The sequence below is a fragment of the Scytonema sp. PRP1 genome (assembly GCF_036697665.2).
In the GTDB taxonomy this organism is placed as follows: domain Bacteria; phylum Cyanobacteriota; class Cyanobacteriia; order Cyanobacteriales; family Nostocaceae; genus Kalymmatonema; species Kalymmatonema gypsitolerans.
In genome coordinates, this window is record NZ_JBAHYJ020000081.1 from 1 (window position 1) to 57,671 (window position 57,671).

Consider the following 57,671-nt stretch of genomic DNA (forward strand, 5'->3'; position numbering starts at 1 on the left):
ATTGGTAAAGAGGGTTTAGGAGGTTGGATACGCACAACCTGGATGCCTTTCACACAGTGCGTTCCTGAGAGTAAACGGGGCGATTTTATCACTCATTTTGTGGAGACATACCTGGAAAGGATTCCGCTTGACCAAGATGGATTAGTACATGTTCGTATGGTGAAATTAGAAGTCAGTGCGCTCAAGTCATAATCCTCATAACTTGAGGGCAAATGCATTTGAGCAGCAGTTAAGAAACGAGTCGTGCGTCCTTGCAAGTTTGGGAAAGGTAGCAAAGTCATTCCATGTCCAAGAATAGTACGGCTAAACCTGTTCAAAGTGCAGCAATACTACTAAAAACCAAGAAAAAGCCGCTCCTTTAGGACGGGGCTTGTATCCCATTAATTTTGGTCAAAGTTTCGGGCGCGGCTGATTTCTTGTTTGCAATTTCAAGCGGGAATTCAGCAAGCAAGAGGTGATTTATTTTATACCCCTTTATAAATAAGCCTAATGACTCTTGAGAGAAAATTAGTTATGCTGTATGTGCAAGACTCCTATGTTTTCCTAAATTATGAAAGTAGCTAAACTGATTATTCTAGCGTCTCCTGCACTTGTAGCATCTATGCTGCTGTTAGCCAAACCTGCACAAGCATCAATTGTGAAATCTGCACCTGCTCAACCACACCTTGCTTTGGCATCTGAGCAATCACTTTCTGAGTCAGTAACAGCAAATTCCTCTCAAGAGTCTAATCCGATCAAGGATCAAATGGGTTGCAATTGTGCCAGTTGCGCTCAAGCTAGACTTAAGCTACAAGGCAAGTTACCTCTCTCGAACCCTTTATCCAACCATTTATAAATTGTCAAGTAAGAATGTAAAATATGAATTATGAATTTGTCTAAAATTTATAGTTCATATTTTTTATTTCCAATTATTCAATTTTTTTTATTCATTACATATTCATAAGTTTAACAAAAATCTCCCCATTTATTTCATCCCTTTCATTCCCCCACTAAAAAGTTTTTCCTTGTCTGTCCTTATAAACGGGGAGTTGGCGGGGATAAGGAAAAAGGGGGTTTCGCTTATGAAAATTTTTCTATAATTTCCTAAAGATGCATAATATAGCTGGCGAAAACAACCCGTAGAAGCAATATCCGCCATCATTATTATGTTTATGCAAATAAAAGTTGTTATGTCAAAAAAAATACGATTAACCCTACCATTACGTACTGCTCTCGTCGCTCTTAGCATTGGCTTGTTCGGGTGTCAGAATCTGGGTAGTGTAGCCAACACTTCTTCTACTGCGACTGTTTCTGAACTCAACAGTAACCTTCCTAAAGTCGTGGTAACGACAAGCGTATTATGCGACTTAACCAAACAGATTGCACAGGAGACAATTAATCTCACCTGCTTAATTCCCCCTGATACAAATCCCTACCTTTATCAACCAAAACCAGAAGATCGCCAAGCCATTGAGCAAGCTCAATTGATTCTTTTCACTGGGTACAATTTAGAACCTAGTTTGCTCAAGTTAATGAAAGCGAGTAAAAACAGTGTGCCTAAAATTGCAGTTGCTCAACGTGCTGTTCCTCAACCACTAGAGTTTAGAGGAGATGGTAACACAGTACCAGACCCTTACATTTGGCACAATGCTAACAATGGTATCAGGATGGTAGAGGTCATTAGCAGTAACCTGAGTAAAACAATACCAGAAAATGCATCGCTTTACAGCAGCAACGCGCAAAAAGTCAAAAATGAACTCACCAAATTAGATGCTTGGATTAAGTCAAGAATTGGTAGCGTTCCCGTCAAACAACGCGAATTAGTCACAACCCTCGATGCAATGGGTTATTATGCCAAAGCTTACGGTCTTTCATATGCAGCGGCTTCGGAAGGTGTTAGTGATCAGTCTAAACCTACTGCAACCCGAGTAAAAGGACTGACAAGATACATCAAACAATCTGGGGTTCCAACAGTTTTTCTAGAAACAACAAATAACCCTGATTTGATGAAATCTGTCGCCAAAGACACAAAAGTGAAACTGTCAGAAAGAAAGCTATTTGTTGATAACTTAGGTGCGCCAGGAAGCGAAGCGGACACTTATCAAAAAATGATGGTTGCTAATACACGCACAATTGTAGAAGGTTTGGGCGGGACATATCTGATATTTGAGCCAATACTCTCAAAGTAGCCAACACCAATACTAATAACTATTGGAACATTCGGTAATCGGTAATGGTCGATGGGAAACTATCCCACCATTACCATATAAGTATTACGTAATAATACAAATAGTATCAATAACATTAGGTCAACAACATAACATGACTTGCGAGTTGTGTGAAAGAGAAGTGGAACCATTAACGGTTCACCATCTGATTCCTAAGCAGAAAAAGGGTCATCATGGATCGAAGATCAATATCTGTTCTGCCTGCCATAAGCAGATTCACACCCTGTACGATAATACACGCTTAGCACAGGAATTGAACTCGCTGGAGAAGCTAAAAAATGAGCCGCAAATGCACAAATTTCTCTGTTGGGTAAGCAAGCAAGACCTCAACAAACGGGTTAAAGTGCATCGTAGAAGAAGTTAAAGCGGTGGTGCTGGAAGAGGTTTCGCCGGATCTGACATTGGATCTACCCCACCTTGCCCCACTTCAAATTGACTCATCATGTCGTGGTCTTCGTGAACTATGTTGTGGCAATGGTACATGTATCTACCCGTATTGGGTCTAAACTTTCCAATCACCCGTACAGTCTCGTTTTCACCAACATAGAAAACATCCTTCAAACCACGCTCATAAACAAAAGGCTGTTGACCATTACGGTCAAGTATCTGACCATCAATGAGATGAAGGTGCATTGGATGAAACGAGGCATTTGCGGTGTTGTTAAATGTCCATATTTCCACGTCTTCGAGTTGAGGATTTGCATCGACTCGATTTCGATCCCATCCATTGTTGTTGATCACCCACAATTTATCACTACTTCTCTGCTGCACCGTGAAGTTGCGAGTCCGTACAGCTGAAGATTCTGGTATGAATTCAATATTGCGTAGTGTGCTGGGAACAAGGCTGTTATCAGTCTCGGCACGCACCACGTCAAAGCGCATAATTTTATCTGTATCGTTGAAATTATCGTTATTAGGCAGCCCCAGATTTTCCAGTACTACCTGAGTTCCTATAGGATATTTAGAAAAATCGATAATCAAGTCATAACGCTCACCCGTTGCAAGACGCATATCTCTAGTATTTACTGGTGCAGGCATCAATCCCCCATCAGTTCCAATCACAATCAAGTCATCACCAGTACTTAGAGCAAGTCTGTAAGAACGGGAAATTGATGCGTTTAACACCCGAAAACGGTATTTGCGGTTAGCCACTTCCATGCGGGGCCAAGGCACACCATTGACTGTAATCACATCCCCCATTAGGCGCACATGAGCTTGGTCATTAAAAATGAGTGAATTATCAGACGCGAATTGCTTATCCTGAATGATTAAAGGGATATCATAATCATCCTTCGGCAGTGGCAAATTAAGTTCATTGTCATCTTGGACAATGTACATTCCAGCCAACCCCATGTAAACATTTTGGGAAGTTCTACCATGAGCATGGTCGTGGTACCACAAAGTAGCAGCGTTAGTGTTGGGATAGACATAATCCTTGTAGTACCCCGTAGAAACAAAATCCCTAGCGTAGCCATCGTACTGCGGTTGGGATGCCATTCCATGTAAATGGACTGAGGTGTTTACACTAAGAGTCTTGGGAAACCACATAGATAGTCGATTGCTACGTTGTTTGATAGCAATATTATTGATAAACCGCACAACTGATTGTCGATCTTTACGCTGTTTAATTGTCGGTCCCGGAAATATACCGTTATAGCCCCAAATCTCCGTCGTTTGCCCTGGTAGAATCCCTACTTGAGCAGTCTGCATCGTGATTTGGTAGTAATCAGTTGTTGCATCGCTGCGTACAGGACTCAACACTGGTGGTGTGCGGAACCCAAGTGTAAATGGCTGAACTGAGTTATTGACATTCTGAGCGTATCCGCGATACTGAAGTCCTACGGGAAGCATAATAGAACCTCCTGCAAGCGCTGCCATCTTCAGCGCTTGGCGTCTGCTGATTTTTTTCATGCTCAAGTTTTTTGGTTAAGAACCTGTATAAATTTGACTAGTTCAAAAGTATTCACGAATTTATGTAATTATTTCAGAATAAATATACCAAAATATAAATTTTTGTTTCCATTAAAAGTACTAGCTTGGCTAAGATTTTACAAATAACAAGTTTTCATAAAATTTCAATTTTGATCCCTGTTTGAATTTTTACTTCTGTTTATTACAAAAGTAGCGGAAAAAAGTATGCTGTGGTTTCAAAGCCATTTATACAAGTTTTTTCTACAAAAAAAGCTTATTTCTTCTTGGATAAAAACGCTAATGATTGAAAAATATCTAAGAGATACAAATAATATTTTGTAAAGTAAAATCTTGATTGATCATAAATAATCCTACAGCGAAGTAAATAAGTTTAATTTATTTTGATTATTACTTGTTTAAAAAATAAAAAATAACCTTTTTTGCAACCAATGAAGCATCGCCCTGCCCTTACGGGCAACCCTCTCCGAAGTTCGGAGAGAGGTTTTGAACGCAACGCGCGTATTACTCGCCTCCGTAATGACCGTCAGTGACTTTGCCCCGGAAAACAATGTACTGGTAAAGGTTATAGAACAGCATAACGGGAATGAGGAAGCCAATGAAGATAATCATGATCACCAGCGAACTCGGATCAGCAGATGCTTCATAAATGGTGATCTGCGTGGGAATGATATAGGGGAAAACAATTAACCCTAGCCCCAGGAAAGTGACAACGAAAAGAAGAATTGTCCAGACAAAGGGCGCTCTTTCTTCTTTACGATTTAGGCTTTGGAGAAGTTGCCAAATCAGCAGAACTCCCAGTATGGGAATGACAGCAAAGATATAAACGAGGGGTGGCTGAAACAAGCGAGCCCTGACGCTTTCATAAAATATTGGTGTTGTAATTGTGATGAAAATGGCACCAATGAGCGTTGTCAAAGCCGCAATTTTGGCAGTTCTATAGTGAGTTGTTTGCAGCTCGCCTGTCGTTTTCCAAACAAGATAAGTTGAGCCAATGAGGACATATGCTTGAATTAAAGTTAGAGCCACCAGCACTGTTTGCCAGCTCAGCCAATCCCAAGATGTCCCAATAAAGTGACCTGTCTCATCAACTCGAATCCCTTTTAACACAGCACCAAGGGCGAAACCTTGACCGAGTGCGGCGACAAAACTCCCAGCACCAAAGGCGAAATTCCAAAAGAATTTTCGGTTTGCTAGCTCCCGGAACTCAAACGCCACAGCACGAAAGATGAACCCAAACACCATAGTGAGAATTGGGATGTACAGCGCGTTGAGAATTGTGCCATAAGCTAAGGGAAATGCTCCAAAAAGACCCCCAGCCATGAGAACCAGCCAGGTTTCATTGGCATCCCAAATGTTGCTTAAGCTCGTCATCAAGATGCCCCGGCGTTCTTCATCGGAGGAGGTTAGAGATAAGATGCCCACTCCTAAGTCAAATCCATCCAGCATCACATAGAGGAACAAGAACAGAGCTAAAATGACGAACCATACCTGGGGCAGAAAATACTCTAACGTCTCCATACAACCTCTTTGGGTGATGTGCCTTTATTTCCACCTAGCACTAGTAGTTTGTCACATTAATCATGATGGTTGTATAAGTTCGTAGTAAGGACTTTAGTCCTAGACTCCAAGAGCGTAGACGCGAGAGCGGTGAGACAGCGCTGCAGGAGGGTTTCCCGACCTAGGCGACTGCGTTCGCGCAGCGTGTCCGAAGGACATACCCGAAGGGCTTCCCGTAGGGTAGACAGCGCTTACTACGAACCGTTAAAATCAAAATTGATAGACTACTACGCTAGGATGCTTCTCAAAATAACTGACTCTTGACTTTCGTTCATTGTTGTGCTTCTACAGGGCGCTCGTCTGGAACAAACTCACCAGGGGTTGTATTAACGGCGGGTCTGTTGGGTTCAACTCCTGGCACAGGGAGTTCTAGATTAGGACCCCTACGAATAATGCGGCTGCCAAAGTACAAAACCCCAACAAACAAAATGCTGTAGACGACAGCAAAGCTAGTGAGCGAGACTAAGACATTACTTGCAGGTAGATTAGATGCCCCATCAACCGTGCGAATTTGCCCGTAGAGAATCCACGGTTGTCGTCCAACACAACGCACAATCCAGCCTGAGTCTACGGCGATGTATCCTAGAGGAGCTGCAAAGACCCAACCACGCATCAGCCAACGCTGCTGACCAATATTTTCCGCTGAGAGTTTACCTCGCAACCACTGCAAAACGCTCAACAGCATCAATCCCGCGAAGAAAAATCCAATCGCAATCATGGTGCGGAAAGCGTAGTAAATTAAACCAATCATGTGAGGACGGTCTTCTGGTTTCCACTCACTCAATCCGCGTACTGGGTAGGTGAGATTTTTCTTGAATTCCAGAATGTATCCTAGGGCATTGGGAACGGTAATTTCCCAGTCATTTTTCTGTGCTTTATCGTTGGGTATAGCCAGTAAGCTCCAATCTGCTGGCTGTCCTGCGGGTGTTGTCTCCCATTGCGCCTCCATTGCAGCTAGTTTTGAAGGCTGATACTGATAGACTTGTTCTCCACTTAAATGTCCGATATAAATCTGCAATGGAGCAACGGCGATCGCCGCAGCCAAGGCAATCTTCAATGACTTAGAAAAGAAGGCTTCGTGGCGACGGTTGAGAATGTACCAGGCGCTAATCCCACCAATTACAAACAACGAAGTCTCCAATGTGGCAAAGAACATATGGAGAACACTGTTCTTCATAAACGGGTTGGCGATCGCCGCAAAGTAATCATGGACAACAAACTTGCCATTGACAAGTTCCCCACCTGCTGGGGTTTGCATCCAAGAGTTTGCTGTTAGAATCCACAGCGTTGATAAGTTTGCGCCAACTGCAACAAGGATGGTGGAGAGATAGTGAATTATAGGATTGACACGCTCCCAACCAAATAGCATAATGCCAAGGAAGGCAGCTTCTAGCATAAATGCCCAAGAAGCTTCAAACCCAATGACACTGCCAAAAAAGTTGCCAACTGCTTCCGAAAAGCGTGACCAATTGGTGCCAAACTGAAACTCCATTGGAATGCCTGTTGCTACACCAATCCCAAAGTTCAGGACGTAGAACTTAGACCAAAAGCGGGCATGAAGGTAGTAATCAGGGTTACGAGTCTTGAGCCACACTCCTTCAACGATCACCAGGTAAATTCCCATACCAGTGGTTAGCACGGGCCAGAGCATATGAAACAGTGCAGTTAGGGCAAACTGCATACGTGATAGCACAACTGAATCCGACAAAAATTCCACAGCTATCCCCCTATAATTAGGCAAAATCTACGGATAGATTCCCTTGTATAGTATTGCAACAATCCTTGAGGGTGCGTTTTTTGGGAAAGTTTTAAGGTTTGACAAGGCGTAAAAATGAGTTGATGGGTGACGCCCACCATACAGCAAAAACGCTCCTCAAGGTAAACTCAGGGTTAATTTAGCTGCGGATATTCCTGTGGAGTTTGCCTATGCTTATTCTCGATGCTCCTCAAGTTCAAGTCATCGTTGGAGAAAATGCGGTTCCTATTTCTCAATTGCCAAAGGTGTGGCAAGACATTGCTGTAGGAGAGGCTGGTGTTGGACTGGCAAATCCACAGAGTTATGTTGAGATGGCGCAGTTGTTTCAATATAAATTGGAGCAGGGAGACGTTGATTTATTTAACGAACGCCCGGAACTAGCTCACCTCAAACCCGCGTTTCGTGAGTTGTTCGGATTGTTGGCGCAGGAAACACTTGAGTTCTACGGACAAGACTTTAAAATTGAGAGATATCCAGATTTTGAAGCAGTTCTGCGTGAATTGGAGTCAAAGGGAGCAGATTACTCTAACGAAGTGAAGGTCGCTCGCATTGGTCTGGAATTGTTTAATGAGTTTGATTATGAACTTCCCGCCAGCTTTTACCAAGTGCATCTTGCTCCCATTGACCGAGATAGCGTTTTTGAAGAACGAGCTTTACGGTTTGACCCGCGTGATATAGAACACAAGCGCTCTTGGGATGCAGTTCTGCATGCTGGAAAAGTGTTTGCTGTGCAGATGAAGATACAAAGCATTGCTTCCAAGTATGGTTTTACCTATCAACACGGCTGCGGTTGCGAATCCCACTTATCTTCTATTGATCAGTCACTGGGAGTATTTGATTATGAGTTAAATACCGAAAAGCGTGGTCGATGGATTCGCAGTTTCATTTGGACAGCATGGTACGAGTACGCTTTCTTCCCTATCGTACCGAATACTAGATATTTAGTTTGATATCTGCCTGATATTATACCAGCCAGAGACTTAACTCTCTGGCTGATAGCTTAAGTCCACTGTAGTGGACTTAAAATTGTTTTATATCCTCTTGAGAGGACTTTTGCTGTTAGTCTGCGATTTACTCAGGATATGTTGCTGCTGGAATTGGAGTGGCAAGTAACCCCGACGGGTTGTTGAATTTCACATAACCACCATTTCTGTCAAACCAGCCTCTAAAAGCCCAGTTAATCCATCCACCATCGCCTTTATTGGTGAATTCACCACTTTCAAAAGCCCAAATACCGTAAGTGATACTGCCGCCCCAAACTGCTGAACCATAGAATGCAACACCGTTAAATCTGTCATCATATTCTTGGCTCAAATTAAAAACCATCACGTTGTACCGCTGACCTGCGGCATAAAAAGTTGTTTCCATGAGATTTTTTACAAATCCATCACGACCCTGATCAGCGTTGATAGCGGATGCGATTGCTTGAGCAATGCCTAGGACATCCACGCTAACATCTATACCAATAGCCATCTTTTTCTCCTTAAAAAGTTGAGATATGTTGATGAATTGGTTACTCTTGCTCTTGCTTAGTAACCATTCACATTCTTGATAGCTGTAAGTGAAATTAACTTATGCAGGAAATAAGGAGATTAGTGTCAGTATTCTCAATAATTTATCCACGGAAAATCGACATTTTTTAAAAAATGTCGATTTTCCGTGGATACACTTTCCTTATTTATCAAGGATCAGTAAATCGAAAAGTTTTCCCAAAGGGGAGCGTTCGCCATGAACTAGGGCTGTTTTTCGCCTGCTCAAATCACAACACCTGCCCAAGGCTAAAGCGCTTACTACGAACCCCTCAAATTAAAATTGATGACCAGTACTGCGTGGTGCTACCCTTGTCGGGCAGTTTCCAACATCTTATCTTGAAACATGGGGGTGCTGAGGTAACGTTCGCCAAAAGAAGGCTGAATCATCACGATTAAACTACCTGCGTTTTGTAGGCGTTTTGCTACCTGAATCGCTGCATACAAAGCAGCACCAGAGGATATACCGGATAATAAACCTTCTTCCCTGGCTAACCGTCGCCCAAAGGCGATCGCCTGCTCATCGCTGACAGTAATCACTTCATCTATTAAATCGGTGCGCAGAACATCTGGGACAAATCCGGCACCAATACCTTGAATTTTATGTGATCCTGCTTGACCTCCAGAAAGCACGGGGCTGTTACTTGGTTCTACAGCGATCGCCTGAAAACTCGGTTTGCGTGCTTTGAGGACTTCTGCAACTCCGGTAATCGTTCCACCAGTACCCACACCTGCAATAACAATATCCACTTTCCCATCGGTATCTGCCCAAATCTCCTCTGCTGTGGTTTCTCTGTGAATTTTGGGGTTCGCTGGGTTGCGGAATTGTTGCAACATAAAAGCATTGGGAGTATTACCGACGATTTCTTCGGCTTTGCGAATCGCACCCCGCATTCCCTCAAGCCCAGGTGTCAATTCTAAAGCAGCACCATATGCTCGTAGCATAGCGCGTCGTTCCATGCTCATAGTTTCCGGCATTGTCAAAATCAAATCGTAGCCACGCGCCGCCGCCACCATCGCCAGTCCAATTCCTGTATTCCCCGATGTCGGCTCAACTAAAATGCTTTTTCCTGGCTGAATCAGCCCCTCTTCTTCAGCCGCCTTCACCATATTTGCAGCAATACGGTCTTTCACCGAAGCTGCTGGGTTCATTCCTTCCAACTTAACGACATCTTCCCTACACATCCTTCAGCTTGAGGGATTTTGTTTAACTGAACTAAAGGAGTCCGTCCAACCAGTTCTGTAACGTCGCGAGCTATATGCATGAACTATATCCTAAAAAGATGCCTTTTGATCAAGGTATTTCTGTGTAGACTTTACAGCGCTTCTTCTTATGATTACACCACAAATCATAGGGTGTTTTTTGCCCATAAAAGCCTATGTGACCAACATTTGAGAGATTGGTGAGCGAGGAACACTTTACAGATAACTGCTGTCAGTTGTAGCAAGTAAGTACATAAATAGAGATTTTAAAAGTTAACAAAGTTAATTAAAGTTAATTTTAAACGATTTTGAGAAGATGATTAATATTCTGTTATTTTTGAACAAAGTCCTAAATTTTATGACTTTTTCAAAAATATTTATTATTTTACTATATAAATATATAGTAATGCTTTTCTTGAGTACAAGCTTTATCCTTAAATAAATAGCAAAAAAACTTGCTACTACTAAAGTCTAGACAGGTTTTACCTTGAGTACACAAACACCAGAACCCCTCTTGATAAATACTAGTTCCCCAGGGCTGAAAGTTTAGTACCTGTACCCAAAAAAAATCCTAACACTTATCTGGTAAGAATTGTAAGCCTTGAGTACAACCCTAATTAATTTAATAATCTTGATCCAATGCCAATAAATTCTTGTGCGTTGAGACATCTGATATAAAACCTATAGGATTTACGCAGAGATTCCCCTTTACCCCCCAAAATTCGTAGGTGAAAGCCGAGGAATGAGGGACTTCTTAGCCCAACAGACAGTTAGCAGTTGACGGTTAGCAGTTGACAGTTAACAGCGAACAGTTAGCAGTAATAGCTGAATGAAATTCAAACTTGTCCAATTTCTGACAGTTTGTTTAGTTACTGTATTGGTACTTTCTCCAGAGCTAGTGGTATTTAGCATGGTTTGGGAGCGACATATGGAGCTAGTACAAACAAAGAGTTTAGCTTGTGAACTTAACCACAGTTATACAAGTGAAATTGGATTAACTCCTACACAAGATAAATCAGAGCAAGATAGGTCTAACATCCATTCTGCTACAAACTTTGTCAAGCAATCTTTAGCGAACACCGAACAGTACAAAGCTGTCAAGATATTACGATGGTTCTTTTTGTTATTCCCTATTTTTCTGGGAACACTCGTTTTCTTATATGACAGATATCTGGTTTATCGCGCTGCTCTTTTTCAGCAACAAGTAGAAATGTTAGAAAGACTTTGGCAAGGTATTGAACAATAAATTATTAACCATGACTCAACAACGAGAAGATTTGTATTTCAATCTCATTGACCAACTGCTTCGTTGCCCCAATGGTCAAGAGCCAGAAGTTTTAGAAGCTCAACCAGAATTGCTTGATGCTGGTTTTATACAGACAATCATGCAAGTAGCAACTGGATTTGCACACCAAGGTAATCAGGACGGTGCCCAGTTTTTAATCCATGTTGCGCGTGAGCTATCTAAGGAATTGGGATTGTATCCTGATGTTTCAAATAAGGAGTAAATAATGCTACTGACTTCAACTGACGCGGGACAAATAGCGTTAGAATTTTTGATGGCTGAATGGAATGTTTTAGAAGAAAATAGAGAATGGTTTGTCATTGTTAACTCTCGCCTTATTGGTCAAAGTTGGTATATTGTGGAATTGGCTGTCCCAGGATTTCCTGATAGGTGGTATGTCCAAGTTTACGATAACGGGGCGTGCGATCCAGACTATACATTTCTTTCACCCAGCCGTGCTTCAGACGGATATATTGACCTTAAGGAATTGCCAAGCCTGGTAGCGGAAGTGTTGGTATCAGAGCGTAATGTCCGATAAAAAATGACACTTCAAAAATTTAAATGTAATCGAGATGTGCAAAATTGCACATTATTGAAAAGAGTCTTTTGGGAAAAATCAAGTAACAATATTACTTAATTTTTGCTTTTAGATAGCTAAAAGTGTAGGGTGGGCATTGCTCACCCTACAAGCGGTTAATATGTGATTTTTAAGTGAAGTAATTTCAAGTATAATTGGGTTTATAAAAAACAGTAAAAGCTGTTTTTATTCCTAAATATTAATCTTAATTATCTAATAAATTAGGGAAAGTTGTACTAGAAGCATAATAAAATTATGCTATATTTAATAGTGTGGCAATCCCTACAAAAATATCTTTTGTCATGATTAGTGAAGACATCCTAGCAAAAGAATTCATGAGGGTCGTCAATCACTATTACCCAAAAGTAGGGGAATTACTAGACGGCTGTTATGTGAAAGTTATCTCCTCTTACTGGGGACGACCTCCTAAACGCTTGCAATACATAGGAATTTATTGCTCTGAGGAAATAATGCCTTATGTGCAAGCTCATAAAGAAGTTTTAAGAGAGATAGCAGAAAATATGGGGCTAGTTCAGGTAGTCTTCCTGAATGCAACACGACTGCTGCGCGATCCAATGTCAAAAATCAAGCACATATATCCGCGCCTGTGGTTAGATTTGCACTTGGTCAGAACCTAAGAATAATAGTGAACGCAACTTCCTCGCTTATTAACCCTTAATCTAAAGGGGCTTGTATGAAAAATAGATCCTTTCTTCCTCCAGATGATTTGCCTTCAAGTGAGGCAACGCAAGTTGATAAAATACTGCGATCGCAACTGGAACATTCGACTGGCAGATGCTTTTTTGAAGCGTGCGACCAAATTACGCGAGCATTGTTATCTAGCTGTCAGTGGTATGTCACGACCGATGATGGTGCTTTAATGCTGGTTATCGACTGTCCTGACATCGTCACTTACTGGCATATAGTCAGCAATATTCCACCAATTGGCAATAGGCTGGAACGGTTTGCTAGTAGCGCCAAAATCCGCGTTTACCCTCCATTTGGCAAGGGGACGCCGTTTGAAATCAGCGTCAATGAAATTTCGGCTTATCGAGATTGGCTATAAAAGTCTTCAATGACCGATTATCTGTGATCACAGATGAAGCGCTAATACCAGTTCTCTATAAACTTGCACTTAATACATATTCTTCTGTCCCTTGGCGTTCTTGGCTTCTTGGCGGTTCGTTTCCTATGCGGTTCGTTTCCTATACCGCTTCTTTGTGTTGAGTGCAATATATTAAGCAATAAGAACCACAGATGGACACAGATGGACACAGATAATTTATCCGCGTGCATCTGCGGTTCTTACAGCAGTTTTCACGTATTTGAACCACACTGTAGGGGCACAGCAATGCTGTGCCCCTACAGCAAATGTGGTCTATTTACCTGAAAATAGCTGTAATATTCATTAATCCTAATTTTGCAAAAAGTGTCATGAGCAAGTTGAGGGCTTGTATCACTTGAGATAAAGATTACGGAATCATCGCTACCTTAATAACCTTACGCTCCCTCATATCACAAAATACCTGTTCTAAATCCTGCAATGCACGGTGTTCGCTAATCAGCAACTCAAAGGGAATCTTCCTACTTGTAAGCAGTGACAGCGCCGCCCGGACATATTCAGGAGTATTGTGAAACACTCCTTTAAGGGTAAGTTCGCTGTAGTGTAGTTGTTCTGTATTAACAGTAATAGTCGTATCTCGCGGACATCCGCCAAATAGGTTAACGGTTGCACCGGGACGGGCGCAAGCAATCGCTGTTTCCCAAACACTCGGTACACCGGTTGCTTCTATCACAACATCTGCACCCCATCCTTGTGTCAGTTCTTTGACGAAACTAGGAAGATCCGGCAATTGACGGTAATTAAAGGTTTTTGCCGCGCCTAATTTTTCCCCAATTTCTAGTCTTTGGTCATTCCCGCCAAACAGCAACACCTCAGCTTTGAGATCATGAGCCAACTTTGCGACAAACATCAGTCCAATCGCCCCATCTCCCAACACGACCACGCAATCACCTGCTTTGACGTTGGAACGGGCTACCCCATGCAGCACACAAGCTAGAGGTTCTGTCATTGCTGCCAATTCATACGGCAAGTCATCAGGAATTGGCAACATATTCTGTTGCACAATCGGCGCGGGAATTTTCAAGTATTGGGCAAAAGTCCCGTTATTCCATGTCAAATTTGGACAAAGAGAGTATTCTTGGCGTTGACAAAAAAAACACTTCATGCATGGTGCAGAATTATTTGCCACCACGCGCTGACCCACCTGCCAAGCCGTAACACCTTCTCCTACGGCTACAATTTCGCCAGCAGCTTCATGACCAAACAAAGTTGGCGGTTTGAGCATTTTAGCATGACCGCCGCGACGCCAAACTTTCAAGTCAGTACCGCAAGTCGTCGCTGCTCCCACCTTTATAACAACTTCACCCACACCGGGAGTTGGATCAGCGACTTGTTCTAAACTTAAATTTTCTTTGCCGTAAAGTAAGGCTGCTAGCACAGCTTATGACCAGTAATGAACTCCACCTGATTTTACCAGGTGGAGTTGGAAACTTTTTATTGGTTAATCAGTCTTAAATTCTAAAGACCTAGGATTTGACTGCTGGTTGAGGAACAACTGCCGTGCTTCTTGCTTCTGCGTTGGGCATACGACTCACACTTAACAATGGCACTTCTTGCCAGCAGGTTTTACAAAACCAGTAGAATTCACCATGACGGACATGACGCAACAGAGAACCACCGCAACAGGGACAACTGTTGGAGTTCAGACTCATATTTATGTCCTCCTTTTGAAAACTTGTTGATTATAGATACACTAAAAAAGTTGTTGATTAAAATTGGATTCTAGCGGCATGAATGCGACCGTTTGAATTGATGCGGTCTTTGATGATTTTTCCATAAACCGCCTCGTACCCATCAACCATTTGGATAACGCTAAACTTGTTCTCTATATATTCTCGGCAAGTTTGACGATTGAGTTGCAAAGCTCGTGGAATCATTGCCGCCATTTCATCGAAGCTTTGGCACACAAAACCTGAGACTCCGTGGGCAATCACCTCGGATACGGAACCTAAATTCATGGCAATGACTGGTGTACCAGTTGCCATTGATTCAATCATCACTAACCCAAAGGGTTCTTGCCAGGTTATTGGGAAGAGGGTGATAGCAGCATTGCCCAGCAGTTCAACTTTTTCGGCGTGGTTAATTTCACCTAGGTATTGAATTTGCTTACCATCAATGTGTGGGGCAATCTCTTGTTCAAAAAACTTAGAGTCTACTACATCAACTTTTCCTGCCATTTTGAGACGCCAACCAGTTTGCTTGGCAATGGCGATCGCGTGTTGCGGTCCCTTTTCCGGCGAAAAGCGTCCTAAGAATGCCAAATATGGGGCTTCTTGAGGTTGGGCGACAAAAGAGTAATCTTCTGGATTAATCCCGTTGTAGACCGTGCCAACATAGTTGAGGTTTATTTCACGCTGTGCGTTACTAATGCTGACGTATGGTTGCTTTTGGTGGTGGGTATATACGTTACGGTTGTCTGTTGTAAATCTGCCGTGCAGGGTATGCACTGTGGGTGTTGGCACAAAACTCGCCAAGGGTAACGCCGAAATTCCCAAATGGGAGTGGATAATATCGAATTCGTCTGCTAGCTGATAAACTTGGCTGAGTTCCAGCATTTCGTACACTGTATACTCTTTGACGTTCGGGTCTAAGCGCAATGCACGAGGATAAACTGCTTCTAACCTAGCCAATGTTTGCGAATCACCAGATGCGAACAAAGTGACATCATGACCTCGACGCACTAGTTCATCGGTCAAGCGACTCACGACTAGCTCTATTCCTCCGTATGTAGGAGGCGGAACTCGTTCCCATAAGGGGGCTACTTGAGCGATTTTCATAAGTTGTTTTGGTTCAGCAGGTGTAAATAGTCCTGTCGCTAGGACTGACATCTGATGACGGTAGAGCATTTGTACCTAATCATCATGATTATTAAGTTAACTCGACTCACTCAAGCGAGCGCAATTTCGGTTAACCGTACCCTGACATAGCCACAGATTCATTTCACACCACTTATTGTAATGACTACACAGGGAATATAGTTTTAGATTACTCTTTAATAAGATAGCTATTCATCTATCTTGGGGATCATAATAATTCAAACATTTTGTAACAAAAAGTACCAAAATATCAGAATGGGATCAATTTTTGAGAGGGTTGCAGGAAGGGGAGAAAATAATTAATGACTACTGAAGACTGACTCATATGAAAATTGCTACTTGGAATGTCAACTCGATTCGCACTCGTCTTGGACACGTTGTTGATTGGTTGAGTCAAAATCACGTTGATGTCCTGTGTATGCAAGAAACGAAAGTTGTAGATGAGAAATTTCCCTGTGCTGCCTTCGAGCAACTGGGCTACCATCTTTATCTATCAGGACAAAAAGCTTACAACGGTGTTGCCATAGCAAGCCGTGAACCACTAGAGGATGTTAGCTGTGGTTTTACACCTATTTTGTTAGACGTGCAGCCAGATTGGGATGAGCAAAAACGGGTGATCACAGGTGTGATTGACGGTATCAGAATTGTCAATCTTTACGTCCCCAATGGTTCCGCTGTGGGGAGCGAGAAATATGAATACAAGCTGGGTTGGTTAACACTGCTGCAAAAGTATTTGCGATCGCTTCTTTTATCCTCACCTGCTATCTGTATGTGTGGAGACTTTAACATTGCTCTAGAAGAGAAAGATATTCATAATAGTGTGAGTAGTGAAAATCACATCATGGCATCACAAGCAGAGCGCCAAGCGTTACGAGATATTCTCTTATTAGGATTTGCTGATGCTTTTCGCAAATTTACCTCTGAAGGCGGACACTACAGTTGGTGGGACTATCGAGCCGTATCTTTTCGGCGTAACTTGGGTTGGCGTATTGACCATCACTATCTCACACCCGAGTTATATGAGCGTGCTAAAAGCTGCACTATTGATGTAGCTCCCAGAAAGTTAGCTCAACCGAGCGATCATACGCCAGTGATTGTTGAATTCTAGAATTTAGTTATTCGTCATTAGTCATTGTAGAGACGCGCTCTCATGAAAGCGTCTGTTAAAAACTTTGGACTATTGACTCATCCACAATCCAAAATCCAAAATCGATATGTTTCTAGTCACTGGAGCCACTGGGGGAATAGGTCGCAGAGTTGTGCGACTTCTACGCGAACGGGAAAAGGAGGTACGCGCATTTGTCCGCCTCACCTCGCGCTACGGCGAGTTAGAACACCGAGGAGCTAACATCTTCATTGGTGATTTGCGCCAAGAAAGGGATATTCAAAAAGCTTGTCAGGGCGTACAGTACATTATCAGCACTCATGGTTCCGATGGTGATGCCCTATCTTTAGACTATCGCGCTAACATCGAACTCATAGACTCCGCAAAAGCAAATGGAGTAGAACACTTTGTCTTTATTTCCGTGCTAGGAGCAGACCGGGGATACGAAGATGCTCCTGTATTTAAGGCAAAACGAGCAGTAGAGCGATACCTGGAAACTAGTGGCTTAAACTACACTATTTTACGCCCAGCTGGATTAGCATCGAACTTGCTGCCATTGGCAGAACGATTTCGAGAAACGGGGTTGTACCTGCTCGTTGGCGATCCCAAAAACCGTACCTCTATTGTGAGTACAGATGATTTGGCAAGGATAGTGATAGATTCTGTGACAGTAGCAGCCGCTCGCAATCAGATATTCCCAGTCGGAGGACCAGAGATTTTATCGCGAGAGGATATTCCCAAAATTTTTGGTCGCATTTTTAACAAAGAGCCGGTGGTGATTAACCCGCCACTATTCGCTGTAGATGCAGTGCGGGGTACATTAGGTTTTTTCAATCCCCAAGCACAAAAAGCTTTGGGAACGTTTCGTACACTACTGAAGAACGAATTTTTCTGTACAAATCAGGAAATTGCCCAATTGGAGGCTATTTTCAATTTTCAGTTAGAAACATTAGAAAATTTCTTGCGACGTTACCTAGCAGTTTAAATGGGGAATGGGTAATGGCGACTGGGGATTAGTGATTGAGAAATCCCTAATCCCCAATCCCTAATTCCTAGTCCCTAATCTAAAATCCAAATCTAAAATATTATGAAATATTCCCTAGCTGCAAATGCTGCTCAAGCACGTAAAACAAAACAGCGATTCGCAAAACCTGATGAACATTTATCTTATGAACTGGGTAAGGCGGTACAGGAATTGCCGCCTTTGTATAGTAGATTGTTAGCGGGAACAGTGAGTGCTGTGGTATTGGGGACGATCGCCTGGGCAAATTTTTCGCTGATTGATGAAGTGGCGACAGCACCAGGGGAGTTAATTGCTGCTACACAAGTACGACCAGTGACATCGATAGGTAACGGGACAATTGTCACGGTAAATGTCAAAGAAGGCGATCGCGTACTCAAAGGTCAACCTCTGGTTAAACGTGACCCAGACTTGCAACAAGTCGATGTTGCTCGCTTAGCCACATCTGCTAAATTGATTCAGGAAGATTTACGGCGTTTGGATGCAGAACGCACAGGCGCTCAAGCTGGTGGCACACAACTTCAAGATGAACTGCTAAACTCTCGTTTACGAGACTATCAAGCGCGTCAAGCCGCAGCCCAAGCCGAATCAAATCGCCAACAAGCGCTGATTAACCAAGCGAAAGTACGCCTGACTCGGTTGCAAGAAAATCTAGTAAATGCAAGAACTAGCCTTGCCAACGCCAAAACGAACCAGCTCAACGCCCAAAATATTCGGACTAAAGTTGAAAACGGCTTAGCAATTGCTCAAAAAAGAGAACAAAGCCTAAAAACCCTCGTCACTCCCGGTGCTATACCTCGACTCGATTACCTAGACGCCCAAGAAAGACTCAATCGTGTGACTGCGGAAATCACCAGGGCAAATGATGAGGTGACAAACTCCCAGAATAAGGTCACAGAAGCTCAAGACAAAGTCACATCCTTAGAAAAGGATATTGCTGCTCAAGCTCAAGAAATTCGCCAAGTCGAAGAAGCATATCAAGCAGCTCGCACTCAAGCACAACGTCTGGAATCAGAGCGTCAAAGTGAAATTATCACCCAGATTAACAAACGCAAAGAAGAACTGACCACCATTCAAGGTCAGCTTGAACAAGCACGCAAGCAGCAAGACAAGGAAACTATCAAAGCTCCAGTGTCAGGTACTATCTACAGAATCAAAGCAACAAAAGGACCAGTGCAAGCAGGCGAAGAATTACTATCCATCTTACCAGAAGGCGAAGAACTTCTCTTAGAGGTGAAAGTCCTTAACCGGGATATTGGTTTTATTCAGGAGGGAATGCAGGCAAAGGTGAAACTGGCGACCTTTCCTTTCCAAGAATTTGGCACTATTCAGGGCGAGGTGGTGCAAGTCAGTCCAAATGCTACTCTTGATAAAGAAATGGGCTTAGTTTTTCCCACCCGAATTAAGCTGAACAAACATTCAATATTGGTGCGCGGTCAAGAAGTCGGCTTTACTCCTGGAATGGCTGCTAATGGTGAGATTGTCACTCGCAGGAAATCAGTTTTGACATTCTTAATTGAGCCGATTACTCGTCGCTTTAGTGAGGCATTTTCTGTGAGGTAGGTTTAGGGGCAATGCTCACCAAAACCCAGATATAACCCAATACGGTTCAGTTAAAAATTCTTGGTGATAGCGTAAGCATGGCATGAATGTGCCATAGATTGTACACGTGTAGAACTTTCGGATGCAACGTCTCTACATTGATGTGTTCATAATGGTTTTGGTCTTATCACCAAGCGTATTGATGAGATATAACTCAGATATAATGGGCATTGCCCAACGCCCTTCGGGTATCTCCTCTGGAGAGGCTGCGCCAACGCCAGTTGCCTCTGTCGGGAGACCCTCCTGCAGCGCTGGTCTCACCAGATGCTTCTCAAAAGCCCAGACCCTGCTTTGAACAAGCGGGGAAACCTGAGCCTGTGGACACGCTCCCCTACGTGTATTGCAAAAATCAAATAAAAATCTTATAGTCCTCCAGCATTTCTTGACGTTTCTTCAGCATATTTTCAGAATCAGTACCACTGTAGTCACTGATACTGTAGTTAATACTGTAGTTAATATTGTTGTTCAATGTGGTTTGGTAGCTTGAAAATTGCGACGCAAGTGTAGGGCTAGCAATGCACCTAGAGGATCGCACACCATTCACATCATCCAACTGGTCTTGTAAATTGGGCATCTTACTTGACCATAGACTTTCAGGACTAGATTCACAAGAGCCATCTTGATACTCTGTAATGCTGAAGCTAGAAGTTGCAATACGGCTCTCTGTTGTGGAGTCCTTGAAACTTAAACCTGGGAGGCTAAAGCTTGAGGTTGTTGTACTGTGTACTGCCGTTTCTGAGACAATTTGACGTACTTGAGCATCAGTAAGAGTCGGGTTAGCACTAAGCATCAGGGCGACTACGCCAGCAACATGGGGACTAGCCATTGATGTGCCGCTGTAGGAAACATACTGATTACCCGCAAGTGTAGAGTAGACATCGACTCCTGGGGCTGTAACGTAAGTGGGTGGATTCATTCCCGCTCGGTTAGAGAAGTCAGGCATATTGTTATTTTTATCAACGGCTCCAACTGCAATTCCCCATTTGTCTGCATATCGGGCTGGATAGCCTGGTTGAAAGCTACCATCATTACCAGCTGCCATAACGACAACCACTCCTTTACTGCTGGCATACTCTAAGGCTGGCTGATAAGTACCGTCATCAGGAAAGCGGCTACCTAAGCTGAGGTTAATGACATTAGCTCCATGATCCACAGCGTAGCAAATACCTTCTGCGATGTTGCTTTTGTTGCCACGACCTTCGTCATCTAAAACTTTAACTGGCATAATTTTGGCATCATAGGCAATGCCAGTAACACCAAAGCCATTGTTTTGCCCAGCAATAGTACCAGAGACATGAGTACCATGACCTTCTACATCTAGAGTGTTGTTGTTATTACTATCAAAGTTCCAACCGTAAACGTCATCAACATAGCCATTGCCATCATCATCCTTGCCGTTATCAGCAATTTCCTTGCTGTTCGTCCAGATATTACCCTTCAAATCATCATGGTTGTAGTCAACCCCAGTATCCAGAACAGCGACGACCACACCTTGACCGGTGTATCCATTTGCCCAGACTTCTGGAGCTTTCACAAGGTCGGCTCCCCAATTATTGCCACCAAGGTCAGGAACATCAGCAAAAGGACTCTGACCAACAGCTTTACCCACTGCGGCGGCTGCATTTATCAAGCCATAACCAGAGGAGAAATCGTAGCCATTATCATTGAACAATTGCTCTTGAGCATTTGCTTCTAGGTTATCGCTAGTTGAGTGAAAACTACTGTGACCACCAAAGTTGTTGACACTATAGTCATTGTTGGCATGAAAGGAATCTACTGAGGAGGTAGAAGTGATATTTAGCCCTTGATGAGGAAAAGAATTGTTACTATTTATATCGCTGGGCATCAGGATTTTTCCTTCAAAAATATCTCTTTTTTTTGACAGCCTAATCTGCAAAAACCTTAATTTTAATAAGGTTTTTGTCTTAAGAAAATTCTCCTAAAACAATAATTACTATTCAATACAAATAAAAAATGATATTTAATTTACAAATAATCTTTTCACTAATAGATATTTATATTTAAAATTTTATCAAAAATGTATTATTATTAACTTAATAATAATTTTTCAGTATTATTCTGCATTTGTCTGCGTACATCTGCGGTTACAAATAGCTATCATATTAAGCCCAGTTAAAGACTTATTAGAAAAACCGTAGCTTTGCTAAAGGGACGGGAAAAGAGGATTTCAGACTTTTGCACAGATATCCTTTTTTAAAACTAATCAACCTGACATGATATCAACCGCATTTCTCCAAGAAATATAATAGACCTCTTGCGGAATGTGAGTTCCATCTGTGTCCATCTGTAGTTAATTATTCTTTTTTTTGCAATGAATACAAAAAGTCTAATGATTTGTGCAATCTTTTATTGAGGCTGTCAAAAGTCATCTGTCCCGAGTCCTTCTTCAGGATTCAGGACAGCATAAACAAGCGCATCCAAGTCAAATAGGACTACTATAGCAATACGGACGCACATTTGTGCGAAAGTGCCTGCATGAGCGCATAAATCGCGCCAGATTCCCGACTTCTTAAAGAAGTCGGGAATTTTGTTGTTAAATATTAATTGATTGTAGAATCCCAATAACTAAAGCTTGACTCAATCTCACTCCAACTTAATTGTAAAACACCAGGTTTTGAAGAATTGGTATCTACTCCCCAAGGATTAAAAAGAGTGAATTTTTGGGTGGAGGAATTGTAATCTATCAGCGCGTAAGCATGACCAGACACGATATTTGATGCTACTCCAGTTGGTTTTGTACCAAACCCAATCAATTGTCCAGAATTGAAGGCATCAACTAGAGAGCTAAAGTTAAGACTATTACCAAGAGAAGTCTTTTTTCCTGTAATTTGTGCTAGTGCATCACTGATATACCCACCTTTTCCAATACCAGTGTAGGTGTTGGAATTATCTTGATAAATCCAACCAGACTCGTTAAGTTGAGCGTAAGCTTTCTCCGCAAAAGCAACCCATAACTCATTAGAAGAGCTATTGTGGTCACTACCTTGATTGGCGTAAGCTAAATACCCTAATGAATTCGTTGGTAAATATCTGTCTACCGTTACATAATCAGCAACTCCATTGTGCCAGAAGCGCAGGGTGAAAGTATTATCGCCGTTGTCAATGAACATACTCTCAATTGTGCCTGGAGAACGAACGGCTGTTGCAGCTAAACCTGTAAGGAAATAACAGTCATTTATCTGTCCTTGTTTCACATCTTGGTAACTAATACCATTTTGGAACAAAGAACCATTCGCGTATTGATAAGTGTATGAACTTTGTGGGCGATCGCCTCCCAGAAACCACTTATTAATCAGGTTCTCCATCTGAATGTCGCTGCTACCTGTATTCAAGTTGCCTAGTGTGTTCCCTTGATACTTCTGGTTAGCAGTGTCACCATTGACAACCTTGTTAGACAAGACTCGGACGTACTCCGGCATTTGTAAGTAAGAGGCATTATTCACTAACGTGCGGAGATCTGTAATTTCAGTAGCATCAACTGTACTACCGTCGTTTGCTTGACGCAAAATAGCTATCATATCGTTGCGGTCTAATAGACCATCAGCAAAGCGGTTCCTAGACTCTACACGTAGAACACCATCTTGAACATTCAGGTCAAACCAGTCTTGATTAGGAACAACGTTAGAGCCTTGAGTAAGAACAACGTTAAAGCTCGTTTGTACAGTATCTGTACTGGCACCAGATTTGTCATAAGCCTTTGCCGACAACTGATAGTTGCCACCAGCTAAACTAGTAAGAGCATAGTTAAAGCTACAATAACGATTATCGTTGCTATTGGCGGTGAATTGTACAGTATCAGAGATACCTTGCGAGTTTCCGCTGTCTTTTTGCAACCAAAAATCCACTCGTGCTATATCGTTTGCACCATCGCCATCAAATGCCCTGGTATTGATTAGGTTGACTGTTTCCCCTGCTTGGTAGCTGCTTTTGTCAGTGCTGAATTGTAATGATTGCGGTGCTTCGTTTTTAGAAATTTTAAGATTATAAGAAGTTCTCCCACCAGTAACACGGTAGACCTGGATAGAATAAGTGCCTGCATCCAAAGTCGTGTCGATAGATTCAGCAGTATCACGATAATTATGGGAACCCGCTATCACTGAACGATTGCTGTCTAGCAATTGCAGATCTGCATCCGCTGACAGACCATCAAGAGCAAAGTTCAAACTACTACGACCACTCAGAGTAAAGCTGTAGTCATCAATGCGATTGTTATGACCTAGCCATCCATTAAAAACCTGATTTTTAGAAGTAGTATTTGTATTAGCTGATGGGGTTAGATTAATACTGTTATAATCAATTGGCATAATTATCTATGTGTCCTTGAATTGACAATATTTGGTAGACACAGCAACTAGAACCTCTGCCATAGAAAGGTTTTATATGAAGATATCAAAATCAAATTGTTGAATGCCTGTTGTTCTATACTGCTACTTCTTAGTCCAAAGCAGCCAGGTTGAAAACACGGAATTTTGATGAAAAGTAAAAATAGGCAATCCGGTAATAGTACTTTCTTCGTATTAATAAGTGAAGATACTCAATTCTTAATCAAGAATACTTGAAAGCAGAGACGCAAAGCACAAGACTTTTTCTCTGTATGAGGTATTTTAAAAATGATAAGCTAGGCACTTTTACAAGAACATTAAGCAAGAGAATTGATTCGTAGGGATTTAGCTTCATTCTTTATTCTTCAGGCAGTTAACACTTTGAAAATGTGCAATTCTCCTAACAGGTTAGAGAAAAGCAGCAGTTGATTTATAGTCCAATACTGTTCAGTTAAGGATTTTTTGTGATAAGCTAAAGCACATTTGGTTTGCATATTTAAATTCTTTCAAATTCTTGTGGGGTGGGCATCTTGCCCGCCCAAATAATGCAAGTTAAATGTGGAACAGCTTAGCGATCGCTCTTTGCGTGTAGGGCATACCATGGCACGAATGTACCGCCCTTGTACACGTGTAGAGGCGTTGGATGCAACGTCTCTAAAAAGGTTACTTTTTTACAAATTCTCTTATCTAAACCGTATTGGTCTATAGTCAATTCAATCTCTAATAGAATAGACCTCTTGCATAAATATTATTTTGTCTCGCGTTCTACGCTCTAGACGCAAAGACAAACACCAAGAAAAAGAAAGAGTGCAAGAAGTCTAATCTAGGGTTTGCCAACCCAGCCGGCTGGCGATGTGGTGTTTGGCGATCGGTACGCCTCTAATCATTGAAAAGATGGACAAACGTTAAAAACGAGTACCGAGCGCGAACCCCTTGCGGGGTTGAACAAGTAGAGGAGTAGTACTTGTTCAACTTCCCTGTATGCAAAGGATAGCCTTGCTACTCCAGTTATGTTTTCCGAACCTAAGAGGTTCCGCTTCGCTAACGCCAATGTTTTAAGGGCTTGTAATGTCAAAGACACGAGCGCGCGCTAAATACACTTGTTTAATCTTTGGCGACAGTTGCTACAAGCTGGAAAGTACTTGTAGGTGTCATGACCCTCAAAACGTAGTCAATTAAGACTTAGGCTGGCTATCTCTGTACTAGACAGTACTGGTTGTCCAGTCTTGTCCATTACTTAGCGGATAGCTACGGAAGCTGATAACTGTTAAACAGACTTATAACCTACGAATCAAAGTAAGGACACTGGAATTCCTAACACCTGCTTGTACAGGCGTACTAACTGAGGTATACCGCCTTAAGATAAAAAAGGTAGGTCTATTATAATGCCGTCGTTATTGTAACCTAATACTATTATTTTGTAAAAGGGGATAGATAAAGAAATGACCTTAGTTGTTGCAGCACTATACAAATTTGTTAAATTGCCAGATTTTGCCGAAAAACAACACTCTCTGCTGTCTTTATGCCAATCCCATGGCGTTAAGGGGACAATTCTATTGGCACCAGAAGGTATTAACGGTACAATAGCGGCTTCACGTCAAGCGATTGACTCTGTTCTCTCTTTTTTGCGCTCCGATCCCCGCTTAGCAGACTTAGAATACAAAGAGTCTTATGCTGACTACTCACCGTTTGAGCGGATGAAAGTGCGCTTGAAAAAAGAAATTGTGACTATTGGAAGGACTGAAGTTGACCCGAATGAACAGGTGGGTACCTATGTTAGTCCCAAGGACTGGAATGAGCTGATTTGCGATCCTGAAGTCACGGTGGTTGATACCCGCAATGATTATGAGGTGATGATCGGAACTTTTAAACGAGCGCAAAATCCTCATACGGAATCATTCCGTGAATTTCCCGAGTATGTTCACAAGCACCTCGACCCCAACAAACACAAAAAGGTTGCCCTGTTTTGTACTGGAGGAATTCGCTGCGAAAAAGCCTCTTCTTTCATGCTGTCCCAAGGGTTTCAAGAGGTTTATCACCTAAAAGGTGGGATTCTCAAATATTTAGAGGAAGTTCCTGAGTCTGAGAGTTTGTGGGATGGCGAGTGTTTTGTGTTTGACCAACGCATCGCTGTCAGTCACGGTTTAGAAACGGGTAGTTATGATATGTGCGCAAGTTGCGGGCGTCCCGTCTCTGAAGCTGATAAATCATCTCCTAAGTATGAGGAAGGAGTTTCTTGCGCCTATTGTTTTGATAGCCTCTCGGAGGAGAAAAAGACACGTCAGCAGGAGAAAAAACGACAGTTGGAGTTGGCTAGGAAGCGGAATGGACAAGATTTATCGGTGACTTCGACACAATGAACGATGGGTTATACGAACAAAGGCTGTCTTTGCAGCCTCTGGGAGGTTCACTTAGGGACGCTTCAGCGCTAAGGTTAAGCCATCGGCAATTGGCACCAAACTCATGGTGATTCGTGGATCTTGATGCAGTTTCTGATTAAATGCCCGGATGCTATTAGTTATCTTGTCTTGCTCTTGGGGATTTGCGACTCGTCCTGACTGTAGGACATTATCAATCGCAATCAACCCACCTGGACGTAGAAGTTGTAGAGATCGCTCGTAGTAATTACCGTAGTTGTTTTTATCAGCATCGATAAAGGCAAAATCAAAGGTGCCTGCTTCTCCTGCGGCTATAAGCCTATCTAGAGTGTCGAGTGCTGGGGCAATGTGTAGTTCAATTTTATGTGCCACTCCGGCTTGCTGCCAGTAGCGGCGGGCGATCGCCGTATATTCTTCACTGACATCACACGCAACCACCTTACCATCTGGGGGTAACGCCAATGCAACCACTAGGGAACTATAGCCCGTAAATACGCCTATATCTAAAGTTTTTTTTGCACCCATCAACTCCACCAGCAGCGCCATAAATTGCCCCTGTTCTGGAGTAATCTGCATTCTGCTACTTGGATGCTGTGCTGTTTCTTGTCTGAGCTGCGCTAAAATTTCCGGCTCTCGCAATGAAACTGATTGCAAGTATTCATAAAGACTTTTTTCAAGTCCTGACGTTTTATATGCCATGTTTTGCTGCTAATGGCTAATTGTATTTTTATAATTGTATAAGTATCAGTGACTATCTGTATTTCTTTATCTTGAAGTCAGAAAGCTCCCACTCTCTGTTTATATTTAAACGCACCCGAGATGGCTACTGTGCGCGATTCTCAGGGTTATGTTAAGAAAGCCCGCCGATAAATATCTTATACTGTTTATGAAAGTATTTTTTTATTTACAAAAATAAATAGACATTTTTGTCAGGGACAAAAAACCTTAATTATCAATGATAATTTCAAAAAATCATGACTCATTGAGGTAGATAATTCATACTCTCTTTCTTGAGTTGTATTTTATAAGTTCTCTAAAATTAGTAAACTAACATACAATCTAAAATTATACTTTACTGTAGCGTCAAGCAGGGGGAGTCATGAGCCGTCCTATAATTCTTGGTATTGTTGGTGACAGCGCAGCTGGGAAAACAACGCTGACTAAAGGGATTGCTCAGGTTCTTGGTCCGGAGAATGTTACGGTGATTTGTACGGATGATTACCATAAGTACGACCGAAAGCAGCGTGCTGAAATTGGTATCACTGCTCTTCATGCTGACTGCAACTATTTGGATATTATGCAGCACCACCTGTCGCAACTTAGGACAGGGCAGTCAATCCTCAAGCCTGTTTACAGCCACAAAACTGGTACGTTTGAGCCACCAGTTTATATCAAGCCAAGTAAATTTGTCATAGTTGAGGGATTGCTGGGTTATTCCACCCGTGGTGCGCGTGACTGCTACGATGTGAAAGTTTACCTTGCTCCCCCTGAATCTTTACGCGCTCAATGGAAAGTTAAGCGGGATACGCAAAAGCGAGGGTATACAGAAGAACAAGTACTTGAGGAACTCAGAAAACGCGAACCAGATTCTGAACAATTTATCCGACCACAACGGCAATGGTCAGATATAGTTGTGAGTTTTTATCCTCCCAGCGACGATTTAGAGCAAACTAATGGACACCTAAATGTTCGTCTGGTGTTACGTCCTACGATTCCTCATCCAGATTTTAGCCAGATTCTCAACTACGGCGATGGCAGTTTTGAGTCAGCAATCCGCTTAGAATTAGATCGGGATATGGGCAAACCGGTCGATGTTCTGGAAGTTGATGGTCATGCCACTTTGGAACAGGTGAATAAGTTAGAGCATATTATTTGCTCTGATATGCCCTACCTTAAGAATATATGCGATCGCGAAAGCAACCCAGAGTTGGGCAAAATTGCTGGCACAACAGGGGAGACACTTCAAAGTTATCCCCTCGCTCTCACCCAGCTATTGATTACGTACCATATGCTTAAAGCGACACAAAATTATCAGCCTGATATCAGGGAAACTACCCTAAAATAGCTGAAAATTAAATATTTGGTCAAATATGGAGAGGTTGTCAGAATTACAGGGGATAACTTAGGAATAAATGCATATATCATCATTTATCCTCTGTATTTTTCTATGACTTATTGTCTCAGAATTGCCGATATACCTGTAACTGAGCGTCCGCGCGAGCGGTTGTTAACGCATGGTCCGAAAATTTTAGCCACAGCCGAGTTAATAGCAATTCTGCTGGCTACTGGTCAAGGACACGGTAAACTTTCCGCTGTGGGTCTAGGGCAATATATTTTACAGGAACTAAGCAAACACCAGCGAGATCCCTTAGCAGTTCTGCGAGATGTCAGCGCCGCCGAGTTGATGAAAATTCCTGGTATTGGTCCAGCAAAAGCAACAACTATCTTGGCGGCAATTGAATTAGGGAAACGAGCATTTCAATCCCGTCCAGGAGAACGCACCTTAATTGATAGTCCAGCGGCGGCGGCGGCGGCTCTGAGTCAAGATTTAATGTGGCAAAATCAAGAACGTTTTGCAGTGGTATTGTTAGATGTGAAGAATCGCCTTTTAGGAACGCAAGTTATTACCATTGGAACAGCAACGGAAACTTTAGCTCCTCCCCGCGAAATTTTTCGAGAAGTCATTCGCCAAGGAGCAACGCGGGTTATAGTGGCACATAACCATCCGTCTGGACATGTGGAACCTAGTCAAGAAGATATCGAATTAACGCGACAGTTGTTACTTGGAGCCCAATTTTTGGGCATTCCTCTTTTAGACCATCTGATTTTAGGCGATGGCAATCATCAGAGCATACGGGAAATGACAACATTGTGGGAGGATTGTCCGCAGGGAGATTAAGCCTCTTGCTAAGAGGATGTTTTAGAAGTGGTTAGTTATCAAAAACTTTTCGGTCCCCCTAAATCCCTCGTCAGAAGGGGGACTTTGAGATTATTTCCCCCCTTAAAAAGGGGGGCTAGGGGGAATCTCAATACAACTCGGTACTTTACAAACATCCTCTAAAGTCAATTAGATGAAAATGAAACCACAGATGAACGTACTGAGATCAAGCCTAGAGTTGCAACAGTGAGGAGGCGAAGCCTCCAAACCCTCGTTACCAGGTTGAACCTGGTAACGAGATATTAGAGCCTCTGGCTCTTGTTGAGAATGGTGCAAGATCTCAGCGTAGATAAATCATCTGTGTAGCCTAGGGCACGGCTTACGCCTACATCTGTGGTTTTAAATATCTTTATCTAAAAAATCAACTAGTCTACTGAGTAATAATATACGTGATTTACTTTTTAGTAGTTAATTATTATTCCACCAATCTCGTTACTAAATTAATTCGTTCTCTCCCTGTTGACAAAAAGATTGAGTATAAAACAATTATCGTCAATAACTCTCCTGATGATAATTCTATTTATGCTCTGAAAAATGAAGATGTTCTCATTTTAAACGCTCTCGGTAATTTAGGCTTTGGTGGTGGTTGCAATTTGGGAATAAATTGGATTTATACCCAAGACCCTCAAGCAATTGTTTGGATTATTAATCCCGATGCTTATTTAGAAAAAAATATTTTGGCTCAAGTCGAGTTGTTTTTTGAGGCATATCCAGGAATTTCGATTCTCGGCACAATAGTTCATACTCCTACGGGCGAAGTTTGGTTTGCAGGCGGTCGCTTTATTCCGACAACAGGGGCAATTCTCACTCAAGATTTGTTGAGCAATACAGATGCAGATTATGTAGCTTGCGATTGGATTACAGGTTGTAGCTTTATCATTAATCTCAGAAAGTTTGATGAGTGTCCTCACTTTGACCCTGCTTACTTTCTTTACTATGAAGATTTTGACTTTTGCCGACGCTATGCTAATCAAGGACATCTCATTGCAGTTACTAAGCAGTTTGGTGTCCTACATCAGCCCTCCTCAATTACTAATAGGTATGTTTTTAGAAAAATAAAAAATAGTAGTTATGGTTATTTATTATCTTTAGATAGATATACAAATAAAGTGGTTTTTCTATTAAGGTTACTTCGTTTGATTCTTTATGCTTTAATTTTGATGGTTGTAAAACCTCAAGTAGCATTTGGCAAATTTGCTGGCGTGTTTATGTATTGCAAGCGATCGCCCAAGCGGCACGCTTAGGAGCCAATCGCTTTCTTAAACCTTTCTCTACTGATGCTAGGCTAAGATGAGATCGTAAAATCAAAAACTCACTGGAGCGTGCTATGGTTGTACAAATCCCGCACCGTCAAATTTATGAGCGGGTTAAGTTTGATATAAATGAGTCAAATATTATTTAACTTATCGATTCTTTTTTCCCAACCCACAGGCATAAGCAACTATGCAAAAAATCTTGTTCCTTATTTAAAAACTCTTCAACCCACCTTATTAACGGCACAAAACTACCCTGAATTTAACTGTTATCAAATTCCTAATAATCTTACGCCTGCTCAGGGAACAAAAGGACATTTTGACCGTCTTGTGTGGACACAATTTCAACTGCCAAAAATCTATAAACATCTGAAATCTAAACTTATATTTTCTCCTGTTCCGGAAGCTCCACTTTCTGCCAATTGCCGTTATATCGTGATGGTTCACGATTTGATACCGTTGCGCTTTCCCAAACTCTTGTCACCACTGACGCATTTCTCGCGCTACTACGTTCCCCAAGTTCTTGCGCAAGCGCAACACATTATTTGCAACTCCCATGCTACAGCAAAGGACATCACCGACTTTTATCACATTCCCGCAAGCAAAATCACCCCTATTCCTCTCGCATACGACGCCAATCATTTTCGCCCGCTTCATTTAAATAATGGCAAACAAAATGCCTACCCCACAAAATGTCCCTATTTTCTCTACATTGGGCGACAGGATTCCTACAAAAACCTACATCGACTCATTACCGCTTTTGCAGCATTATCTAATAATAAGGACTACGAATTGTGGTTAGCAGGACCACAAGATAAACGCTTCACTCCTGTCTTACAAACCCAAGTTGAGGAATTGGGTATAACCGATAAAGTTAGATTCCTTAAGTATGTTCCTTACAGTGAATTGCCGAAAATAATTTGTGGTGCTACAGCCCTCGTCTTTCCCAGTCTTTGGGAGGGTTTTGGTTTCCCAGTTCTCGAAGCAATGGCTTGCGGGACTCCTGTGATTACTTCTAATCTCTCATCTTTACCAGAAGTTGCTGGCGACGCTGCTCTTCTTATTAATCCTTACAACGTTGAGGAAATGACTGAAGCGATGCAAACAATTGCAAGTGATTCCGCATTGCGTGAGCATCTTTCTACTCAAGGTATTAGTAGGGCAAGTCAATTCAGTTGGGAAAAAACAGGTGTGGCTACTGTTGAAGTTCTATCACACTATCTTTAAATAAGATAATCAACAGTTTAGTAGTTGGTCAATAACACTTGAATAATTTCTTTTGTAAATATATAATACAGTTAACAGTTTAGTAACACTTTATTAACACTTGAATAACGTACTTAAAAAGTGACAGTATAGTCAATACGGTTCGGTTAACGTTTTAATATTTTGAAGATCCCCCCAACCCACGCCAGGTGCTTCAAGTCGGGAAACCCTTTCGCCAGTCGCCTGCTGTCGGGAAACCCTCCTGCAGCGCTGGCTCACCAACGCACTGGCTCCCCTTAAAAAGGGGGGATCTTAACCGAACCGTATAGACAGTATAGTTAGTTGACAAATTTAATACAAGAGTTGGCTAATAACCCTCTTTTATAACTTCGGTCAGAGAATCATCTCTAACCGTGATTTTTGCATGCTTTTGCCACAAGAGCATTGAAATGACAAACAACACAGTGCGCTTCCCTAATCTATGATTCTGCTTAAAATTCAGGAGAACAATTTTTATCTCAAAAAAGCAAAATAGGTAGAATTAGCGAAATGAAGCAATATAAGAGTAGGAGAAAACGGGGAATTGTGCTGACTCCTGCGGGTCTGAAGCGGCTACAAGCAGCAATTCTGGCTGTGGAGAAGGCGCACAACAACGGCGATCGCTTTACTTTAGACGAACTGGGCTTACGCATGAATGTTTCTAGCAAAACACTCAGCCGATTGTGGTCGTTGGATAGAGGCGTAGACCAAAAAACTGTGAAACTGTGCTTTAGCGCTTTTAACCTGGAATTATGTAGCAAAGACTATACAATCTTGGATGAACCGAATCAGACTGAAACCTCTGGCGAACTTTTGGTGACTTTAGATACACCTGAGCAGAGTTCGTCTGATTCTTTATCCGTAGACTCATTCGTCAACGAACAGCGTGATAAACTTAAACATTTTTGGTCATACCCAGATGGTCCCGTACCTCTGGATTCTCCGTTCTACGTCGAACGTCCCCCAATTGAGGAACTGGTTTATCGAGAAGTCACTCAACCAGGCTGTGTAATTCGCATTCGAGCACCTAGACAGATGGGTAAGAGTTCTCTGGTGTTACGGCTTTGTGCTTTTGGACAAAAGCAAGGGTATCGCGCAGTGAATCTGAATTGCTACCAGATAGATTCCGATGGTCTAACTGACTTAAATCAGCTTTTGCGTAATCTTTGCTGGCGAATTGCAACAGAATTAGACATTAATCCCAACCTGAATGACATATGGGATGAGGAAGTTGGTTGTAAGTTGAATTGTAGCTTTTACTTGCAGTATTTGCTCAAGCAGATTCAAAGCCCAGTAGTTCTGGTGTTCAATGAAGTTGACCGCTTTTTTGAATATCCTCACATTGCTACTGAGTTCTTTGCTTTGTTGCGTTCGTGGTGCGAGGAAGCACGACAAAATGCCAATTGGAGCAACTTGAGGCTAGTAGTAGTTTACTCTACAGAAGAGTATGCCAGCCTAGATATCAACCGCTCCCCGTTTAATATTGGACTACCTATCCGTCTCGTGGAATTTACCCAGCAACAGGTAGAAGATTTAGCCCAGCGGCACGCGCTAGACTGGAGTACTGGTAAGGAATCTGCCCAACTGATGTCGCTTGTAGGCGGTCATCCAGCACTCATTCGGATTGCGCTTTATTATCTTTGCTCTCAGGTCATCACTCTACAAGAGCTGATACAAGAGGCACTTGCCAACGGCGGTATCTACCGCTATCATTTATGGCGACACTGGGCGAAACTGCAAGAAAAACCCAGTCTGGCAAAGACATATGCTGATGTTGTGACAGCAAAGCAAGGTATTTCTCTTGACCCGATTGAGGCATATAAACTCGAGAGTTTGGGATTGATTTGCTTTAAAGGCGATCGCATTGTACCACGTTGCGAACTCTACCGCACTTATTTTGCAAAACAACTCGCGACAATTGTTTAATCAATCATTTAATGATAAGGGTTTGAACCCTTATCATTAAATGATTGTAGGTTCAAAAATTGCCTTATTTGCAACGACTCGCCTACTTTCAAGAAATCAAGAACCAGCACCTGAAGTATCTTTTGGCTTTCCGCTTCTTGGTGGTTCAAACGCTGTGTATTCTTGGATAAAAGTAGTATTTCTCGTTTTTAGGTTTGTTAAATCTAAAGCTAATCCTACAGCTAATCCTACAACAAGCAGGCAGAAAGCAGTTTTCAATCGCGAATTAGCTATTTTGGAGTGTAAATAATAGGTTGACAGCATTAATTAAAGTTACGCAATTCGTCCACTTTAATAACTGAAACGGTCACATCTCCCGCGTTATCGTTAATCTCAGTATCGAAGAAGAAAGCACACAGTTTCGACGGTTCTGACACAGCTATAGTCAGGGTATCGTCATATCCATTTAAAGTTGACCAACCGGCTGTAACTTGCTTATTGGTTTTTAAGTTCTTGAATTTTCCCCCATAAATCCAGAGTAAAACTAAGGCTTCGTTTTCTGCGGATTCAGAATCTTTGACATAATCGAATGCACCTTCTTTGATGCGGACAACATAGATTCCCTGTGTTAGCTCTGCTGTTACTCCTTTGTTTTGGATAGCCTCCATTTGCTCTTTTGTAAGCTGATAGCAATTCTTCGCACTGTTAACGACTAAATCGGTGATAGAGGTTTGAGTTGTCATGATTTTCTACTTTTTGGAATCAGAAAATTGTATTGATATTGCTACCTGGAAAATAGTGTTTGTTCATTTTGCAATAGAACCACAATTATTCGTAACTTAGGGTGCCATCAATGTTGACAATGTGAGAATCTAGCTCAATCTCTGATGGATAATATGTGTCTCCTGCTGCTGTTTTGCACTCAGCAACAAGTACAAGTTGTCTAGTACTCAGCAACTGCGCTGGAGCAATATTTTTGCAGCTTTTAGAAAAATTTTTATCACTCCAGGATAATTTTCCATCCAAGTTACCAATGTATTTATCTAAGTCAATGGAGGTTTGCTGAGAATCGCCATTACTTTTTTTGCAACTTGTTGATAGGATTGAACCATTGATTTCTATCTTGTCTTTGTCGCAGGTTAGGCTAAATTGATCTGTCGGTCGCGATCGCTTGATTAACAACAAAGTTAAGTGACACAACGAAAGCAAACAAAAAGACCATAGCAACTCTGAGTAGTAGCCATTTCTTCATTTTCTATTAACCCCTTCTACTTGTAATGTAGCCAATTGTCTCGACAAAATCGTTATTTGAGCTTTGTTAGCTCTTGGAGTTCACCGCAAGACATCAGTCTGCGGCGGGATGCTATTGCAGCAGCCTATATAGTTGCTGCCTTTAAGTAAGTGTCTAGTAAGACAAATGTTTTAGTGCTAATTGCTTTCACTTCATGTCACCATAATCTCGCTTTTGTCATGAAAATGCAAGGACAGATAAGACAGTTAAGTAGAAATTTAAGAAACTAATTGCAATAAATAAAGGACAGTTAAGACAGTTAAGACAGTTAAGACAGTTAAGCGAAAAAATAGACAGATACAGATTTATTTAGTTGAAGATGTGATAGAATCCATGATCAGATAAAAATAAAGAGTTTTAAGAAGCTAAAAAATCCTATTTATTGTGTTAGAATAGCTTTTCTCTAATCACACTTTGAGATGAGATACCAGGTTGGTGGCAGCCTCCACACTGACGATCCTAGCTATGTTGTCCGTCAAGCAGACGAAAAACTTTATGCCAGCCTGAAAGCTGGCGAGTTTTGTTACGTCTTAAATTCTCGCCAGATGGGCAAGTCATCGTTATTACAACGCACGAGTTATCGTCTTAGGAAAGAAGGCTATAGCTGTGCATACTTGGACGTCACGCGATTGGGTAGCGAGAATACCACACCGGAACAATGGTACAAAGGCATTATCGTCAGCCTGTTCTACGACTTAAATCTGGCAGAACACCTCAACTTTAAGCATTGGTGGGATACGCAAGCAGGCATTTCCCCAGTGCAAAAACTACACTCGTTTGTTGAAGGAGTTTTACTGCCAAATGTTCAAAGCGAATTTCTGCCAGACGGCAAAGCTGAACGCATTTTCATCTTTATTGATGAAATTGATAGTTTACTGAGTTTGAGTTTTCCTGTCAGTGACTTTTTTGCCTGGATTCGTCATTGCTATAATCAGCAGGCACACGACCGGAATTTTCAACGCTTGGGATTTGCACTGTTTGGAGTAGCCAGTCCATCTGATTTGATTGCCGACAAGCGCCGGACACCCTTTAACATTGGTACAGCGATTGAGTTATATGGGTTTCAACTGCATGAAGCCAAACCATTGCTTAAAGGGTTAGAGGAAGTTGTCAGCCAACCTGAAATTGTGCTGCGAGAGATTATTTACTGGAGTGGGGGACAACCGTTTCTGACTCAGAAACTCTGTCAGCTCATTGTCCGAACAGCTTTAGAGACTTCAACTAGAAAAATTGTCCTACCTCCAGCAACTGAAGCATTTTGGGTAGAGCAATTGGTGCTAGAGCACATTATCCAACATTGGGAAGCAAAAGATGAACCGGAACACCTGCGCACGATTCGCGATCGCCTACTTTTCAATGAACAGCGCGCAGGACGGTTGTTAGGTGTTTATCAGCAGGTGTTGCAAGCTCTTGAAACAGACACTCAAACATCTGGCGTCCCTACCGATGATAGTCGAGAACAAACAGAACTTTTACTATCGGGATTGGTTGAGAAGCACAACGGCTATCTCAAAATTAAAAATCCTATCTACCGCAATGTCTTTAATTCTGAATGGGTACTCAGGCAGTTAGACAATCTGCGCCCCTACTCCCAGGCATTCAATGCATGGGTAGCCTCTGGTTATCAGGATGAATCACGTCTGCTGCGGGGGCAAGCGTTGCAAGAGGTGTTGGAATGGAGTGGGCGCAAAAGTCTCAGCGATTTGGATTATCGATTTTTGGCAGCTAGCCAGGAACTGGAACGCCGGGAAACTGAGCAAAGACTGAAAGCTGAACGACTCAAAGAAGTTGAAGCACGACTAGCACAAGAGAAAAGAACGGCTTTATTACAAAGGTTTTTGTTAGTTGCAGTGTGTATCGGGTTGCTCGTTTCTAGCGGGTTGGGGGTAGGGAGTTTCATTCTGTACCGCCAAGCCAAGAAAAGCGAAAGTCAAGCTAGGAACAGCGAAATTCAAGCGCTTGTATCTTCTTCTGAGGGGCTATTTGCCTCGAATCGCAGATTGGATGCGCTCATACAAGCAATTAAAGCCAAACATAAACTGCAAAAACTAGGTAAACCAAACACAAACATTGAGCCTCAAGTGGACAATGTACTACGGCAAGCAGTTTATGGAGCAGATGAATACAACCGTTTTTCCGGTCATACAGCTGCTGTTCTGGCAGTAGATGTCAGTCCTGACAGTTCTCTGATTGCCTCAGCAAGTGCCGATAAAACAATCAAGCTTTGGCGACGTGATGGTACAGAAGTTGCAACTCTCAAAGGTCATCAGGCAACAGTTAGGGCAGTCGATTTTAGCCCTGACGGTCAAATACTCGCCTCCGCGAGTGAAGATGGTACAGTTAAACTTTGGAAACGAGACAGCACAGACGCCTCATGGCGCGTCTCTACAACTCTCAAAGGTCACACTGCTTCGGTCTGGGGAGTCGCGTTTAGTCCCGATGGTCAGTTTGTTGCCTCTGCCAGTTTCGACGCAACTGTGAAACTCTGGAAGCGAGACGGCACTTTGCTTAAAACTTTTAAAGGTCATACTGCTTCGGTCTGGGGAGTCACCTTTAGTCCTGATGGTAATATTGTTGCTACCGCAAGTCTAGACAAGACAGTAAAACTCTGGAAACGAGACGGTTCAGACTGGCAAAACGCCAAGCCCTTACAAACTCTCCAAGGTCACACCGGTTGGGTTGTAGCAGTCGCTTTCAGCCCAGACGGCAAGACCATTGCTTCAGCGAGTGAAGACACAACTGTCAAACTTTGGCAGCGAGACAGCACAGATGGGAATTACCGTCTTGCGAAAACTCTTAAAGGTCACAGCGCCGGAATTTGGGGAGTTGCTTTTAGTCCTGATAGTCAAACTATTGCCTCCGCCAGTCTTGACAAAACGATTAAACTTTGGAACATCGATGGTACAGAACTGAGGACCCTTAGAGGACATAGTGCGTCCGTTTGGGGAGTGACTTTTAGCCCTGATAGTAGCTTTATTGCTTCGGCAGGCGCAGAAAACGTTGTCAGACTCTGGCAAAGTCAGAACCCATTCCAGAAGAGCATTGTTGCCCATAAAGCAGGAATTTGGTCAATAGCTATCACCTCCGACAGTTCAACAATTGCCACAGCCAGCCACGAAAACACTGCTAAACTTTGGAATCGCCAAGGTAAATTGCTCAAAACTTTCACTGAATCTGGGGGCGCAATCTTCGAGGTTTCATTCAGTGGCGATGGCAAGTTAATTGCTCTTGCCACTAACGATGATACGGTAAAACTCAAAAAGCCAGACGGGACTTTGGTCGCTACTTACAAAGATCCTCTCGGTAAATTCTTAGCAGCAGTGTTGAGTCCCGACGGACAAACAATTGCAATGGCAAATGTTAACAAGATTGCTCAGATATGGAAACGCGATGGTCCCAAGGGGACCCGCCCAAAGGGCGATCGCGTAGCGACTCCGCAGGAGTTTCACCCTTCCCGGCAGATTCTTAAAGGACATCAAGCGGAAGTGTGGCATGTCGTATTTAGTCCAGACGGTCGGCTTGTTGCCTCAGCCAGCGGCGATGGTACTGTTAAACTGTGGACGCTTGATGGCAAATTGTTCAGAACTCTTGTAGGACACTCGGCGGCAGTATGGAGAGCTGCCTTTAGCCAAGACAGCAAAATGGTAGCTTCTGGAAGTGGCGACAAAACCGTTAAGCTGTGGACACTTGAGGGCAAGTTGCTGAAAACTTTCAAAGGTCACACAGCGGCGATTTGGGGAGTTGCGTTTAGTCCCGATGGAAAAATAGTTGCTTCTGGCAGCGTGGATGCTACCGTCAAACTTTGGAAGGTGGATGGTACAGAAGTAACCACCCTCAGAGGACATACCGCAGCGATTAGGGATGTTGCCATCAGCCGCGATGGGACAATGCTTGTCTCAGGGGGTGATGACAACACACTCATTTTGTGGAATTTGCAGCGAATTCTCAATCTAGATGCACTGGCTTATGGTTGCGCTTTGGTGCAAGATTATTTGAAAACTAATAAAGAAGTGGAGAAAGGCGTGAGCGGATCTCTAACCCAGGGCGATCGCTTTATCTGCAATTGATCAGCTTCCTACTTGCTACTTTTTACGGCGTTCCCACTGCTCCAGAGTAAATTAAGCCGCGTTGCACATCCATAGTCAAAATCGCTCCATCCCGAATCACTTGTGTCGCCTTTTTGACTCCAACGATGACTGGCACACCAAGACGTAAGCCAATCACAGCTGCATGGCTGGTGAGACTTTCTTCTTCAGTAATAATTCCGGCAGCTTTGCGAATTGCGTCAACAAAATCAGCACTTGTACCTGAGGCAACCAAAATATCTCCGTGATTAAAGTTACTGGCATCCATGCCACTGAGAGCCACTCGTGCGCGACCACTTACAGAACCTTGTCCCAGTCCAATTCCCTGACCAAGTACCGCCGTCACAACTTCAACTTTAATCAAATCTGTTGACCCGGAAACTCCCTGGAGAGTCCCAGCAGTCATCACGACCAAATCCCCCTGAGACAAGAGTTCTCTTTCTTGAGCTACATTGATAGCTGCTTGGAATGTCTGACCAGTGGAAGGTAGTTCTAACATCAACAACGGTTTGACGCCCCATACAAGTTGTAACTGTCGCGCTACATTCACGTGAGGTGTCACTGCCAAAATGGGTGTTTGGGGACGAAACTTGGAGACATTCCGTGCTGTTGCGCCTGTTTGCGTCAAAGTCATAATTGCTGCTGCTCCCAACTGTTCTGCAATTTGACCGACAGCTTGGCTGATGGCATTCGGAATCGAACGTTTGGTGTCTCTGGCTTGATTTGGGTTTCTGTGCAGCGCCACCTCTTGTTCTATGCGTTCGGCAATTCGCGCCATCGTCGCGACAGCTTCCACTGGAAATTTACCCACAGCAGTTTCATTCGAGAGCATGACTGCATCCGTACCATCTAAAATCGCATTTGCCACATCTGACACTTCGGCGCGAGTCGGACGGGGGTTACTAACCATACTGTCTAACATTTGGGTGGCGGTGATGATGGGAATCCCCATGCGATTAGCAGTCGCAATCAGCCGCTTTTGCAGTACCGGGACATCCTCTGCTGGGAGTTCCACACCTAAGTCGCCTCTTGCTACCATCACCCCATCACACAAAGCCAGAACAGCTTCCATTTGTTCAATGGCTTCGTGCTTTTCAATTTTGGCAATGACTGGCACTTGTTTGCCTGTGGTGGAAATGAGTTCTTTAATTTCTATCATGTCTTGGGGGTTGCGGACAAAGGAAAGTGCTACCCAGTCCACACCCTGATCCAGACCGAACATCAGATCCTCACGGTCTTTGTCGGTCATTGCTTTAATTGACAGGTAAACTCCGGGAAAGTTCACGCCTTTGTTGTTTGAAAGCGTTCCACCGACAGTGAGGCGACAGTGCAAATCGCCTTTTTCGCGGTTAATCTCCTCTACGAGCATTTCCACGCGCCCATCATCTAGGAGGATTCTTGCCCCTACAGGGACTTCGTCTGCCAAATAATCGTACGTGACGCAGCTGATTTCCTGTGTGCCGACAACTGGACGATTGGTTAAGGTGAAGCGATCGCCTTTTGCCAGGACTATAGATCCATTTTCAAACTTCCCCAAGCGAATTTTGGGTCCTTGCAAGTCTTGCAGGATGGCTACGGGTTTATTCAGTTCAAAGGCTGTTTGCCGAATGAGCCGGATATTACGCTGATGATCAGCATGAGTCCCATGAGAGAAGTTTAGCCGCAGTGTTGTTGCACCAGCTTCAATCAGAGCTTTTAGCGTTTCTGGGCTGCTGGTAGCAGGACCAATTGTGGCGACAATTTTTGTTCGGCGGATAGAATCTTTTAGTTGCATAAAAGCGGAATCTAGGGAGCTACTCAGGGAATCATCCTAATTTAGGAGACACATCTATGTCTGTTGCTGCTGAATCAATCATTAAAGGTGGTAGAGCGCAGGTGTGGGGAGTGAAGGGGAGCCGGGGGAGACAAGGTAGACAATTCCTCTAAGCTTTTGCTGAACCCCCTTGTTCGCCTTGTCCTCTTGTTATATTTTTATATTTCACTAAGGAAGCAAAAGCTTAGAGTCTGTTGAAATCATACCGTTATTGGGCTGCTGATCTGTAAAGAAGTAGATAAATCTTGCTACACATAAATTTATTATTCGTCATTATGTACCGCAAAAGTTCACTTTCCTTATAGAAAAGTGGCATTATCTAAATACTACATCTTAAGTAAAGCAACAAGGAGTTCATAATGCTGATGTCGGAGGCACAGAAGCCAATGACAATCCCGCCAAAGGAATTTTTAGCGCCCCCGGGTGATTTTAATCCGACGCTGCTGATGTTCTTGGCAGCTGCGGGAATATTTGTTTTGTCTAACTTTGGTTACTGGGTTTGGGAATGGCCCCACTGGTTATGCTTTAGTGCAAATACGCTGGCTTTACACATTGCAGGAACTGTGATTCACGACGCCTGCCACCAGTCTGCACATCGTAACCGAGTTATCAACGCCATTTTAGGACATGCTAGTGCCCTGATGCTGACTTTTGTCTTCCCAGTGTTTACGCGGGTGCATTTGCAGCATCATGCCCATGTCAACGATCCAGAAAATGACCCAGATCATTATGTTTCCACAGGTGGTCCTTTGTGGTTGCTTCCAGTCCGCTTTTTATACCACGAGGTGTTTTTCTTTAAGCGGCAACTATGGCGCAAATATGAGCTACTGGAATGGTTTCTCAGCCGCTTGTTTGTTGTTGCAATTTTCTGTATCTCAATTCAATACCACTTTTTGGGCTACGTTCTCAATTTTTGGTTCATTCCTTCTGCCGTTGTCGGGTTAGCACTGGGTTTATTTTTTGATTATCTACCCCATCGTCCTCACCAAGAGCGCGATCGCTGGAAAAATGCTCGTGTCTACCCTAATTCAATTCTGAATTTCCTGATCATGGGGCAAAATTATCATTTAATTCATCATTTATGGCCTTCTATTCCGTGGTATAATTACCAGCCCACATATTATTTCATGAAGCCCCTTTTAGATGAAAAAGGCTGTTATCAAACTTCAGGTCTACTGCAAAAAAAAGACTTTTGGGAGTTTGTTTATGACATTTTTTTAGGAATTCGGTTTGATCACCACAAATCACCTAAAAATGAGCAAGGGGAGGGAAGATAGGCTCATTTCTATTCACAGCCTGGTCACTTAAAGATAAGGGTCGGGAACAGCAAGCAGGGGAAGCATATAGCAAACTTTTGCTGACCGACCTAGGGCAAAAGGCAATCGAGCAAGCTGGGTTTATCCCAATTCGCTCTTTCCTGTTTGACTTTAGCGAATATGTATGGTGATTTCTGAGAAATACTAGAACGTGTCATCCTACGATAAAGGCTGGCGCATATTCCAGTCAGGACGTAACTTTTCGGCGTGACGCAAATACGTATGGTAAATTTGGGCGGAGGCAGGCAGATAGGCGTGACCTAAAAACCGGATGCAGCGCTCTAAGCTGCCATCAACGTGCATTTCCTGTACATCCAACATGGGTACATTGTCCCAATGACGGCGTGAACGTGCAATTGCAGCAGGAAAAGTAGCATTTAAATCGCGTGTGACTGAGAAAGTCATACTAATAATATCTGTTGGATGCAATTGATTCCGTTTTTCCAGTTCATCTAGTAGTTCCATCACAGCTTCTCGCATTGCTTCAACCGTATTTTCTGGAACGGTTGTTGCTCCGCGAATAGCCCACATTCGCCACTCCACAAAAAAATCCTCCATTTAGTTATAAGTCATTAGTCATTAGTCATTAATCATTAGTCATTAGTCATTAGTCAAAGGACAAACAACTCATGACTAATAACGATTTATGGTCTATACATCCATAAAGGCAAACCATTAGTAGACACTTCAAATTCCACCCAGTTGATACCAGCCCCAAGCCCTGAAGAAACTTGACGGCTTCCTGGCAAGATACGATTTAACAGAGGTTTGCGTTCTTCTAAAGTGTAGACGGGAGTTTTTTCAGGATCAAGCTCAACCAGTTCGGCTGCCCAACGACGAGCATCTTCCTCTGTTCCCAGACGATCTACAATACCTAACTCTACGGCTTGCTGTCCAGTAAAAATCCGACCATCAGCGAAACTTCTCACAGTTTCCACCCCCAAGGAACGCGCATCAGCTACTGTCTGGACAAACTGCTGGTAACTTGTGTCAATTAATTCTTGCAAAATGTTTTGTTCTGGTTGGGTTAGTTCTCGGTCAAACGCCAAAATGTCTTTATAGGGACCAGACTTGATGACCTTGAAGGAAACACCGATTTTTTGCAACAAACGTTCCAAGTTGTTACCACGCAAAATCACACCAATGCTACCTGTAATTGTACCAGGGTTCGCCATGATATGTTGCGCTCCCATGCCGATGTAGACTCCACCAGAAGCAGAAATGTTGCCAAAACTAGCAACAATTTTTACTTTCTCACGCAACCGCTTCAAGGCGCTGTAGATTTCTTGGGAATCTCCCACTGTCCCGCCAGGACTATCAATTCTCAGCAGTAACGCTGGAAATTTTCTTTCTTCTACAGTTTTCAGCGCTTCTAATACATGCTTGCGAGTTGCACTGGCAATCGCACCTGTAATTTCAATACGAGCAATTTGTTTACGATATCTAGGCTTAAAAGGCCAAACCATGAGCAGTCAACAAACTTCCTAATAAACTTAATCATAAAACGTTACGTGCTCAAAGCACTTGCTTTCCCTATGTTAAGAAAAACGAGCAGGTTTTGTGATCATTACAATTTTAATAAAATTTTTATAATTTATGTGTATCTTTATTTGCTATGATAATTAGAGTAGAGAAAAAAGCTCAGTCAGTCTTTTAAGGTTCACTACAAGACCATAAAGTTTTTTATCCTTGAATTTGATTACTAGCAAGCTAGCTCAAGGACTAGAAATTATACAGTCGATATATATAAACATTTAATAGAAATAGCGATTAGCCAATGCTCATTCTTGAGCAGAGTAGCACTAGCAGCGTTTTTAGTCTTGACAATGTAAGTTGCGAATATATTGAGCCGAAAGCCTATCAGAGTCAAAAGTCGAGCTTTATCGTAAAATTTGATACCGATAATAAGCGTAAGTGTCAAACAGCGCCCCGACAAAACTGCAGGTTAAACAGATAACAAATAGTCCGCCAACAGGAGTGCCGCTGCCAAATATAGCAAGAAACTCCATGATCAGAGTCGTGATGACCTCAGTCACGCCTTGTAAACCAGGAATATAGCCGACAAGCGATAAGGCGAGCAACGTAATGCCGAATAAAAACATGGGAGCGACGAAACTGAAAACAATTGATAATACAAGCGAGCGGAGAAAGTTCGTCATAATAGTCATGTAGAGTAGGCTCCGTAAGTTTATTAGGCAGACCATAGTTGCCTGCCTAGTCGTCACTTTCTACAATAAAGGCGATCGCTCTGTCTCAGGCGTTATTTCAAAAATCTTAAGTTTTCATTAAAATATATACACAATCTTTCCAAGATATGTTGCGAAATCCAAAAAGGGATTAACAGGACGTAAGCCTTGAAAAATCAATGTTTACAGATGTAGTTGCACCTATTATTTCAACGACAGCCCTGTTCACAAGAGCTTTAATTTCTGAGATTGCCTTTAAACAAAGTTAATCTTAATTCCAAAAGTGTGCTCGAGAGCGACGCCAAGACCCTAGTACCGCAAGGCGGAAGTCAAAAGTCACGCATTCAAAAGTCAAAAGTATTATGGAATGGGCTTTTTAGGGATTTTAAATGGTGAACCAGCGCCAATGACGGCTTTCCCGAACTCACAGCGACTGGTGTGCCTCCTAACGGAGGAGCTGCGCTAACGCCGTCAGGCGTGCCGTAGGCATACCCGAAGGGTTGCCCTATTTACGCCGAACTGTACTAGAAATGCTATCACGCGAGAGAATAACTCCTGACTCATGACTGAAACTACCGCTTCGTAATTCGCTATGATGACGGCAGTTATAGAGTTAGCTTGTCAACATTGAGTGAGACGATATCCAAATCTAGTTTAGGAGCATGGAGTCAGCGATTGCTGGCAGCTATTTTCTTGGGTGGACAAGTCATGATTCACCTACTTAGGGGAAAAATCCATCGGCGTAATACCCTAGAGCAAATGGCAGCAGTTGGACCGGACTCCTTGTTTATTGCCTTGTTAACGGCTGTTTTTGTTGGCGCAGTGTTTACCATTCAGGTGGCGCGGGAATTTATTAACTTTGGCGCGGGAAACATTGTCGGTGGAGTGCTGGCGATCGCGTTGACACGCGAACTTTCCCCCGTTTTGACAGCAGTGATTTTGGCGGGGCGAGTTGGTTCGGCATTTGCAGCGGAAATCGGCACAATGCAAGTCACCGAACAAATTGACGCCCTTTTGATGTTAAAAACTGATCCAATTGATTATTTGGTTATCCCGCGCGTACTTGCTTGCGGCTTAATGTTACCAATTTTAACGCTTTTGTCTCTGGTAACAGGTATGTTAGGGGGATTAATTATTGCAACAAACATATACAATCTCTCGGAGACATCGTTTATAGACTCAGCCCGTAACTTTCTCGGCGGTTGGGATATTGTCAGCGCCATGATTAAGGCGTGTTGCTTTGGAATTTTAATAGCCGTAATTGGGTGCAGCTGGGGTTTGACGACAAAAGGAGGAGCAAAAGGAGTGGGACAGTCTACCACAACAGCTGTTGTCACTGCTTTGTTGATTATCTTTGTGAGCAACTTTTTTCTTTCTTGGCTGATGTTCCAAGGAACTGGTGGTGCATTTATGCCAGGGTTCTAGACCAATAGCGATTAGGGATTAGGAATTAGGGATTAGGGATAACGGTTTGATTGATAGTTGCTGGCTCCTAGTCCCTAGTCTATACCCCTAACTCCTAAAATAGAAATAATGTTTATTAACCAAGCAGGAGTTTCTCGTTTTGACGACTTCATATACGTCCAACTCGGCATCAACCACCGTCGAACTCAAGCCTAGTTACAACATACCTTTGGTATTAGTGGTTGGCGCAATTCCAATGCTTGTGGTGCAACCTTGGGTAGCAGGCGCGATCGCACTGTTTGGCTTGTTCCTCATGTTTCAAGCGGTTACACTGCGTCTGTTATTTACTCCCACCGACTTGGATATTTACAGAGGTGAAAAATTAATTCGGCGCTTTCCGTACCGGGAATGGCAAAACTGGCGCATATTCTGGAATTCGATTCCCATTCTGTTTTATTTTAAAGAAGTTAAAAGTATTCACTTTTTGCCGATTTTATTTAACCCTAACACTCTCAAAACTTGCTTGGAAGAACGCTGCCCGCGTATTTGATGCTTCACGATGACTCAGTACTGTGTACCCTATAAAGTGATGACTGGACATGACTTCAGTTGTGATCACTCATCACTTAAGGCTATCTCAGACTTAATTCAGACTTAATATAGATTGCTGAAAGCTATTTATTCGTGTCATAGGAATTACACTATTGTTTATGAACCCCGAGGAATCTCAAACACCACAAACAACTGATGAGTCGTTGATGCAAAAAGAACAACCAAAACTTGAGCAACCAGAAAATTCATCTGTTGAGTCAGTGGTGGAAAGAGCAGCGCCAAACTCCACAGTTGATAGACAAAATGACCAACCAACTTCTGCTCGATCCAATTTAGATGCAGAAGAACAAAGCCTTACAGATGAATTAACACAGCAGTCAACTGCTGAAGTGGTGACGCTGTTAGAAAAGGAAACTACCGCGCTGGGGTCAGAAGTAGAATCAAAATATAATCGCCAAGAAAAAGAAGCCGCGCAACGAGTCGCGCAGTTACAAAGCCAAAAACAAGCGCTAAAAGAAGAAATAGCCAACCTGCAATTATCCTACAAAACTGTTCAGGCGCAATTGGGCGAAACTCAAATGGCGATGACACAACTGGTGCAAGAAACCCTATCAGGGCTAGAACAACGCAAAGCGGCGCTGCAAATTTCTGTGGAACAGCTAGAACGCCGTCAAGAACGGATTCGCAACGAAATGCGAACCACTTTTGCAGGGACTTCTCAAGACTTAGCGATTCGGGTACAGGGTTTTAAAGATTATCTCACGGGCAGTTTACAAGATTTGGCAGCCGCAGCAGAACAGTTGCAACTGGTACCAAAACAGAAACCGGAACCAGAAAAGCTAGAGATCAAACAGGTTAAGCCAGCCGAAGAGCAGCTAGGAACACCACAATTTGCTCAACAGCAGTTCCAAGATACAACAAAACAAGTTCGCCGCCTGATTGACCAGTATCGCACGAAACCAGATTATTACGGTCCACCGTGGCAACTGCGCCGCACCTTTGAACCAGTGCATGCAGAACGAGTCTCCAACTGGTTTTTTAGCCAAGGAGGACGGGGCGCTTTACGGACGACAGGCAGTAGGTTGCAGAATATTCTCATTGCCTCAGCAGTGATTTCGATATTACACAAGTTGTATGGCGATCGCATCCGCACTTTGGTGTTAGCGAATACGCCAGAACGTTTAGGTGAATGGCGGCGTGGCTTGCAGGACTGTTTGGGAATAGGTCGTCCAGACTTTGGACCAGACAGAGGTGTAGTATTATTTGAAACACCTGAAGCTTTGGCACAAAAAGCAGATCGACTGGTAAAAGCCAATCAACTCCCTCTGATTTTGATTGACGATTCTGAAGAGCAAATTAGTTTGGCACTGTTGCAATTTCCCTTATGGTTAGCTTTTGCTCCTGACCCGAAAATGATGAGAAGTTATGATGATAACTACTAAGTCGTCGTTAGTGCTGAGTCACAAAGAACCAAAAACAAAAAACTCATAACTCATAACTCTTAAATATGGCTATTTGGTTAAGTTTGTGCGCGGGGGTTTTGGTTGTGGCTTATCTAGTGGGTTCTACACCCACTGGCTACACAGTAGCTAAGCTACTGAAAGGCATTGATATTCGCTCAGTTGGTTCTGGCTCAACAGGAGCAACCAATGTGCTGAGAATTTTAGGCACAGGACCAGGGGCATTTGTTTTAGTGATAGATTGCTTGAAAGGAGTTTTGGCGATCGCCCTGGTTGACTGGTTTTTCCACTTTGCTGGCAGTCAAGATTTCATTCCTCGAGAGATAAATACCGAGTTATGGCAACCTTTTATGGTCACTTTCGCCGGCTTAGCTGCCATACTTGGACACAGTAAGTCAATCTTTTTAGGCTTCACTGGTGGGAAATCTGTGGCGACCGGTTTGGGTATTTTGTTGGCGATGAATTGGCAGGTAGGTTTGGCGACCTTTGGCGTCTTTGCCGTTATGCTGGCAATATCGCGGATTGTCTCTTTGAGTTCGATTGCTGGTGCTGTTGCCGTTTCTATTTTCATGGTACTCCTGCATCAACCGTTACCTTACATCTTGTTTGGTGTTCTTGCAGGCTTGTATGTGATTTGGCGACACAGTAGTAATGTTGGGCGTATACTTGCAGGGACTGAGCCAAAATTAGGGCAAAAATTACAGGTGGAACAGCAAGAAACTGTAAATTCAGCCTCTTAGAATGAGGTTTTGTGTGACCCCACCCCTTACCCCTCCCCGCAAGCGAGGAGGGGAGAAAGTAACCAATTCACAAACACTTTCTTTGACCTGAATCCTTACAAATTTTTACTCAGGACTCAGGACTTATGGCTCACGGCTTCCTTAGAACTCAGCACTCGGTATCACTTGCTCGCCAATCCATTTTAGATAGGGTTGAGAACCAGCAACAATAGGTACAGCAATAATTTCCGGTACTTCATACGAGTGCAGTTCACAAATTTTTGCTGACAAAATAGGAAATTTGCTCAAGTCTGTTTTAATCAGCAATTGCCATTCCTGCTCCTTGTGTATTTGTCCTTGCCAAGTATAAATGGAATGGATTGGCAACAGACTAACACACGCAGCAAGTTTAGCCTCTACTAGAGCATTTGCGATCGCTTGTGCCTCCTGCTCTGAAGAAGCTGTTACAAACACTACACCGTAGCCTGTTGATTCAGCCATGACCAAAACTTTTTCGCTCCTCATAATTAAACACTAGAGGACAAAGAGTAAACCTGACCATCAATCAACAATCGAGTGATTCCCTTTGCCTGTAGATGATAACGAGCCTTGTGCAGCATTTTACTATCGGGAATTTTAATCACGCGATCGCGCTTGGTTGAGAAGCGCTTTGCCACTCGGTGGTTATCAAATACTGGGAGCGTTCTTTGCTGGGTTTCTAAGTTAGGAATTTGCCCCAAGTCGCCAAAGTCCCTGAGTGGACGAGTAATTAATTCCGACGACCGGTCTATTACCAAATAGCAAGTTTTGGGCAAACTGGCTGCTGACAGTGGCAAAACTCGAACTAATGACTCTCCCGATCTTGGTCTTGTGACAAAAGGTCGAGCTGGTTCAAAGTCCTCTTCGTCTGAGTATTCCTCTTCGTCATCGTCTAAATCATCTTCTTCCAAATCCTCTAAATCATCTGACTCACCCAATAAGTCTTCGCCAAACATTTCTGCGATGACGTTGGCTTCTGGACGTCTATCTTCTAAAAGGGGACTGGGAATGCTTGTGATTTCTGGAGGTTTCTCTGGAGGTTTCTCTGGAGGTTTTTGTTCTAAAAGTTCCAATTGCTCAGCAACTGGTTGCTCAACTCGCTCAATTCGTCTTGGTATTGGTTTTGTTGTTGGCGCTGAGGTGCGCCGCTTCACTCGTCTGATAGCAGGAATTGGTTCATCAACTTCTATAGGCTGCGGCTCCTGTTCCACAACTGGCTCTTCCTGCGGCGGCTGAACCTCAACTACAGGCTCAGGAACAGCAGATGCTGGTTGTTGTGTCTGCTCTTCCTCTGCCTCAGTGCTAAACACAGGCAGGTTTTCATAGTCTACCTGTGCCCTTCCTTCAGGAGTTCTTGCGGCACGCTTTAAAGAGACGAGGTATTCATACTCATCTTCTGGCAAAGTACTTTTGAGTAAGCGGCTAATCGTCGAGTTACTCACGCCATAGCGGTCTGCCAAAGTTGAGGTCGTTTCGGCAGTTTCGCGATATAATTTCAGGATTTCGTGTTTATCTGATTCTGTTAGTTTTCTCACGGTAGACACCACAAATTTCTAAGCTTGTTTTCTTCCACTGGCACGTCGTGAACGGTTTCATGATGCGTCGTATTCCAGGACAGCGCCCATGCCAAATAAAACTCAACTCCATACCCAAAATTCCTCTAAAATCTCCCCAGTTTGATAGTTGGGAATCCAATTTGTGGCGTTTTTAAACCACATATCTGCAATCTTAAGCGAAAATGCTGTTGCTGCAATAATTCGCTCAGACAAAGGCATTCTTTCATGCCAAAAGGCTAACATTGAGGTAGTGGCGATCATTAACAGCCGCAGATCACTGACGATAGAAAACCAATTCAAAATTGGAGCAATACTTTCTACCCTAGTTGGCGTCTGATCCTGAACTGTTGCTTGTGGTTGATCAGATAACCATGCCAACACACTACCAAAAGCTCCAATTGGCAACAAAATGAACCACTGCCATCTTTGTAGATTTCGTTCCCTACAAGCCACTGCCAAAATCATGCCTATCCCCAGCAACAAATAAGTTATCACAAAAAACACATCGCCAAGGGAAACTATAAGTTCTTCTTTCAAGACTATTTCCGTATAACCGAAAAATATCCCTCCAATGAAATAACAAACCATACCGATGTCGATTGCTAGCCAAACATCCCGAACACTAACAATTTGTCTACTGCACCAATTTCTCAAGCATAAGACATTGGCACTCAGATCAGCTATGGTTTCAAGAATATATGTACCAGTAACGTAGCAATCACCACGCCTTTCTATGCTATCTGAGCCTGGAATTCTAGCACTAAACAAAAAAAAGTACAATCGTACTAGGAGACTCCAGCCTAGGTTAGCTAAGACAATACTCTGAGTGGAAAACATAAATTTGGGACGGTGTGACCTGTTGTAAACGCTACTCATAGAACTTTACTGTATAAATGCACTCTAGCAGTTTTTTGACTCATTGACTGTTTAAGAAACAGCCGTACTCAAAGCTAACAAGTCAAATTAATATAAACGCAATAGATCATCCAACATGATGAAAAACTACTAGAGCGCTAATGCCACAGTTTACTTAACGGAGATTGATTTAGCCAACTGATAAAAAGCGTTCGTTCTCATAAAGGCATATTTTGTAAGTTATGAACCACTTGACAGGTAACCACTTGACAGGAAAAGTTGGTATTGCCAAAATACGCTTGATATATAGAATGTTGGTACCTGCTGAGCCAGTGCGTGCGTGCTACATGGTAGATATAGTAGGGGACGCTTGGACTGGGGACTCTTGGACTGGGTGAAAAGTCTTTTTGTGTCTAGGTTTTATGATCTGTTGATGTCCTAACCACCTTGGCTGTTGCTATATTTGAATATTTTGCCGTTTCATAATCAACATGACACTGGCAATAACTCCTCACCTAGCCATTGTTTACACGGAAAATATTCAAAGTAGGTACCCAGGTTGCTCGCGCTTGCGCTTAGCGTCCGCTTTCTTTGCGTTTGCCTTAGCAAACCCATTGACAAAACAGTATAACTAACCTATAATCCATTTTCTTTCTTTTCGGTGTACATTTACTAACTCTTGGGACGACTTGGATCTTAGCTTTACCAATATGAAATCTGCAATAATTCTGAATTGCCTTTTGCTCATGTTTACAGATATAATATGATAGCTGACTGTAGAGTGAGCCAGTATATTCGTTTGGGCGCGTAGCTCAGTGGATAGAGCCACGGATTTCTAATCCGTTGGTCGCAGGTTCGAGTCCTGCCGCGCCCGTTATAACTAAATACGAACCCTTAAGCCTACTAAAATGGTACGATGATTCAGCCAAGTAGAGGGTTCATATTAATATTGCTACACCATACAAAAAATAAGGCAGATATTGCTGCTACCAAAGCAATAGCAGACCTAACCGCAAAAGGTTACTCGGTTTTTACACCTGTTGTCTGTGAGCATTTGGGATTTGATTTGATTGCCTACAAGAACGGGAAATGTTACAGGGTACAAGCTAAGTACGCTGCCCATAATACAGTAAAAAATAAAACGAGTTGGGCAGATAAAAACGGATGCCATGAGAAAAAGTACCAAGCAGATGACTTTGACTTCTATGCGGTTTACTTGTCAGATATAGATCAGGTCATTTATCCAGCAATTAAATTTGGTGGTTGCTGCATCAGAACAACACCACCGAAATCGCCTAATCCTTTTTACTGGTGGGAAGATTTTACAAACTTTACAGAAGAAGCGATTAAGCGAACTTACAAAGAATTTGGAGTTGATTTAACCACTAGGAAGGTGAACCTAGATTCTAGAATTCACACAAGAATAGTCGAAAAACCTACTAAAGAAGAATTACAAAAACTGGTGTGGGAAAGACCAACAGCACAAATAGCTAAAGAGTTTGGAGTATCTGACAAGGCTGTCGAAAAATGGTGTAAAGCTTATGAAATTGAAAAGCCACCCAGAGGATACTGGGTTAAAAAAGCTTATGCAAAACTATCAGAATAGAAGTGGTAGATGGTAGACCAAAAGAAGAATTCCACCTACCACTTACTCGCAAATCATTTAGGAGTGCGATATTTCTTGCTCTTTTCTGAGTTTCTCTTTATGCTCCTGAACCAGCAGTGGTAATGACTAATTTATCTGGATGAATTAACTCCTGAATTGCTTGCTGCACTTGAGGCAAAGTCACAGCTTGAATGCGCTTGGGAAATTCTCGAATCTCCGCTTGAGAAAGACCGTAAATGGCATTTTCTAAAACTATGGTTGCCACATTACTAGGATTAGCTAATTCCACAGGGTAACTATTAGTTATTGAGCGTTTTGCCGTGTTCAATTCCGCTTCGGTGATTCCTTGCTCTCGCAATTGCTTGAGTAAAGCTAAAGCGCTGGTAATAGCCTTTTGAGCATCACTTGGTGCAGTCTGCATTTGAATCAAGAATGGACCGGGATTGATACCTGCAGCAAAGGCACTGTAGATACCGTAGGTTAGACCTTGGCGATCGCGCACCTCAGTACCCAAACGGCTAGACAAAGTATCGCCGCCCAAAATTTGATTCAGTACCTCTGCAGCGTAGAAACGAGGGTCTTTCCGCGAGATACCATTGTAACCAATATAGGTCACAGCCTCCGCCTTTCCAGGAATGACTGCACTTAAGCGTTTCATAGTTTGCGGTAAAGACACGGTCGGTAAGTTGAGAGTCGGTGGCTTACCTTGAGCTTGCCATTTGTCGAAAGCTTGATTGAATAGCGCTTTGACTTGATTTGGGTCAAAGTCACCAACCAGGGCGATCGTTGTCGTATCTGGTCGGTAGTGTTCTTGGTAAAAGCGAAGCACATCATCACGAGTCACGCTTTTTAAGCTTTCTTCTGTGGGAAAGCTATGAAACGGATGATTTTCAGGATAAATTGCTTGCTGGAATACGCGCCGTCCCAGTCCGCGAGGATCATCGAGCTGTACTTTCAGGCTTATTAACGCCCGCTGACGGCTGAGTTCTAACTGGTTGTCTGGGAAGGTAGCATTTTGCACCACATCTGCTAGAGTTTGAATCAATATCGGCAGATTAGCAGATAGCCCATTTCCACCAATACTAACTCCTTCCCGACTCGCATTGAATCCCAAGCTGACTCCCGGTCCTCCAACGTTTTTGCTAGAGTTAGAGCGTTTTTTGTCTGAGTCCCATTCATTAAATTGGTAGCAACAAGACTTGATAATCCTGCTTTAGGATTTGTGTCAAATTCGCTACCTGCGTCTATTTGTCCGCTTAGGTTAACGGTGGGGACGCTGTGGTCAGCTAGAAGGAAAACGCGCAACCCATTTTTAAGAGTGAATTGCTCTGCTAGCGGTTGAGTCGTCGAAGCGGTGGCTGATGTTGCAGGGGGAAGGTATTTGGCAAGTTCTGCCGGATCTACAGGCTTACCGGGGCTGAAGTTTTCTACAGTGCGACCAGAACCACCACTGGAAGTTCCTGGCTTACCATCTGGTTGAGTCGGTTCAAAAAAGCCGATAGTTTGTTTAGCAGGATTGAGGTAAGTTTTCGCCACTCGCTGCACATCTGCTGCTGAGACTTTGGCGATCGCTTCCAGATACCGCTCAACATAGCGATAATCCCCAGCCACAGTTTGGTTATACCCCAGCTGCGTTGCTTGAGAGGTGATGTCCTGGTTACTGAGTACAAAGGAAGCTTGCAGTTGCGTCTTTGCTCGGTTCAATTCTGCTTCGGTAACTTGTTGCTGTTGCAATTGAGCCAAAGACTGTTGCAGCACAGAGGCAATTTTCCCAAGCTGTTGACCTGGAGCAGCGGTAGCATTAATTTCGTACCAACCAGGTTCGATGAGTTCTGCAGGACTTGCACTCAGTGAGCTAGCCAAGCCAGATTCTACCAAAGCTTGGTAAAGCTGCGAGCTACGTCCGCCCGTGAGAATGGCATCCATAACATCAATTGCAGGTACGTCTGGATGATTAAGATCTGGTAGAGGATAAACAGCTTGCAATAGTGCGGCGCTTCCTGGCTCTTTCAGGACAATAGGTGATTTTTTACCTGATGAGGGGGATGAGGAGGATGAGGGAGATGAGGAAGAGACTCCTAATTTTGAATTAATTTCTCCCCCTGCTCTCGATGTCCGTTTCGCCAGCTTCCCAAAAGTTTCTTGGACATTTTTCAGCACGGGTTCAGTCGCAAAATCTCCCGTAATCACCAGGGTGGCATTGTCAGGGCTGTAGTAGGTTTTGTAATAGTCCCGTACCTGCTGCACGGTGAATTTCTCCACATCGGCTTTTGTGCCTCCCACAGGTAAGCCATAAGCTCGGTTCGGGAAAGCTGATCGCATAACTGCCCGATTAAGGCGATATGCTGGAGAATTTTCGTATCCTTGTAACTCTGAGATAACTACGCGCTTCTCACTTGTCAGTTGTTCGGATCCTACTAAAGCGCCTTCCATGCGATCAGCTTCTAGGGTGAGCAGTGCTTGCAATTTGTCGCGCTGCACTGTGCCAAAATAAGCTGTTTCGTCATAGCTAGTAAAAGCATTGAACTGACTGCCCAATGCACTAAATAACCGACCAAACTGCACCGGACGTTCAGTGGTTCCCTTGAACATCAAATGCTCTAGCTGGTGGGAGATGCCACTCTCCCCCGCTTTCTCGTTGCGCGAACCAACTCGATACCATACCTGTACACTCACCACAGGTGCAGTATGAACTTCCTTGGTTAACACTGTTAAGCCATTTTCCAATACCGTTTTACGCACCCCTTGAGTCAGGGACAGACCTGATACAGGTGTAACTGCACCTGGTGTTGCAGCATTGCTGATATTGCTTAGTGATAGCACTCCACTTAAAACTAAGCTGAAGAAAAAGCCCGCCATAATCAATGGACGCAGCTTTGAGAAAAAAGGCATGGTAGGTTACACAATAAATAAAGGGTGTCAACAAATATATGCTACAAAAATGCTCTGTTGCTATTTACCAAACAAGAGAGCATCACGTGTGGTAATAAAACGAAATTTAATATTTGCTTAAACTCAGTCTAACAAGCCAATGTTACGGCTTAGTGACATTGGCTTGTTACTCTCATGACTGAATGGCTCCCATCAAGAGTGCAAGATTACCTATTTCTTCCTTCTCTTCTCCTGTCGGAGACGCTACGCGAACGAGACGGCTTCCGCCGAACGTGTCCTAAACTTTAAATTGCTGAATGAGCGATCGCACTCCCTGGACTCCTCTCCATGCAAAAATACACCGCACTATCCGCTCACGCCACCTCTTTGAGCGTAACCAACGGCTCTTAGTTGCCGTCTCTGGCGGACAAGATTCTCTGTGTCTGGTCAAATTACTGTTAGATTTGCAACGAAAATGGGGATGGCATCTAGGTGTTGCTCACTGCGACCATCGCTGGCGTCCTGACTCCCAGGCAAATGCTAGTCATGTAAAAAGCTTGGCACAAAATTGGGGTGTTTCGTTTTATTTACAAACAGCGAACGAACCTTTAAAAAGCGAAGCTGCTGCACGCGACTGGCGGTATCAAGCTTTGAGTGCGATCGCCCGCGAAAACCAATTTCATTGTATTGTTACAGGTCACACAGCAAGCGATCGCGCTGAAACCTTGCTTTACAACTTAATTCGCGGTACAGGTGCTGATGGCTTGCAAGCATTAACGTGGCAACGTCTGCTAAATGACGGCATCGTGCTTGTACGTCCCTTGTTAGAAATTACTCGTACACAAACAGGAGAATTTTGCCAAGACTTTCAACTACCTGTTTGGGAAGATTCGACAAATCAAGATTTGAAATTCGCTCGTAACCGTATTCGCCAAGATATATTACCATATTTGCAAGAAAATTTCAACCCTCAAGTTGAATCAACCGTTGCCCAAACTGCGGAAATTCTGCAAGCAGAAGTGGAATATTTAGAACAAGCAGCTTATCAGTTGCGCCAAGAGGCGATGGGTGGAAAATGGAGCGATGAGGGGGATGAGGTAGAAATTGCCTATATTTCAGACCAAATAAAGCTAAACCGTCGTGTATTGCGCCAAGCACCACTGGCGCTACAACGTCGCGTCATGCGTCAGGTATTACAAGAAATACTTCACGCTTCTAGTTTCGAGCAAATTGAAAAACTGACAGCATTAATTACAGCACCAAACCGTTCACAGACTGATCCATTTCCTGGTGGTGCGATCGCCCGAGTTGAAGGTGACTGGATCTACATAAATTTGAAGAAGGAAGAATAGAAGAAATATTTAGAACCACAGATGGACACAGATGGACACAGATAATTTATTTGTATGTATCTGTGTTCATTTGTGGCTTTATTTTATGGTTTCATTTTCATAAATTTAAGTGTTGCAAATTTAATCAACAAAGAAATCATTCTTTATTCTATTTTCTATTTTCTTTTTTATATTTTCTTTCTTCTTTCTTTCTCAAGAGGTTGGTAACTGCGGTTGAGATATCAAACTTAGGAGTGTCTGACGTATTTGGGTAACTGCTTGGAGTTGATACTCGCCTGTTTCCTGCACTGAGGCTAACGATTCAGCAATTCCTTGTAGCTTTTGCCGCATTCCATCGACACAATCCTGAATAGGTTGTAGCGCTTCATAATATAAATTCAATCGTCCTCGCGATTCTGCGGTTACTGTTTGCAAAAGAAACAAGTTTTGCTCCAGAGTTTGTAGTGAGTCGCGTTGAGTTTCCTGCTGTTGCCTTTGTTGGGCAATGACCTCCTGCATTTGCTCAATATTGGCACGCATCTGCTCAATCTCACGCTCTAGGTTTTCCAACTCCTGTGACTGTTGTTGTCGCTGTATTTCAATTTCTAGAAGAATTGATTTTAAATCCATATTTGTCTCCTCTTGTTCATTCACAAGAGTTTTTCCTTGTCGCCGCAGCAGTAGTGTTTGATGTTGCTTGAAAATATACTGCCGCTCAAGCAAATTGCGACGTTGTCCTACCAAAGTTTCATTAAGCATTTGGTAGAGGTCTTTTTCATCAGCCAGTTCGGCTTCTAAGAAACCGCTTTCTG

General features: G+C 43.0%; 50 protein-coding genes, 1 tRNA gene and 2 pseudogenes (1 of these 53 running past the window's edge). 29 read left to right on the top strand and 24 right to left on the bottom strand.

What is annotated here, in order from left to right:
- The 4 genes from V5G28_RS18145 to V5G28_RS18160 form a co-directional block, all read left to right on the top strand.
- The coding region (locus tag V5G28_RS18145; protein ID WP_332987265.1) for a hypothetical protein at window positions 1-192 on the top strand (192 nt) is incomplete at its 5' end.
- Window positions 193-550: 358 nt separating this feature from the next.
- Window positions 551-835 (top strand): hypothetical protein, encoded by a 285-nt coding sequence (locus V5G28_RS18150; RefSeq protein WP_096569409.1) that lies wholly within the window; start codon window positions 551-553, stop codon window positions 833-835.
- A 334-nt stretch (window positions 836-1,169) separates the two neighbouring features.
- Window positions 1,170-2,168 carry a metal ABC transporter solute-binding protein, Zn/Mn family gene (locus tag V5G28_RS18155; RefSeq protein ID WP_332987266.1) on the top strand — a complete coding sequence of 333 codons (999 nt, stop codon included), beginning with the start codon at window positions 1,170-1,172 and terminating at the stop codon, window positions 2,166-2,168.
- 133 nt (window positions 2,169-2,301) lie between these two features.
- Window positions 2,302-2,571, top strand: coding sequence for an HNH endonuclease (locus V5G28_RS18160; protein WP_332987267.1), 270 nt, complete (start codon window positions 2,302-2,304; stop codon window positions 2,569-2,571).
- Here V5G28_RS18160 and V5G28_RS18165 read toward each other — a convergent pair.
- From V5G28_RS18165 to V5G28_RS18175, 3 genes are all read right to left on the bottom strand, one after another.
- Entirely contained in the window at window positions 2,568-4,118 is a 1,551-nt protein-coding gene (locus V5G28_RS18165) for a multicopper oxidase family protein (protein ID WP_332987268.1), read from the bottom strand. The genes V5G28_RS18160 and V5G28_RS18165 overlap by 4 nt on opposite strands.
- A gap of 522 nt (window positions 4,119-4,640) precedes the next feature.
- On the bottom strand, window positions 4,641-5,657 hold the full coding sequence (gene cydB / locus V5G28_RS18170; protein ID WP_332987269.1) for a cytochrome d ubiquinol oxidase subunit II: 1,017 nt from the start codon (window positions 5,655-5,657) through the stop codon (window positions 4,641-4,643).
- A gap of 310 nt (window positions 5,658-5,967) precedes the next feature.
- Window positions 5,968-7,413 carry a cytochrome ubiquinol oxidase subunit I gene (locus V5G28_RS18175; RefSeq protein ID WP_332987270.1) on the bottom strand — a complete coding sequence of 482 codons (1,446 nt, stop codon included), beginning with the start codon at window positions 7,411-7,413 and terminating at the stop codon, window positions 5,968-5,970.
- A gap of 209 nt (window positions 7,414-7,622) precedes the next feature.
- Between V5G28_RS18175 and V5G28_RS18180 the strand changes: the two genes are divergently transcribed.
- A complete protein-coding gene (locus tag V5G28_RS18180; RefSeq protein WP_332987271.1) occupies window positions 7,623-8,402 on the top strand; it encodes a hypothetical protein in 780 nt (259 codons plus the stop codon).
- A 121-nt stretch (window positions 8,403-8,523) separates the two neighbouring features.
- Here V5G28_RS18180 and V5G28_RS18185 read toward each other — a convergent pair whose 3' ends face one another.
- Window positions 8,524-8,925: a hypothetical protein gene (locus V5G28_RS18185; protein WP_332987272.1), complete on the bottom strand. Its 402-nt coding sequence runs from the start codon at window positions 8,923-8,925 to the stop codon at window positions 8,524-8,526.
- A 362-nt stretch (window positions 8,926-9,287) separates the two neighbouring features.
- Window positions 9,288-10,246 (bottom strand): annotated as a pseudogene (gene cysK / locus V5G28_RS18190) (cysteine synthase A).
- 767 nt (window positions 10,247-11,013) lie between these two features.
- Between cysK and V5G28_RS18195 the strand changes: the two are divergent.
- The 5 genes from V5G28_RS18195 to V5G28_RS18215 all read left to right on the top strand — a co-directional run bounded on the left by V5G28_RS18195 (window position 11,014) and on the right by V5G28_RS18215 (window position 13,112).
- Window positions 11,014-11,430, top strand: a complete 417-nt coding sequence (locus V5G28_RS18195; protein ID WP_332987274.1) for a hypothetical protein — start codon at window positions 11,014-11,016, stop codon at window positions 11,428-11,430.
- A 10-nt stretch (window positions 11,431-11,440) separates the two neighbouring features.
- Window positions 11,441-11,692: a hypothetical protein gene (locus tag V5G28_RS18200; protein ID WP_096569433.1), complete on the top strand. Its 252-nt coding sequence runs from the start codon at window positions 11,441-11,443 to the stop codon at window positions 11,690-11,692.
- Window positions 11,693-11,695: 3 nt separating this feature from the next.
- On the top strand, window positions 11,696-12,007 hold the full coding sequence (locus V5G28_RS18205; RefSeq protein WP_096569436.1) for a hypothetical protein: 312 nt from the start codon (window positions 11,696-11,698) through the stop codon (window positions 12,005-12,007).
- 341 nt (window positions 12,008-12,348) lie between these two features.
- Window positions 12,349-12,684, top strand: a complete 336-nt coding sequence (locus V5G28_RS18210; RefSeq protein ID WP_041037274.1) for a hypothetical protein — start codon at window positions 12,349-12,351, stop codon at window positions 12,682-12,684.
- 56 nt (window positions 12,685-12,740) lie between these two features.
- On the top strand, window positions 12,741-13,112 hold the full coding sequence (locus V5G28_RS18215) for a hypothetical protein (RefSeq protein WP_332987275.1): 372 nt from the start codon (window positions 12,741-12,743) through the stop codon (window positions 13,110-13,112).
- A gap of 406 nt (window positions 13,113-13,518) precedes the next feature.
- Here V5G28_RS18215 and V5G28_RS18220 read toward each other — a convergent pair whose 3' ends face one another.
- The 3 genes from V5G28_RS18220 to V5G28_RS18230 form a co-directional block, all read right to left on the bottom strand.
- Entirely contained in the window at window positions 13,519-14,547 is a 1,029-nt protein-coding gene (locus V5G28_RS18220; RefSeq protein ID WP_332987276.1) for a zinc-dependent alcohol dehydrogenase, read from the bottom strand.
- Window positions 14,548-14,635: 88 nt separating this feature from the next.
- Window positions 14,636-14,821 carry a hypothetical protein gene (locus V5G28_RS18225; protein ID WP_332987277.1) on the bottom strand — a complete coding sequence of 62 codons (186 nt, stop codon included), beginning with the start codon at window positions 14,819-14,821 and terminating at the stop codon, window positions 14,636-14,638.
- Window positions 14,822-14,878: 57 nt separating this feature from the next.
- Window positions 14,879-15,946 (bottom strand): glycosyltransferase family 4 protein, encoded by a 1,068-nt coding sequence (locus tag V5G28_RS18230; protein WP_332987359.1) that lies wholly within the window; start codon window positions 15,944-15,946, stop codon window positions 14,879-14,881.
- A 364-nt stretch (window positions 15,947-16,310) separates the two neighbouring features.
- Here V5G28_RS18230 and xth point away from each other — a divergent pair, with 364 nt between their 5' ends.
- The 3 genes from xth to V5G28_RS18245 all read left to right on the top strand — a co-directional run bounded on the left by xth (window position 16,311) and on the right by V5G28_RS18245 (window position 19,674).
- A complete protein-coding gene (gene xth / locus V5G28_RS18235; RefSeq protein WP_332987278.1) occupies window positions 16,311-17,093 on the top strand; it encodes an exodeoxyribonuclease III in 783 nt (260 codons plus the stop codon).
- A 106-nt stretch (window positions 17,094-17,199) separates the two neighbouring features.
- Window positions 17,200-18,075 carry an SDR family oxidoreductase gene (locus tag V5G28_RS18240; RefSeq protein WP_332987279.1) on the top strand — a complete coding sequence of 292 codons (876 nt, stop codon included), beginning with the start codon at window positions 17,200-17,202 and terminating at the stop codon, window positions 18,073-18,075.
- Between the two features lie 102 nt (window positions 18,076-18,177).
- The gene (locus tag V5G28_RS18245) at window positions 18,178-19,674 is read left to right on the top strand and encodes an HlyD family efflux transporter periplasmic adaptor subunit (protein WP_096569454.1); all 1,497 of its coding nucleotides are present in this window, start codon (window positions 18,178-18,180) and stop codon (window positions 19,672-19,674) included.
- A 132-nt stretch (window positions 19,675-19,806) separates the two neighbouring features.
- On the opposite strand, the gene V5G28_RS18250 is transcribed toward V5G28_RS18245, so the two are convergent.
- The 3 genes from V5G28_RS18250 to V5G28_RS18260 form a co-directional block, all read right to left on the bottom strand.
- Window positions 19,807-19,974 (bottom strand): hypothetical protein, encoded by a 168-nt coding sequence (locus V5G28_RS18250; protein ID WP_332987280.1) that lies wholly within the window; start codon window positions 19,972-19,974, stop codon window positions 19,807-19,809.
- 88 nt (window positions 19,975-20,062) lie between these two features.
- Window positions 20,063-21,559, bottom strand: coding sequence for a S8 family peptidase (locus V5G28_RS18255; protein ID WP_332987281.1), 1,497 nt, complete (start codon window positions 21,557-21,559; stop codon window positions 20,063-20,065).
- Window positions 21,560-22,274: 715 nt separating this feature from the next.
- Window positions 22,275-24,038, bottom strand: a complete 1,764-nt coding sequence (locus V5G28_RS18260) for a C2 family cysteine protease (protein WP_332987282.1) — start codon at window positions 24,036-24,038, stop codon at window positions 22,275-22,277.
- Between the two features lie 1,460 nt (window positions 24,039-25,498).
- On the opposite strand from V5G28_RS18260, the gene trhO reads away from it, so the two are divergent.
- Window positions 25,499-26,416, top strand: a complete 918-nt coding sequence (trhO, locus tag V5G28_RS18265; RefSeq protein WP_332987283.1) for an oxygen-dependent tRNA uridine(34) hydroxylase TrhO — start codon at window positions 25,499-25,501, stop codon at window positions 26,414-26,416.
- 51 nt (window positions 26,417-26,467) lie between these two features.
- Here trhO and V5G28_RS18270 read toward each other — a convergent pair whose 3' ends face one another.
- Window positions 26,468-27,133, bottom strand: coding sequence for a class I SAM-dependent methyltransferase (locus tag V5G28_RS18270; protein ID WP_096569470.1), 666 nt, complete (start codon window positions 27,131-27,133; stop codon window positions 26,468-26,470).
- 400 nt (window positions 27,134-27,533) lie between these two features.
- On the opposite strand from V5G28_RS18270, the gene V5G28_RS18275 reads away from it, so the two are divergent.
- From V5G28_RS18275 to V5G28_RS18300, 6 genes are all read left to right on the top strand, one after another.
- The gene (locus tag V5G28_RS18275) at window positions 27,534-28,499 is read left to right on the top strand and encodes a phosphoribulokinase (RefSeq protein ID WP_332987284.1); all 966 of its coding nucleotides are present in this window, start codon (window positions 27,534-27,536) and stop codon (window positions 28,497-28,499) included.
- 102 nt (window positions 28,500-28,601) lie between these two features.
- Window positions 28,602-29,333: a RadC family protein gene (radC, locus tag V5G28_RS18280; protein ID WP_332987285.1), complete on the top strand. Its 732-nt coding sequence runs from the start codon at window positions 28,602-28,604 to the stop codon at window positions 29,331-29,333.
- Between the two features lie 428 nt (window positions 29,334-29,761).
- A complete protein-coding gene (locus tag V5G28_RS18285; protein ID WP_332987286.1) occupies window positions 29,762-30,616 on the top strand; it encodes a glycosyltransferase family 2 protein in 855 nt (284 codons plus the stop codon).
- Between the two features lie 138 nt (window positions 30,617-30,754).
- Window positions 30,755-31,852, top strand: coding sequence for a glycosyltransferase family 4 protein (locus V5G28_RS18290; protein ID WP_332987287.1), 1,098 nt, complete (start codon window positions 30,755-30,757; stop codon window positions 31,850-31,852).
- 528 nt (window positions 31,853-32,380) lie between these two features.
- A complete protein-coding gene (locus tag V5G28_RS18295) occupies window positions 32,381-33,796 on the top strand; it encodes an AAA-like domain-containing protein (protein ID WP_332987288.1) in 1,416 nt (471 codons plus the stop codon).
- 40 nt (window positions 33,797-33,836) lie between these two features.
- Window positions 33,837-34,085: a hypothetical protein gene (locus V5G28_RS18300; RefSeq protein ID WP_332987289.1), complete on the top strand. Its 249-nt coding sequence runs from the start codon at window positions 33,837-33,839 to the stop codon at window positions 34,083-34,085.
- A gap of 13 nt (window positions 34,086-34,098) precedes the next feature.
- Here the strand turns inward: V5G28_RS18300 and V5G28_RS18305 are convergent, their stop codons facing one another.
- Together V5G28_RS18305 and V5G28_RS18310 are read right to left on the bottom strand one after the other, a co-directional pair.
- Entirely contained in the window at window positions 34,099-34,518 is a 420-nt protein-coding gene (locus V5G28_RS18305; protein ID WP_332987290.1) for a hypothetical protein, read from the bottom strand.
- An 85-nt stretch (window positions 34,519-34,603) separates the two neighbouring features.
- On the bottom strand, window positions 34,604-34,960 hold the full coding sequence (locus V5G28_RS18310) for a CVNH domain-containing protein (protein WP_332987291.1): 357 nt from the start codon (window positions 34,958-34,960) through the stop codon (window positions 34,604-34,606).
- A gap of 525 nt (window positions 34,961-35,485) precedes the next feature.
- Between V5G28_RS18310 and V5G28_RS18315 the strand changes: the two genes are divergently transcribed.
- Window positions 35,486-39,133, top strand: a complete 3,648-nt coding sequence (locus V5G28_RS18315) for an AAA-like domain-containing protein (protein WP_332987292.1) — start codon at window positions 35,486-35,488, stop codon at window positions 39,131-39,133.
- Between the two features lie 22 nt (window positions 39,134-39,155).
- On the opposite strand, the gene pyk is transcribed toward V5G28_RS18315, so the two are convergent.
- Window positions 39,156-40,925: a pyruvate kinase gene (pyk, locus tag V5G28_RS18320; RefSeq protein WP_332987293.1), complete on the bottom strand. Its 1,770-nt coding sequence runs from the start codon at window positions 40,923-40,925 to the stop codon at window positions 39,156-39,158.
- 398 nt (window positions 40,926-41,323) lie between these two features.
- Between pyk and crtR the strand changes: the two genes are divergently transcribed.
- A complete protein-coding gene (gene crtR, locus V5G28_RS18325; protein ID WP_096569498.1) occupies window positions 41,324-42,241 on the top strand; it encodes a beta-carotene hydroxylase in 918 nt (305 codons plus the stop codon).
- Between the two features lie 198 nt (window positions 42,242-42,439).
- Here crtR and aroH read toward each other — a convergent pair whose 3' ends face one another.
- From aroH to V5G28_RS18340, 3 genes are all read right to left on the bottom strand, one after another.
- On the bottom strand, window positions 42,440-42,811 hold the full coding sequence (gene aroH, locus V5G28_RS18330) for a chorismate mutase (protein WP_332987360.1): 372 nt from the start codon (window positions 42,809-42,811) through the stop codon (window positions 42,440-42,442).
- 113 nt (window positions 42,812-42,924) lie between these two features.
- Complete coding sequence (gene sppA / locus V5G28_RS18335) at window positions 42,925-43,746, bottom strand: signal peptide peptidase SppA (RefSeq protein ID WP_096569504.1); 822 nt, start codon at window positions 43,744-43,746, stop codon at window positions 42,925-42,927.
- Window positions 43,747-44,160: 414 nt separating this feature from the next.
- On the bottom strand, window positions 44,161-44,448 hold the full coding sequence (locus V5G28_RS18340; protein ID WP_096571522.1) for a hypothetical protein: 288 nt from the start codon (window positions 44,446-44,448) through the stop codon (window positions 44,161-44,163).
- Window positions 44,449-45,093: 645 nt separating this feature from the next.
- Between V5G28_RS18340 and V5G28_RS18345 the strand changes: the two genes are divergently transcribed.
- The 4 genes from V5G28_RS18345 (at window position 45,094) to plsY (ending at window position 48,622) form a co-directional block, all read left to right on the top strand.
- Window positions 45,094-45,891, top strand: coding sequence for an MlaE family lipid ABC transporter permease subunit (locus V5G28_RS18345; protein WP_332987294.1), 798 nt, complete (start codon window positions 45,094-45,096; stop codon window positions 45,889-45,891).
- Between the two features lie 139 nt (window positions 45,892-46,030).
- The gene (locus tag V5G28_RS18350; RefSeq protein ID WP_332987295.1) at window positions 46,031-46,420 is read left to right on the top strand and encodes a DUF3119 family protein; all 390 of its coding nucleotides are present in this window, start codon (window positions 46,031-46,033) and stop codon (window positions 46,418-46,420) included.
- 160 nt (window positions 46,421-46,580) lie between these two features.
- A complete protein-coding gene (locus V5G28_RS18355) occupies window positions 46,581-47,864 on the top strand; it encodes a DUF3086 domain-containing protein (RefSeq protein ID WP_332987296.1) in 1,284 nt (427 codons plus the stop codon).
- A gap of 65 nt (window positions 47,865-47,929) precedes the next feature.
- Entirely contained in the window at window positions 47,930-48,622 is a 693-nt protein-coding gene (gene plsY / locus V5G28_RS18360; RefSeq protein ID WP_332987297.1) for a glycerol-3-phosphate 1-O-acyltransferase PlsY, read from the top strand.
- Between the two features lie 141 nt (window positions 48,623-48,763).
- Here the strand turns inward: plsY and cutA are convergent, their stop codons facing one another.
- From cutA to V5G28_RS18375, 3 genes and pseudogenes are all read right to left on the bottom strand, one after another.
- A complete protein-coding gene (gene cutA, locus V5G28_RS18365; RefSeq protein ID WP_332987298.1) occupies window positions 48,764-49,102 on the bottom strand; it encodes a divalent-cation tolerance protein CutA in 339 nt (112 codons plus the stop codon).
- 26 nt (window positions 49,103-49,128) lie between these two features.
- Entirely contained in the window at window positions 49,129-50,175 is a 1,047-nt protein-coding gene (locus V5G28_RS18370; RefSeq protein ID WP_332987299.1) for a transposase, read from the bottom strand.
- A 57-nt stretch (window positions 50,176-50,232) separates the two neighbouring features.
- Window positions 50,233-51,072: pseudogene (locus tag V5G28_RS18375) on the bottom strand (hypothetical protein).
- A 780-nt stretch (window positions 51,073-51,852) separates the two neighbouring features.
- On the opposite strand from V5G28_RS18375, the gene V5G28_RS18380 reads away from it, so the two are divergent.
- Window positions 51,853-51,925, top strand: a tRNA-Arg gene (locus tag V5G28_RS18380).
- A gap of 42 nt (window positions 51,926-51,967) precedes the next feature.
- Window positions 51,968-52,657, top strand: coding sequence for a group I intron-associated PD-(D/E)XK endonuclease (locus V5G28_RS18385; protein ID WP_332987301.1), 690 nt, complete (start codon window positions 51,968-51,970; stop codon window positions 52,655-52,657).
- 97 nt (window positions 52,658-52,754) lie between these two features.
- Here V5G28_RS18385 and V5G28_RS36765 read toward each other — a convergent pair whose 3' ends face one another.
- Together V5G28_RS36765 and V5G28_RS36770 are read right to left on the bottom strand one after the other, a co-directional pair.
- Window positions 52,755-53,771: a M16 family metallopeptidase gene (locus V5G28_RS36765; RefSeq protein WP_442994272.1), complete on the bottom strand. Its 1,017-nt coding sequence runs from the start codon at window positions 53,769-53,771 to the stop codon at window positions 52,755-52,757.
- Window positions 53,699-55,549, bottom strand: coding sequence for an insulinase family protein (locus tag V5G28_RS36770; RefSeq protein WP_442994273.1), 1,851 nt, complete (start codon window positions 55,547-55,549; stop codon window positions 53,699-53,701). The genes V5G28_RS36765 and V5G28_RS36770 overlap by 73 nt, the downstream gene beginning before the upstream one ends.
- Window positions 55,550-55,845: 296 nt before the next feature.
- Between V5G28_RS36770 and tilS the strand changes: the two genes are divergently transcribed.
- On the top strand, window positions 55,846-56,880 hold the full coding sequence (gene tilS, locus V5G28_RS18395) for a tRNA lysidine(34) synthetase TilS (protein ID WP_332987302.1): 1,035 nt from the start codon (window positions 55,846-55,848) through the stop codon (window positions 56,878-56,880).
- A 192-nt stretch (window positions 56,881-57,072) separates the two neighbouring features.
- Here the strand turns inward: tilS and hmpF are convergent, their stop codons facing one another.
- Window positions 57,073-57,671, bottom strand: the 3' portion of a protein-coding gene (gene hmpF, locus V5G28_RS18400; protein ID WP_332987303.1) for a pilus motility taxis protein HmpF. 1,138 nt of this gene lie beyond the right edge of the window; 599 of the gene's 1,737 nt are visible here — the last part of the coding sequence; its start codon lies off the right edge, out of view — the gene reads right to left on this strand; its stop codon occupies window positions 57,073-57,075.

Excerpts from the sequence above, each read along its gene's own strand:
- V5G28_RS18255 (WP_332987281.1), bottom strand. The coding sequence starts at position 21,559 with ATGCCCAGCGATATAAATAGTAACAATTCTTTTCCTCATCAAGGGCTA.
- xth (WP_332987278.1), top strand. The coding sequence starts at position 16,311 with ATGAAAATTGCTACTTGGAATGTCAACTCGATTCGCACTCGTCTTGGA.
- V5G28_RS18195 (WP_332987274.1), top strand. The coding sequence starts at position 11,014 with ATGAAATTCAAACTTGTCCAATTTCTGACAGTTTGTTTAGTTACTGTA.
- aroH (WP_332987360.1), bottom strand. The coding sequence starts at position 42,811 with ATGTGGGCTATTCGCGGAGCAACAACCGTTCCAGAAAATACGGTTGAA.
- cutA (WP_332987298.1), bottom strand. The coding sequence starts at position 49,102 with ATGGCTGAATCAACAGGCTACGGTGTAGTGTTTGTAACAGCTTCTTCA.
- V5G28_RS18225 (WP_332987277.1), bottom strand. The coding sequence starts at position 14,821 with ATGAGTCTGAACTCCAACAGTTGTCCCTGTTGCGGTGGTTCTCTGTTG.
- V5G28_RS36770 (WP_442994273.1), bottom strand. The coding sequence starts at position 55,549 with ATGCCTTTTTTCTCAAAGCTGCGTCCATTGATTATGGCGGGCTTTTTC.
- V5G28_RS18385 (WP_332987301.1), top strand. The coding sequence starts at position 51,968 with ATGATTCAGCCAAGTAGAGGGTTCATATTAATATTGCTACACCATACA.
- V5G28_RS18260 (WP_332987282.1), bottom strand. The coding sequence starts at position 24,038 with ATGCCAATTGATTATAACAGTATTAATCTAACCCCATCAGCTAATACA.
- crtR (WP_096569498.1), top strand. The coding sequence starts at position 41,324 with ATGCTGATGTCGGAGGCACAGAAGCCAATGACAATCCCGCCAAAGGAA.
- tilS (WP_332987302.1), top strand. The coding sequence starts at position 55,846 with ATGAGCGATCGCACTCCCTGGACTCCTCTCCATGCAAAAATACACCGC.
- V5G28_RS18165 (WP_332987268.1), bottom strand. The coding sequence starts at position 4,118 with ATGAAAAAAATCAGCAGACGCCAAGCGCTGAAGATGGCAGCGCTTGCA.
- V5G28_RS18315 (WP_332987292.1), top strand. The coding sequence starts at position 35,486 with ATGAGATACCAGGTTGGTGGCAGCCTCCACACTGACGATCCTAGCTAT.
- V5G28_RS18295 (WP_332987288.1), top strand. The coding sequence starts at position 32,381 with ATGAAGCAATATAAGAGTAGGAGAAAACGGGGAATTGTGCTGACTCCT.
- V5G28_RS18155 (WP_332987266.1), top strand. The coding sequence starts at position 1,170 with ATGTCAAAAAAAATACGATTAACCCTACCATTACGTACTGCTCTCGTC.
- radC (WP_332987285.1), top strand. The coding sequence starts at position 28,602 with ATGACTTATTGTCTCAGAATTGCCGATATACCTGTAACTGAGCGTCCG.
- V5G28_RS18305 (WP_332987290.1), bottom strand. The coding sequence starts at position 34,518 with ATGACAACTCAAACCTCTATCACCGATTTAGTCGTTAACAGTGCGAAG.
- sppA (WP_096569504.1), bottom strand. The coding sequence starts at position 43,746 with ATGGTTTGGCCTTTTAAGCCTAGATATCGTAAACAAATTGCTCGTATT.
- V5G28_RS18340 (WP_096571522.1), bottom strand. The coding sequence starts at position 44,448 with ATGACTATTATGACGAACTTTCTCCGCTCGCTTGTATTATCAATTGTT.
- V5G28_RS18200 (WP_096569433.1), top strand. The coding sequence starts at position 11,441 with ATGACTCAACAACGAGAAGATTTGTATTTCAATCTCATTGACCAACTG.
- V5G28_RS18160 (WP_332987267.1), top strand. The coding sequence starts at position 2,302 with ATGACTTGCGAGTTGTGTGAAAGAGAAGTGGAACCATTAACGGTTCAC.
- V5G28_RS18215 (WP_332987275.1), top strand. The coding sequence starts at position 12,741 with ATGAAAAATAGATCCTTTCTTCCTCCAGATGATTTGCCTTCAAGTGAG.
- V5G28_RS18275 (WP_332987284.1), top strand. The coding sequence starts at position 27,534 with ATGAGCCGTCCTATAATTCTTGGTATTGTTGGTGACAGCGCAGCTGGG.
- V5G28_RS18205 (WP_096569436.1), top strand. The coding sequence starts at position 11,696 with ATGCTACTGACTTCAACTGACGCGGGACAAATAGCGTTAGAATTTTTG.
- V5G28_RS18245 (WP_096569454.1), top strand. The coding sequence starts at position 18,178 with ATGAAATATTCCCTAGCTGCAAATGCTGCTCAAGCACGTAAAACAAAA.
- cydB (WP_332987269.1), bottom strand. The coding sequence starts at position 5,657 with ATGGAGACGTTAGAGTATTTTCTGCCCCAGGTATGGTTCGTCATTTTA.
- trhO (WP_332987283.1), top strand. The coding sequence starts at position 25,499 with ATGACCTTAGTTGTTGCAGCACTATACAAATTTGTTAAATTGCCAGAT.
- V5G28_RS18270 (WP_096569470.1), bottom strand. The coding sequence starts at position 27,133 with ATGGCATATAAAACGTCAGGACTTGAAAAAAGTCTTTATGAATACTTG.
- V5G28_RS18300 (WP_332987289.1), top strand. The coding sequence starts at position 33,837 with ATGATTGTAGGTTCAAAAATTGCCTTATTTGCAACGACTCGCCTACTT.
- V5G28_RS18290 (WP_332987287.1), top strand. The coding sequence starts at position 30,755 with ATGAGTCAAATATTATTTAACTTATCGATTCTTTTTTCCCAACCCACA.
- plsY (WP_332987297.1), top strand. The coding sequence starts at position 47,930 with ATGGCTATTTGGTTAAGTTTGTGCGCGGGGGTTTTGGTTGTGGCTTAT.
- V5G28_RS18210 (WP_041037274.1), top strand. The coding sequence starts at position 12,349 with ATGATTAGTGAAGACATCCTAGCAAAAGAATTCATGAGGGTCGTCAAT.
- V5G28_RS18230 (WP_332987359.1), bottom strand. The coding sequence starts at position 15,946 with ATGAAAATCGCTCAAGTAGCCCCCTTATGGGAACGAGTTCCGCCTCCT.
- pyk (WP_332987293.1), bottom strand. The coding sequence starts at position 40,925 with ATGCAACTAAAAGATTCTATCCGCCGAACAAAAATTGTCGCCACAATT.
- V5G28_RS18240 (WP_332987279.1), top strand. The coding sequence starts at position 17,200 with ATGTTTCTAGTCACTGGAGCCACTGGGGGAATAGGTCGCAGAGTTGTG.
- V5G28_RS18180 (WP_332987271.1), top strand. The coding sequence starts at position 7,623 with ATGCTTATTCTCGATGCTCCTCAAGTTCAAGTCATCGTTGGAGAAAAT.
- V5G28_RS18150 (WP_096569409.1), top strand. The coding sequence starts at position 551 with ATGAAAGTAGCTAAACTGATTATTCTAGCGTCTCCTGCACTTGTAGCA.
- V5G28_RS18185 (WP_332987272.1), bottom strand. The coding sequence starts at position 8,925 with ATGGCTATTGGTATAGATGTTAGCGTGGATGTCCTAGGCATTGCTCAA.
- V5G28_RS18355 (WP_332987296.1), top strand. The coding sequence starts at position 46,581 with ATGAACCCCGAGGAATCTCAAACACCACAAACAACTGATGAGTCGTTG.